Annotated in this window: 50 protein-coding genes (1 of these 50 running past the window's edge); 22 read left to right on the top strand and 28 right to left on the bottom strand. The window is 74.6% G+C overall.

Annotation, left to right across the window (positions count from 1 at the left end; all coding sequences use genetic code 11):
* Positions 1-68: 68 nt before the first annotated feature.
* Both ACWDBB_RS07220 and ACWDBB_RS07215 read left to right on the top strand, forming a co-directional pair.
* A complete protein-coding gene (locus ACWDBB_RS07220) occupies positions 69-407 on the top strand; it encodes a hypothetical protein (RefSeq protein WP_449788610.1) in 339 nt (112 codons plus the stop codon).
* Between the two features lie 148 nt (positions 408-555).
* The gene (locus tag ACWDBB_RS07215; protein WP_449788609.1) at positions 556-1,410 is read left to right on the top strand and encodes a serine hydrolase; all 855 of its coding nucleotides are present in this window, start codon (positions 556-558) and stop codon (positions 1,408-1,410) included.
* Here ACWDBB_RS07215 and ACWDBB_RS07210 read toward each other — a convergent pair.
* Complete coding sequence (locus ACWDBB_RS07210) at positions 1,304-2,431, bottom strand: aminotransferase class I/II-fold pyridoxal phosphate-dependent enzyme (RefSeq protein WP_449788608.1); 1,128 nt, start codon at positions 2,429-2,431, stop codon at positions 1,304-1,306. The genes ACWDBB_RS07215 and ACWDBB_RS07210 overlap by 107 nt on opposite strands.
* Before the next feature lie 267 nt (positions 2,432-2,698).
* Between ACWDBB_RS07210 and ACWDBB_RS07205 the strand changes: the two genes are divergently transcribed.
* Complete coding sequence (locus tag ACWDBB_RS07205; protein ID WP_449788607.1) at positions 2,699-3,907, top strand: transferase; 1,209 nt, start codon at positions 2,699-2,701, stop codon at positions 3,905-3,907.
* A 93-nt stretch (positions 3,908-4,000) separates the two neighbouring features.
* Here ACWDBB_RS07205 and ACWDBB_RS07200 read toward each other — a convergent pair whose 3' ends face one another.
* The 5 genes from ACWDBB_RS07200 to ACWDBB_RS07180 are packed head-to-tail and all read right to left on the bottom strand — an operon-like array spanning position 4,001 to position 9,686.
* On the bottom strand, positions 4,001-5,134 hold the full coding sequence (locus ACWDBB_RS07200; RefSeq protein WP_449788606.1) for an FAD-dependent monooxygenase: 1,134 nt from the start codon (positions 5,132-5,134) through the stop codon (positions 4,001-4,003).
* Between the two features lie 55 nt (positions 5,135-5,189).
* A complete protein-coding gene (locus tag ACWDBB_RS07195) occupies positions 5,190-5,789 on the bottom strand; it encodes a GTP-binding protein (protein ID WP_392872336.1) in 600 nt (199 codons plus the stop codon).
* 2 nt (positions 5,790-5,791) lie between these two features.
* The gene (locus tag ACWDBB_RS07190; protein ID WP_449788605.1) at positions 5,792-6,352 is read right to left on the bottom strand and encodes a DUF742 domain-containing protein; all 561 of its coding nucleotides are present in this window, start codon (positions 6,350-6,352) and stop codon (positions 5,792-5,794) included.
* Positions 6,353-6,357: 5 nt separating this feature from the next.
* Positions 6,358-6,813, bottom strand: coding sequence for a roadblock/LC7 domain-containing protein (locus tag ACWDBB_RS07185; RefSeq protein WP_449788604.1), 456 nt, complete (start codon positions 6,811-6,813; stop codon positions 6,358-6,360).
* Entirely contained in the window at positions 6,810-9,686 is a 2,877-nt protein-coding gene (locus ACWDBB_RS07180) for a nitrate- and nitrite sensing domain-containing protein (RefSeq protein ID WP_449788603.1), read from the bottom strand. The genes ACWDBB_RS07185 and ACWDBB_RS07180 overlap by 4 nt, the downstream gene beginning before the upstream one ends.
* A 531-nt stretch (positions 9,687-10,217) precedes the next feature.
* Between ACWDBB_RS07180 and ACWDBB_RS07175 the strand changes: the two genes are divergently transcribed.
* Positions 10,218-10,412, top strand: coding sequence for a hypothetical protein (locus ACWDBB_RS07175; RefSeq protein ID WP_449788602.1), 195 nt, complete (start codon positions 10,218-10,220; stop codon positions 10,410-10,412).
* A 553-nt stretch (positions 10,413-10,965) separates the two neighbouring features.
* Entirely contained in the window at positions 10,966-12,852 is a 1,887-nt protein-coding gene (locus ACWDBB_RS07170; protein WP_449788703.1) for an ABC transporter ATP-binding protein, read from the top strand.
* A 91-nt stretch (positions 12,853-12,943) separates the two neighbouring features.
* Here the strand turns inward: ACWDBB_RS07170 and ACWDBB_RS07165 are convergent, their stop codons facing one another.
* The 4 genes from ACWDBB_RS07165 to ACWDBB_RS07150 all read right to left on the bottom strand — a co-directional run bounded on the left by ACWDBB_RS07165 (position 12,944) and on the right by ACWDBB_RS07150 (position 16,488).
* Entirely contained in the window at positions 12,944-13,588 is a 645-nt protein-coding gene (locus tag ACWDBB_RS07165; protein WP_449788601.1) for a response regulator, read from the bottom strand.
* Positions 13,579-14,742: a sensor histidine kinase gene (locus tag ACWDBB_RS07160; protein ID WP_449788600.1), complete on the bottom strand. Its 1,164-nt coding sequence runs from the start codon at positions 14,740-14,742 to the stop codon at positions 13,579-13,581. Before ACWDBB_RS07160 ends, ACWDBB_RS07165 begins: the two co-directional genes overlap by 10 nt.
* A gap of 77 nt (positions 14,743-14,819) precedes the next feature.
* The gene (locus tag ACWDBB_RS07155; protein ID WP_449788599.1) at positions 14,820-15,485 is read right to left on the bottom strand and encodes a DedA family protein; all 666 of its coding nucleotides are present in this window, start codon (positions 15,483-15,485) and stop codon (positions 14,820-14,822) included.
* Between the two features lie 199 nt (positions 15,486-15,684).
* Complete coding sequence (locus ACWDBB_RS07150; protein WP_449788598.1) at positions 15,685-16,488, bottom strand: nucleotidyltransferase domain-containing protein; 804 nt, start codon at positions 16,486-16,488, stop codon at positions 15,685-15,687.
* Positions 16,489-16,678: 190 nt separating this feature from the next.
* Between ACWDBB_RS07150 and ACWDBB_RS07145 the strand changes: the two genes are divergently transcribed.
* On the top strand, positions 16,679-17,890 hold the full coding sequence (locus ACWDBB_RS07145) for a glycosyltransferase (RefSeq protein WP_449788597.1): 1,212 nt from the start codon (positions 16,679-16,681) through the stop codon (positions 17,888-17,890).
* A gap of 21 nt (positions 17,891-17,911) precedes the next feature.
* Here ACWDBB_RS07145 and ACWDBB_RS07140 read toward each other — a convergent pair whose 3' ends face one another.
* Together ACWDBB_RS07140 and ACWDBB_RS07135 are read right to left on the bottom strand one after the other, a co-directional pair.
* Positions 17,912-18,856, bottom strand: coding sequence for a hypothetical protein (locus tag ACWDBB_RS07140; RefSeq protein WP_449788596.1), 945 nt, complete (start codon positions 18,854-18,856; stop codon positions 17,912-17,914).
* A complete protein-coding gene (locus ACWDBB_RS07135) occupies positions 18,853-19,386 on the bottom strand; it encodes a SigE family RNA polymerase sigma factor (RefSeq protein ID WP_449788595.1) in 534 nt (177 codons plus the stop codon). The genes ACWDBB_RS07140 and ACWDBB_RS07135 overlap by 4 nt, the downstream gene beginning before the upstream one ends.
* A 350-nt stretch (positions 19,387-19,736) precedes the next feature.
* Here ACWDBB_RS07135 and ACWDBB_RS07130 point away from each other — a divergent pair, with 350 nt between their 5' ends.
* Positions 19,737-20,537: an alpha/beta hydrolase gene (locus ACWDBB_RS07130; RefSeq protein WP_449788594.1), complete on the top strand. Its 801-nt coding sequence runs from the start codon at positions 19,737-19,739 to the stop codon at positions 20,535-20,537.
* A 119-nt stretch (positions 20,538-20,656) separates the two neighbouring features.
* Here ACWDBB_RS07130 and ACWDBB_RS07125 read toward each other — a convergent pair whose 3' ends face one another.
* Positions 20,657-21,091, bottom strand: a complete 435-nt coding sequence (locus ACWDBB_RS07125; protein ID WP_449788593.1) for a protein-tyrosine phosphatase family protein — start codon at positions 21,089-21,091, stop codon at positions 20,657-20,659.
* Positions 21,092-21,120: 29 nt separating this feature from the next.
* Positions 21,121-22,572, bottom strand: a complete 1,452-nt coding sequence (locus ACWDBB_RS07120; protein ID WP_449788592.1) for a LuxR C-terminal-related transcriptional regulator — start codon at positions 22,570-22,572, stop codon at positions 21,121-21,123.
* Between the two features lie 152 nt (positions 22,573-22,724).
* Between ACWDBB_RS07120 and ACWDBB_RS07115 the strand changes: the two genes are divergently transcribed.
* From ACWDBB_RS07115 to ACWDBB_RS07100, 4 genes are all read left to right on the top strand, one after another.
* The gene (locus ACWDBB_RS07115) at positions 22,725-23,654 is read left to right on the top strand and encodes an NADP-dependent oxidoreductase (protein WP_449788591.1); all 930 of its coding nucleotides are present in this window, start codon (positions 22,725-22,727) and stop codon (positions 23,652-23,654) included.
* A gap of 298 nt (positions 23,655-23,952) precedes the next feature.
* Positions 23,953-24,684: an MIP family channel protein gene (locus ACWDBB_RS07110; protein WP_449788590.1), complete on the top strand. Its 732-nt coding sequence runs from the start codon at positions 23,953-23,955 to the stop codon at positions 24,682-24,684.
* Positions 24,685-24,922: 238 nt separating this feature from the next.
* The gene (locus tag ACWDBB_RS07105; RefSeq protein ID WP_392913773.1) at positions 24,923-25,711 is read left to right on the top strand and encodes an SDR family NAD(P)-dependent oxidoreductase; all 789 of its coding nucleotides are present in this window, start codon (positions 24,923-24,925) and stop codon (positions 25,709-25,711) included.
* Positions 25,712-25,972: 261 nt separating this feature from the next.
* Entirely contained in the window at positions 25,973-26,746 is a 774-nt protein-coding gene (locus ACWDBB_RS07100) for a GNAT family N-acetyltransferase (protein WP_449788589.1), read from the top strand.
* Positions 26,747-26,990: 244 nt separating this feature from the next.
* Here the strand turns inward: ACWDBB_RS07100 and ACWDBB_RS07095 are convergent, their stop codons facing one another.
* The 3 genes from ACWDBB_RS07095 to ACWDBB_RS07085 are packed head-to-tail and all read right to left on the bottom strand — an operon-like array spanning position 26,991 to position 29,111.
* Complete coding sequence (locus ACWDBB_RS07095) at positions 26,991-27,512, bottom strand: hypothetical protein (RefSeq protein WP_449788588.1); 522 nt, start codon at positions 27,510-27,512, stop codon at positions 26,991-26,993.
* A 4-nt stretch (positions 27,513-27,516) separates the two neighbouring features.
* Positions 27,517-28,776: an amidase domain-containing protein gene (locus tag ACWDBB_RS07090; RefSeq protein WP_449788702.1), complete on the bottom strand. Its 1,260-nt coding sequence runs from the start codon at positions 28,774-28,776 to the stop codon at positions 27,517-27,519.
* A 2-nt stretch (positions 28,777-28,778) separates the two neighbouring features.
* Complete coding sequence (locus ACWDBB_RS07085; protein ID WP_449788587.1) at positions 28,779-29,111, bottom strand: type VII secretion target; 333 nt, start codon at positions 29,109-29,111, stop codon at positions 28,779-28,781.
* 587 nt (positions 29,112-29,698) lie between these two features.
* On the opposite strand from ACWDBB_RS07085, the gene ACWDBB_RS07080 reads away from it, so the two are divergent.
* On the top strand, positions 29,699-30,310 hold the full coding sequence (locus ACWDBB_RS07080) for a hypothetical protein (RefSeq protein ID WP_449788586.1): 612 nt from the start codon (positions 29,699-29,701) through the stop codon (positions 30,308-30,310).
* 163 nt (positions 30,311-30,473) lie between these two features.
* Here the strand turns inward: ACWDBB_RS07080 and ACWDBB_RS07075 are convergent, their stop codons facing one another.
* The 4 genes from ACWDBB_RS07075 to ACWDBB_RS07060 all read right to left on the bottom strand — a co-directional run bounded on the left by ACWDBB_RS07075 (position 30,474) and on the right by ACWDBB_RS07060 (position 34,551).
* Positions 30,474-31,769: a PP2C family protein-serine/threonine phosphatase gene (locus tag ACWDBB_RS07075; RefSeq protein WP_449788585.1), complete on the bottom strand. Its 1,296-nt coding sequence runs from the start codon at positions 31,767-31,769 to the stop codon at positions 30,474-30,476.
* A 71-nt stretch (positions 31,770-31,840) separates the two neighbouring features.
* On the bottom strand, positions 31,841-32,263 hold the full coding sequence (locus ACWDBB_RS07070) for a MarR family winged helix-turn-helix transcriptional regulator (RefSeq protein ID WP_392872236.1): 423 nt from the start codon (positions 32,261-32,263) through the stop codon (positions 31,841-31,843).
* Between the two features lie 30 nt (positions 32,264-32,293).
* Positions 32,294-33,547, bottom strand: coding sequence for a M48 family metalloprotease (locus ACWDBB_RS07065; protein WP_449788584.1), 1,254 nt, complete (start codon positions 33,545-33,547; stop codon positions 32,294-32,296).
* 197 nt (positions 33,548-33,744) lie between these two features.
* Positions 33,745-34,551 carry a universal stress protein gene (locus tag ACWDBB_RS07060; RefSeq protein ID WP_449788583.1) on the bottom strand — a complete coding sequence of 269 codons (807 nt, stop codon included), beginning with the start codon at positions 34,549-34,551 and terminating at the stop codon, positions 33,745-33,747.
* Between the two features lie 337 nt (positions 34,552-34,888).
* On the opposite strand from ACWDBB_RS07060, the gene ACWDBB_RS07055 reads away from it, so the two are divergent.
* From ACWDBB_RS07055 to ACWDBB_RS07025, 7 genes are all read left to right on the top strand, one after another.
* Complete coding sequence (locus ACWDBB_RS07055; protein ID WP_449788582.1) at positions 34,889-36,142, top strand: CapA family protein; 1,254 nt, start codon at positions 34,889-34,891, stop codon at positions 36,140-36,142.
* Positions 36,143-36,931: 789 nt separating this feature from the next.
* The gene (locus ACWDBB_RS07050) at positions 36,932-37,714 is read left to right on the top strand and encodes a 2,3-dihydro-2,3-dihydroxybenzoate dehydrogenase (RefSeq protein ID WP_449788581.1); all 783 of its coding nucleotides are present in this window, start codon (positions 36,932-36,934) and stop codon (positions 37,712-37,714) included.
* Positions 37,715-37,893: 179 nt separating this feature from the next.
* Positions 37,894-39,105: an isochorismate synthase DhbC gene (gene dhbC, locus ACWDBB_RS07045; RefSeq protein ID WP_449788701.1), complete on the top strand. Its 1,212-nt coding sequence runs from the start codon at positions 37,894-37,896 to the stop codon at positions 39,103-39,105.
* On the top strand, positions 39,102-40,814 hold the full coding sequence (locus ACWDBB_RS07040; RefSeq protein ID WP_449788580.1) for a (2,3-dihydroxybenzoyl)adenylate synthase: 1,713 nt from the start codon (positions 39,102-39,104) through the stop codon (positions 40,812-40,814). The genes dhbC and ACWDBB_RS07040 overlap by 4 nt, the downstream gene beginning before the upstream one ends.
* A gap of 72 nt (positions 40,815-40,886) precedes the next feature.
* Complete coding sequence (locus tag ACWDBB_RS07035; protein WP_449788579.1) at positions 40,887-41,621, top strand: isochorismatase family protein; 735 nt, start codon at positions 40,887-40,889, stop codon at positions 41,619-41,621.
* Positions 41,622-41,626: 5 nt separating this feature from the next.
* Entirely contained in the window at positions 41,627-41,851 is a 225-nt protein-coding gene (locus ACWDBB_RS07030; protein WP_449788578.1) for a phosphopantetheine-binding protein, read from the top strand.
* Positions 41,852-41,973: 122 nt separating this feature from the next.
* Positions 41,974-42,675, top strand: a complete 702-nt coding sequence (locus ACWDBB_RS07025; protein WP_449788577.1) for an AMP-binding protein — start codon at positions 41,974-41,976, stop codon at positions 42,673-42,675.
* Between the two features lie 114 nt (positions 42,676-42,789).
* Here ACWDBB_RS07025 and ACWDBB_RS07020 read toward each other — a convergent pair whose 3' ends face one another.
* The gene (locus tag ACWDBB_RS07020; RefSeq protein ID WP_449788576.1) at positions 42,790-43,980 is read right to left on the bottom strand and encodes an amidohydrolase; all 1,191 of its coding nucleotides are present in this window, start codon (positions 43,978-43,980) and stop codon (positions 42,790-42,792) included.
* A gap of 119 nt (positions 43,981-44,099) precedes the next feature.
* On the opposite strand from ACWDBB_RS07020, the gene ACWDBB_RS07015 reads away from it, so the two are divergent.
* The 3 genes from ACWDBB_RS07015 to ACWDBB_RS07005 are packed head-to-tail and all read left to right on the top strand — an operon-like array spanning position 44,100 to position 53,028.
* The gene (locus ACWDBB_RS07015; protein ID WP_449788575.1) at positions 44,100-51,452 is read left to right on the top strand and encodes an amino acid adenylation domain-containing protein; all 7,353 of its coding nucleotides are present in this window, start codon (positions 44,100-44,102) and stop codon (positions 51,450-51,452) included.
* A complete protein-coding gene (locus ACWDBB_RS07010) occupies positions 51,449-51,634 on the top strand; it encodes an MbtH family protein (RefSeq protein WP_449788574.1) in 186 nt (61 codons plus the stop codon). Before ACWDBB_RS07015 ends, ACWDBB_RS07010 begins: the two co-directional genes overlap by 4 nt.
* A complete protein-coding gene (locus ACWDBB_RS07005; protein WP_449788573.1) occupies positions 51,631-53,028 on the top strand; it encodes a DHA2 family efflux MFS transporter permease subunit in 1,398 nt (465 codons plus the stop codon). The genes ACWDBB_RS07010 and ACWDBB_RS07005 overlap by 4 nt, the downstream gene beginning before the upstream one ends.
* Positions 53,029-53,032: 4 nt before the next feature.
* Here the strand turns inward: ACWDBB_RS07005 and ACWDBB_RS07000 are convergent, their stop codons facing one another.
* From ACWDBB_RS07000 to fhuB, 6 genes are all read right to left on the bottom strand, one after another.
* A complete protein-coding gene (locus ACWDBB_RS07000) occupies positions 53,033-53,434 on the bottom strand; it encodes a hypothetical protein (RefSeq protein WP_449788572.1) in 402 nt (133 codons plus the stop codon).
* Positions 53,424-53,696 (bottom strand): hypothetical protein, encoded by a 273-nt coding sequence (locus ACWDBB_RS06995; protein ID WP_449788571.1) that lies wholly within the window; start codon positions 53,694-53,696, stop codon positions 53,424-53,426. Before ACWDBB_RS06995 ends, ACWDBB_RS07000 begins: the two co-directional genes overlap by 11 nt.
* A gap of 145 nt (positions 53,697-53,841) precedes the next feature.
* Positions 53,842-54,048 (bottom strand): DUF397 domain-containing protein, encoded by a 207-nt coding sequence (locus tag ACWDBB_RS06990; RefSeq protein ID WP_449788570.1) that lies wholly within the window; start codon positions 54,046-54,048, stop codon positions 53,842-53,844.
* 68 nt (positions 54,049-54,116) lie between these two features.
* Entirely contained in the window at positions 54,117-54,278 is a 162-nt protein-coding gene (locus ACWDBB_RS06985) for a Scr1 family TA system antitoxin-like transcriptional regulator (protein ID WP_449788700.1), read from the bottom strand.
* A 26-nt stretch (positions 54,279-54,304) separates the two neighbouring features.
* On the bottom strand, positions 54,305-55,435 hold the full coding sequence (gene fes / locus ACWDBB_RS06980; protein ID WP_449788569.1) for an enterochelin esterase: 1,131 nt from the start codon (positions 55,433-55,435) through the stop codon (positions 54,305-54,307).
* 20 nt (positions 55,436-55,455) lie between these two features.
* On the bottom strand, positions 55,456-56,608 hold the 3' portion of the coding sequence (gene fhuB, locus ACWDBB_RS06975) for a Fe(3+)-hydroxamate ABC transporter permease FhuB (protein WP_449788568.1). The gene runs 1,073 nt beyond the window's last position; only the last 1,153 of its 2,226 coding nucleotides appear in the window; the start codon falls outside the window, past its right edge; its stop codon occupies positions 55,456-55,458.

The raw sequence follows: 56,608 nt of genomic DNA, 5'->3' as shown, positions 1-56,608 counted from the left end.
ACAGGGCGCGCCGGCCCGGAGGAGGCCGGCCCGGACGAGGCGGGCGGGCCCGGGAGAGGCGGGCAGTGGTGCGGGAGCTGTTGGCGGGTGCGGCACGGGCCGCGCTGGGCGCCGGGCGGCGACTGGAGTCGGTCGAACGGCTGGCGGGCGGCAGCAAGAAGGGCGTGTACCGCCTCTTCCCGGGGCGCCGTCCCGGTCCCCGGCGCGCCGGACTGCGGATCGACCTGGACATGGAGGGCAAGACCCTGACGCTGATCACCCGGCCGGGCATCGTGGTCGATTCCGACGGCCTGGCACTGGAGTTCAGCCGGGTCAGGAACCGCCGGGCACCGGACTCCGGGGTGCCGACCACCCTGCGCGGGGAACTGGTCGGCACCAAACGCCACGGCCGCGTGGTCGTGCGGTAGCCGCGCAGGACCGCCGGCCGGTGGCTGCCGCGGAGGAACGCGAACGGGTGAACCCGTCGCGTTTCCGCGGCGCCACACGGGAGCGCCGGGTTCGTGTCGTGTGCCGCAACCGTCGAGGTCCGGCGCCGACCTCCCCTACCCTTCCTCCATGCTCTCTGTGGTGGTGGCCCCCTGGGCGGAACGAGCGGAGCCGGTGTTCGTCCACAACCCGGACGAACTTCACGATGCCGCCAGCACGATGAAGGTCGCGGTGCTCGCGGCGCTCTGCCGCGGCGGGGCGAACCTCGACGCCGAGGTGCCGGTGGTGAACCGCTTCGAGTCCGTCGTGGGCGGCGAGTTCGGCAACGACCCGGACTGGGACAGCGATCCGCTGCCCTGGGAACTGCTCGGCACCCACGTGCCGCTGCGCCTGCTCGCCGAGCGGATGATCACCCACTCCTCCAACCTGGCCACCAACATCTGCCTGGCCCGCACCACCCCGCAGGCCGTCGCCGAGGTGTGGCGCCGCGCCGGAGCCACGCACAGCTCCACCCCGCGCGGCATCGAGGACTACGCGGCGCGCGCCCAGGGCGTGCACAACCGGGTGAGCGCCCACGACCTGGTGCGGCTGCTGCGCTCGCTCGCCGGGGAGCCCGAACTCCTCGCCCTCCTCGAGTGCAACGACTTCCGGGTGGACCTGGCCGCCGGCCTGCCCTCCAACACCCGGATCGCCTTCAAGAACGGCTGGTTCCCCGGCGTCCGGCTCAGCGTCGGCCTGGTCCAGCCGGCCGACTGCCCGCCCTACCTGATCGCCGTCTGCTACACCGGCCGGCTCGCCGACGGCACCGACCGCACCGACCCGGCGGCCCGGCTGCTCGCCCGGATCTCCAAGGCGGTGTGGGACCGCCGGGACCAGATCAGCCGGCCGGCGCCGCCGGTCCGCCCGACGCCGCAGGCCCGCCCGGAGCCGTCAGCGTGTCCGGAGCCGTCAGCCCGTCCAGCGCTGCCTCGTTCAGCAGGTTGATCCGTACGAACCCCTCGTGGCCGGTGAGTTCGAAGTGCCGCTCGTCGAGCGCGAGCAGCCGGGCGGCCGGGGCGGCGACCCGGGCGAACAGGAAGTACCCGGTGTCCACCGGCGCGCGGTCCCGCAGCGCGCCGCTGCGGAGGATCCGCCGGTGGTTGGCCCGGATGTGTTCCACCAGCCGCCGGTTGCCCTCCCCGTCGAGCATCAGGTCGGCGGCGCGGTGGGCGAACAGGCGGTCGGCGACCGTGACGTCCCCGTGCAGGTTGACGTGGAGGTCGGCGAGCGGCTCGCGCAGCCGTTCGGGGACGAGCAGGTGGGCGCAGCGGTAGCCGTGGATGGACAGGTACTTGGTGGGGCTCACCAGCCGTACCGTGAGGTCGGCCGGCAGGGCGGCGCTCTCCTCGCGGCGGCCGCCGTCCCAGCGCAGGTACTGGAAGGTGCCGTCCACGAACACCAGTGACCCGGTGGCCCGTTGCCACTCGCCGATCCGCTCGATCACCCCGGCCGGGACCGGCTGCCCGGCGTACCAGAGCGGATCGGTGAGCAGGAGTACCGTCCGCTCGTCGGGCAACTCCGGTGCGAAGCCCTCCTGTCGGGCGTGCAGTTCGCTTACCCGGACCGGCTCGATGCCGAACTTCCGGAAGAAGTAGGCGAACTTGTAGTAGACGGGCGGCAGGTAGTGGACGCGCCGCACGCCGCTCAGCTGCAGCCAGGTGCAGAAGGTGCCGAGCAGGCTGCTGGAGCCGCCCGCCGGGATCACCTGCTCCGGCCCGTACTCCACCTCGTCGTACGCGCTGTGCAGCCGGGCGATCTTGGCCCGCAGGGCGCGGTCCTCGTCGATCGCCGAGTAGCGGGTGACGTCGCCGAGCAGGTACGGCGGGGTGCGGGCGAGCGGGCCGAGGTAGTCGGCGACGAACGGGTGCCCGCCGTTGTAGTCGGAGACGAACAGCCGCCCGCCCGGGTGCTGCCGTTCGCGCTCCACGGCCTCGTGCAGGTCGAGCATGCGGAACAGGGACGGCACCGGACCTCCAGGGCGTCGACTGGCCGGGTCGGCCGCCAGCCTGTACCGCGACCCGGCGCGGGCACAAGACCGCCCGCCCGGGGCGTGCGCCGGGAAACCGGTACCGGTCGCACACGCATGACGGTCCGCCGGTTGCGGTATCGCATGGAAGGGCCCTGTTCAACGGCTGCTCGAACGGGCTGTTCAACCGGCTGCTCACCGGGTTGCTCGAGGCGCTGCGCGCAGGACCGCTCGAAGGGCTGCGCGCAGGCTAGGGGGTGGATCGACGTGTCGTCCCGGCTCCGCGTGGTCGCCCGGTCGATCACGGCGGTCGCGGTCACCGCGGCCTATGCGGCGCTGCACCTGCTGGTCAACGTGGGCATGGGCGAGCAGGTGCGCGGGAGCAGGGTGGGGGCGTGGTGCTGTGGGGCGGTCGCCCTGGCGCTGCTCGGGCCCGCCCTGTGGCTGCGCCACCGCCGCCGGTCCGGGGTCGCCGAGATCGTCGCGCTGGTCAACCGGTACGGCACGCCGCAGCCGCGCCGGCGGCGCGCCGTCCGGATCGCCCAGGCCGCCGGCTGCGTGCTGTCCGGGGGCGGAGCCCTCGTCGTCGCGGCGTCGGAGCGGAGCGAGGGACTCCCGCCGAGGGTGTCGCTCCTGCTGCTGGTCGGCGGTGCGGCGGCCGCGGGGGCCGGACTCCTGGTCCTGCGCCGCACCCGCCCGTACGCGGCTCGCGGGGCCGCCCAGGCGCTGCTACGGGACGGCCGCAGACCCGTGCTCTACCTGCGCAGCTTCGACGACGAGGCCGCCGCCAGGGAGGACGCCCGGACGGCGGCGGGCCTGCGCACCCGGGAGGTGCAGTTCGCCGCCGCGCTGGGCGCCGTGGGCCCGGTGATCGCGGTGGGACAGCCGGGCGAGACGCTGCCGCTCCTGGGCGCCGCCCGGTTCTACCTGCCGCTCGACGACTGGCAGGGCACCGTGCGGCGGCTGATGGACCTGTCCCAGCTGATCGTCCTGCGCCTCGGGCCGGGGGAGGGGCTGCGCTGGGAGATCGGGGAGGCCAGGGCCACGCAGCCGCCGGCGAAGCTGATCCTGCTGGCCCCGCGCGGCCTGGCGGAGCTGGCCGGGGAGTTGAACGAGAGCCTGCCCACCCCGCTGCTGCCCAGGGAACTGGTCACCGGCGGGCACTGGACCGGAGCCGTCATCACCTTCGACGGCCAGTGGACCCCGCGGGTGTTCCCGGTGAAGGAGCGCCAGGGCCCGGCGGCGTGGCGGTGGATGGCCCGGTCGGGCATCTCCTCCCCGCCGACGCCCACGGTGCACCTGGCGCACACCATCCACACCGCCCTGACGGCCGACGGGAGGCGGCAGCGGGCGATGGCCTGGCGGGCTCAACTCGCCACGAGGAAAGCGGACCTGGTGGTCGCGGGGCTGGCCCTCGCGCTGGTCCCGCCGGGGTGGCTCGGGTACCGGATCCTGGAGTTGGCCGGCCGCTGGTGAGCCCGGCGGAGCGCCGCAGCGCCCCGCCGGGCCGGTGGCCGGCCGTGGCCCGTAGCCCGGAGCCGTCAGCTCGGAGCCGTCAGTCCGGAGCCGTCAGTACGGCTGCACCAGGACGTGCGCCGCGCCGGGGATGCCGACCTTCAGCAGCTCGTCCTCCTCCGGCGTGGTCGGGGTGCCCGTCTCCTGCTTGAGGACGGCCCGCGACAGGGCCTGGACCCACATCGCGCGCGGGCGGCGGCGCTCCTCCCAGGCGGCGAGGGCGGCCGGGACGGAGTCGGCCTCGTCCAGGCTCAGGGCGAGTACGAGGGCGTCCTCGACGGCCATCGCGGCGCCCTGGGCGAGGTGCGGGGTGGAGGCGTGGGCGGCGTCGCCGGCCAGCACGATCCGGCCGACGTGCCAGGGATCCTCGACGGTGACCTGGGAGATCCGCGAGTAGACCACGGCGGCCGGGTCGGTGATCTGCGCCAGCGCCCCGGCGATCGGGCCGCCGAAGCCGGCCAGCCGCTCGCGCAGCTGCTCGTGGGCGCGCTCCGGGTCCGGGCGGAAGTCCTCGGCCTCGGCGAAGACCGAGCCCAGGTACATCCGCTCCGCGCTGATCGGGGTGAGCAGCGCCTTCGCCCTCAGGTTGCCGGAGGACATCACCACGCCCCGCACCTCGGGCGAACGCGGCAGCGTGACCCGCCAGTTGGCGAAGCCGGTGTACTCGGGGAGGTACTTCTCGCCGTACAGCCGGCGGCGCAGCGGCGAGCCGATGCCGTCGAAGCCGACGACCAGGTCGTAGCGGCCGGCGTGCCCGTCGGTGAGGGTGACCTCGACGCCTTCGGCGTCCTCGGCCAGGGTGTCGATGGTGGTGCCGAAGCGGACGGTGACGCCCGCCTTCGCGGTGGCGTCGGCGAGGACGCGGGCCAGCGCGGGGCGCGGTATGCCGTTGTTGGAGGGGGCGTCGCCCATCCGGGGCTGCGGGATCTTCGCGAGGGTGGCGCCGGCCGGGTCGCAGATGGTCAGCATCTCCCACTCGAAGCCGACGGCCAGGCAGTCCTCCAGGACGCCGATCTCGCGCATCACGTGCAGGGCGTTGGACGGCTGGATGATGCCGACGCCGAGGGCCTCCAACTGCTCGCGCAGCTCGGCGACGTCGACCTGGTGGCCGCGCTGGGCGAGGGCGGTGGCGAGGGTGAGGCCGCCGATGCCGCCGCCGTGGACGAGGACGCGCAGGGCTCTGGTCATGAGGGGTGCTCCGTAGGGAAGTTCACGGGAGGTCCGGCCGGGGGAAGGGGACGGATCAGCCGGCGGGCGTGGCGGCGAGGTCCATCAGGTGGTCGACCAGGGCGAGCAGCAGGTCCCGTCCGAAGGCGCGCTCGCGCACGTCCCCGAGCAGCATCGGCACCTGCGGGTCGAGGTCGAGCGCGGCCCGGATCTCGTCGGGGGTACGGGTGTTGGTGTTGTGGAAGCAGTTGATCGCGACCACGAACGGGATGCCCCGGCTCTCGAAGAAGTCGATGGAGGCGAAGCTGGTCTCCAGTCGGCGGGTGTCGGCGATGACGATCCCGCCGAGGGCGCCGTTGACCAGGTCGTTCCACATGAACCAGAAGCGTTCCTGGCCGGGCGTGCCGAACAGGTAGACGACCAGCTCGGGGCTGATCGTGATCCGGCCGAAGTCGAGCGCGACCGTGGTGGTGGTCTTCTGGTCGATGCCGGCCAGGTCGTCGATGCCGACGCTGGCCCGGGTCAGGTACTCCTCGGTGCGCAGCGGGGTGACCTCGCTGACCGAGCCGACCAGGGTGGTCTTGCCCACGCCGAAGCCGCCCGCGATCAGGATCTTGACGGCCGCCGGGGCGACCGGGGCGGCGGGGGAGCCGACGGCGGAGTGCGGTGTTGCCATGTTCAGAGTCTCCGGAGTCCTTCGCGTACGGCCGTGAGCAGGCCGAGGTCCACGCCCCCGGCGGCCCGGGCCACCGAGAGCGGCGCCCGGGCCTTCAGCAGGCCCTGGGCGACCAGGTCGCCCAGCAGGATCTTGGTGACCGAGACCGGGAGGTCCAGGTCCGCCGACACCTCGGCGACGGCGATCGGGTGCCGGCAGAGATCGAGGATCAGCCGGTGCTCGGGCTGCAGGCCGCGAGCGCCGGCGCGGTTGCCCCGCGCCAGGGCCGCTTCGGCCTTCTCCTCGACCGTGGTGAGCACGGTGATGAGGGTGAGGTCGTCCCGCTCGGGTGCGGTCCGGCCGCGGGTGATCGTGTACGGGCGCACCATGCTGCCCGACTCGTCCTCCGCTTCCTCCTCCAGCTCGCTCCAGTGCGGCACCGCGCCGCGCCGCCAGCGGTCGTCCCGGTCCTCCCGGTCGGACTGCGGACCGGGCTGCGGGTCGGAGGCGGGGCCGGACTGCGGACCGGCCTGCCGGCCGTCGTCGCGGCCGTCCCCCCAGGCGTCGTTCCCGTACGGTTCCACCCGGGTCAGCCCCGGTTCCGGGCGGCGAAGGCGTCGAAGGAGGCCGGGGCGCCGGGGGCGTCGTCGTGGCGGACCGGGGTGGTGAGCTTCTGGCCGACCTGCTGCACCAGGGTGTGCATCGCGACGGACATCACCTCGGCGTCCACCTCCTGGGAGGCGACCACGGCCAGGTGGGTGCCCTGGGCCGCGGCGATGACGAACAGCCAGCACTCGGCGAGCTCGACGATCACCTGGTGCACCGGGCCGCCGTCGAACAGCGCCCCGACCCCGCGGGCCAGGCTCTGCTGGCCGGTGGCGACGGCGGCCAGGCGCTCGGCGTCGGCCCGCTCGATGGTGCGGGAGTGGCTGACCACGAGACCGTCGTCGGACAGCAGGACGGCGTTCCTGGTCCCGGGCACCGAGTCGACGAGTCCGTCCAGCAGCCAGTCCAGGTCCTGGTGGGTGGCGATCGTACGGTTCATGACTGCTCATCCGTTCGTGTGGTTCGGGAGTCCGTGGCCGGAGGGGCCCAGGGGGACGGGGTGGGGGAGGGGGGCGGCGGGGCGGCGGGCAGCGGGTGCTCGCCGCTGTCCTGGGCCCGGGCGGCGCGGGACTGGCGCTGGAAGGCGCCGATCGCCGCACCCGAGCGCCGAACCGGGCAGTCAGTGCGCTGGAACGGGCCCGCGGGCGTGGCGTCCTCGGCGGACCGCTTGACCCACTGCGGCGCGGCCGGCGGGGGCACCCGCAGCTCGGCCGCCAGGCTGGCCTGTCGGACGCGCTGCGGCAGCGGGGGCTGGCCGCCCTCGGCCGGGCTGAACGGCACCGAGGTCTGGTACTCGCGACGCCGCCGCCGCTCGGCCAGCCGGTAGTGGTCGGCCGGGCGGTACTGCTCGTCGGCGTACGGGGCCTCGGCCTCGGTGACCCGTGCGTAGGCGATGTCGGGGTAGGCCGGGGCGTCCTGGACGGGCGCCGGGTCGGCCGGGGAGCTGTGCTCGATCGGCTGCTCCGGCTGGAAGGACGGCTGAGCGGCCGGGACGGGCTGCTCCACCCCGTAGGACGGCCGCGGGGCGTGGGAAGGTTCAGCGCCGTACGAAGGTTCGGGCCCGTACGACTGCTCCGGGCCGAAGGACTGCCCGGCCGGGTACGCCTGGTGGGGCTGCTGCGCCTGGTGGGGCTGCTCCGTGGGGAACGGCTGTTCCGCCGGGAACGGCGCCGGCGGCACCGGAACGTCCTGGAGCGTGGTCTGCGGCCCCTCGCCCACCCCGGCGTCCGCCGAGGGCAGCCGCAGCGGCACCCGCACCGGCAGGGGCATCGGGGTCGGCTCCGACTGAGGCAGTGGCACCGGAGCGGCCTGCGGGGCGAAGTCGCCCTGCGTGAAGGAGTCCACCGGCGCGACCGGCGGACCGGTCGGCACCGGGGCCGGCGCCTCGTCGGAGGCCGAGCGCACGGCCCGGCGCGAGCGGCGAACCAGCGGGATCGGCTCGGCGGCGGTGCCGCCGGCGCCGTCCGGCAGCCCGGTGTCGCCCTCGATGACCAGCTCGTCCGGGACGAGGACGACCGCCCGGGTGCCGCCGAACGCGGACGGGCGGAACTCGATCCTCAGCCCGTGCAGGGAGGCCAGCCGGGCGACCACGTGGAAGCCGAGGCGGATGTCGTCGGCCCGGGCCAGCACGTCGGTGCGCGGCGGGCGGCTCATCAGCTCGTTGGCCGCGTCGTACTGCTCCGGGTCCATGCCGAGGCCCCGGTCCTCGATCTCGATCGCCAGCCCGCGGCCGACCACGGCGGCGCGCACCTCCACCGGCGTGGGCGGCTTGGAGAAGGTGGTGGCGTTCTCCATCAGCTCGGCGAGCACGTGCGCCACCGGGCCGACGGCCCGCTCGGAGAGCCACGGGTGGCCCTCGATGTCGATCGAGATCCGGCGGTAGTCCTGGACCTCGCCCTGCGCGGCGCGCAACACGTCCAGCAGCGGGACGGGCTTGCGCCAGCGCCTCTGCGGCTGGCCGCCGGCCATGATGACGAGGTTCTCCTCGTAGCGGCGCAGGCGGGCGGTGAGGTGGTCGAGGTCGAAGAGGCCCTCCAGGACCTCCGGGTCGTCGTGCTTGCGCTCCAGCTCGTCCAGCTTGCGCAGCTGGCGGCCGATCAGCAGCTGGGTGCGGCGGGCGATGCGCTGGAGCAGCCGCTCGAAGCCGCGGTGCTGCTCGGCCTGGCCGACGGCGGCCTCCAGGGCGGCGGAGCGGGCCAGGTTGAGCGCCTGGCCGAGCCGGGCCAGCTCGTCGGTGCCGCTGCCGTGCGGACCGTCGGTGACGGCGCGGCTCTCGGCCTCGACGTCCACCTGCTCGCCGCGGCCGAGGCGGTCGACCACCTCGGGCAGGGTGCTGCGCATCTCCTCGGCCTGGGTGTGCAGGTCCTTGATGCGGCGGCGCAGCGAGCGGCTGAGCCGCCAGGAGGCGATGACGACCGCGACGACCGTGATCAGGCCGATGACGGTGGTCAGCACGACCCGGGTGAGCATGCCGATGATGGCGCCCTTGGCGACCTCGATGATGCCGTTGGTGCGGTCCTCGATGGCCTTGACCAGCGGCGGGTTGAGCCCGTCGAGGGCCTGGCGCCACTGGTCCTGGGTCGCCGGGAGCTTGACGGTGCCGGCGGCGTCGGCGGCGGTGGGCTTGAGCAGCGCCTGCTCGACGGCGGCCTTGGCCTGCCAGGACGGGCTGTTGACCAGCTCGTGCCAGGCCGGCGCCTCGGTGTCCGGGATGTACGGCAGGACCTGGACGTTGAGCAGGTGGTCCTGGGAGCCGATCAGCTGCTGGACCTGCTGGTAGTCGGTGGCGGACAGCCGCCCGGTGGGCCAGCCGCGGGCCAGGATGGCGTCCTCGCGGGAGAGCATCTCCTTGGCCCAGAAGGAGTTGACCAGGGTCTTGGACAGCCAGGTGACCTCGCCGGTGTCGACCCGGCTGAGCACGGTGAACAGCCGCAGGTCGACGCTGATCAGGTCGGTGTAGTAGGCGTAGACGCTCTGCTGGTCGGTGGTGGCGCGGTCGACGGCGGCACGCTGCTCGGCCAGCTTGCCCATGGCCTGGCGGGCCTCGACGACGGCGGCGCGGATCTCTTCGGGGGCGTTGTCGGCGGTGGCCCCGGAGAGGGTCTGGAACTGCCGCACCGCGTCGTCGGTCAGCTGGCGCTGGTGGCGCAGCTGGTCGGCGTTGGAGCCGGGCCGGGCGAGTGCCTCGGCGCTGAGCCGCCGTTCCTCCTGGAGGTTGTAGTACACGATGTTGGACGGCTGGCCGGCCTTCTGCGCGATGGTGGCCTGGTCGGCCAGTCGCTGGAAGTCGGCGATGGTCTCGCCGCTGGTCACGGCCCAGAGGGCGACCAGGGCGATGCTGGGGACGACGGCCAGGACGAGCAGCGCCGTCCGCAGGGACAGGCGTGGACGCCTGCGGGGGCCCTTCGGCGTCGGGGGCCGCCGATTCGCACGCGCGCGCAGAGCTGACTCCTTGGGGCTGGCGGCCGGCCGGTGAGGGGCGGGCCGTCCGGGGCACGGGTTTTTGACGAAGCGATATTAGTCATACCGTGTGATTAGAGTGAAAGTCCGTTCGCCGCCTGGGTCGGGCTTGCGCACGAGGTGGGCACAATGTCATTCAATCGTTGACCGTATGTATGCGGAGCAGGCGGTTCCTTACTCGCTTGATGCAGTGTCAATGAGACGCGCGGCCGGTGGATGGCCGGGGTGTGAAAACTGTGTGACGCCCCGCCGGGAAGGGTTCGGCCGGGCCCGTCGGCTCGGCGTCGAGCGCGCGGCGAGGTCCTCCTCGATGCCCCGCGGGTGTGCGGGCGGTGCCGGAGGGCGCCGTCAGACGCCGCCCGGTGCGGACGGCGTGATGGGTCGATGACCTCCAACCTCCCCGCACGCAGTCAGGCCGTCGCCGAGGCCCTGGCGGCGGCCGGCATCCCGGGCGAGATCCGCCTCCTGCCCGACTCCGCCCGCACCGCCGCCGAGGCCGCCGCCGCGCTCGGCTGCGTGACCTATCGGCAGTTGCTGAACGTGACGGGCGGGGCGCCGGCTCCAGTGGTGGCCGAGTGATCGTCCGATCCGATCGGCTCAGAAGCTGCGCATACGGTCGGTGGGCGGATACTGGAGTAGTGGGACGAACCGGCCGGGCGTCGCCGACAGGCCACCGGAACGGTCCGCCCACCGGCAACGGCCTCCAGTTCTCGCAACCCCGCCGTCGGTGCGGGTCGCGGGTGGTAAGGAGCGCCGACGCGACGAGAGAGAGAAGCCGTTATGAGTTACTTCGGTCGTCGAGGAGACAGGGACGGTGGTTACGGCCGTGGTTACGGCCGTGGTTACGGCGGAGGCCGTGACTTTGACCGTGGTCGAGGTTTTGACCGTCGTGGTTACCGCCGTGGTTTCGGTTTCGACTGGTGGCGACGGTGACTTCGGCCAGGACTGCACCCGGTAGTCCCGACTAGCACCATCACAGGGGTCGGCGGTGCGACCGCCGGCCCCTCGTCCTGGGACGACGCCGCCTCCGCGCGGAGGATGGCGGGTCCCCAGCCCGGAACGACGGGTCCACGCCCCGGAACGTCGTTTCCGGATCCCGGAACGACGTCTCCGAAAGCAACGGGTCGTGTCCATGCGCGATGTGACGCCCCCGGGTGACCGGGTGGCCCCCAAGGTCTTTAAGGGCTCCAAGGCATCGAAGGCCTTCAAGGCCGACGACCACGGACCGGTGGCGGAATCGCCGGTCATCCCGCTGCGGGAGCTGGTCCGCCGGTTCTGGCCGTGGGTGCGTCCCGACGCGCGCTGGCTCCCGGTGAGCGCGGCCCTGCTCGTCCTCGGCGCCTTCGGCGAGATCGTCTCGGTCTGGCTGTTCAAGGACCTCATCGACAACGTCCTCGTCCCACGGAACTTCGCCGCCTTCTGGCCGCTCGCCGCCCTCATGCTCGCGGCGTCCATCGCCGCCGGGCTGCTCACCTTCGCCGGCAGCTACACCAGCACCTGGATCGCCGAGCGCTACATGCTGCGGCTGCGCACCGACACCCTCGCCCACCTGCACACCCTGCCCCCCGACACCCTGGAGACCCGCTGGCGCGGCGACCTGGTGGCGCGACTCACCTTCGACATCGCCGAGATCGAGCGGATGGTGGCCACCGGGCTGGTCGAGGGCGCCGTCGCCCTCGTCAGCCTGCTGCTGTTCACCGGCGCCGCCTTCTACCTGAGCTGGCCGCTCACCGTGGCCGCGCTGCTGGCCGCCCCGCTGTTCGTCCTGTCCAGCACGCTGTTCGGACGCGTCATCCGGCGTCGGGAGCGGCGGGTCCAGCGCCGCGCGGGCGGGGTCACCGCGCTGCTGGAGGAATCCCTGCGCAACGCCACCGTCACCCGGACCTGTGGCCAGGAGAGCCGCGAGGTCGCACGCGTCCGCCGGGAGGGCCGGGCCCTGCTCGACGCAGAACTCGCCGCCGCCCGGGTCTCCGGCCTCTACCAGCCCTTCCTCGGGGTCCTGCAGCTGCTGGCCGGGCTGGCCGTGGTGGGCGTCGGCGCGCTGCAGGTCATCCGCGGGAACCTCAGCCTGGGCGGTCTGCTCGCCTTCGCCGCCTTCATGGCGCAACTGTTCGAGCCCGTCCAGCAGCTCGCCGGCCTCATTCCGATGGCCGGCTTGGCCTGCGCCTCGGGCGAACGCGTCCTGGAGCTGCACGACCTCCGCAGCCCGGTGCAGGAGCGCCCCACGGCCCGGGACACCGGCCCGGTCCAGGGCCGGATCGCCCTCGAGGGCGTCCGCGCCGCCTACCCCGGCGCCACCGGCGTCCCCGGACCGCCGGTCCTCGCCGACCTGGACCTCGACCTGCTCCCCGGGGAGACCCTGGCCGTCGTCGGGCCCAGTGGCAGCGGCAAGTCGACCCTCGCCAAGCTCCTGGTCCGCTTCCTCGACCCGCAGGCCGGCGCCGTCCGCCTCGACGGGCAGGACCTGCGCGACCTCACCCTCGCCTCACTGCGCCAAGCGGTCACGCTGCTTACGCAGGAGGCCCCGCTGTTCCACGCGAGCATCGCCGACAACATCGTTTACGGCCGTCCGGACGCCCCACCCGCCGACATCGAACGCGCCGCCCGCAGCGCCGGGGCCCACGAATTCGTCACAGCGCTCCCGGAGGGCTACCGCACGGTGATCGGCGCCGACGGCTTCCAGCTCTCCGGTGGGCAGAGCCGGCGCGTCGCCATCGCCCGGGCCTTCCTGCGCGACACGCCCGTGGTGATCCTGGACGAACCCACCAGCGGCCTGGACCCGCACACCATCGAGCAGCTCGTCCCCGCGCTGCGCCGCCTGATGGCCGGGCGCACCACCCTCCTGATCACCCACGACCGGGCCCTGCTGACGCTGGCGGACCGCGTGCTCACCCTCGGTGCACAGGAGGCCACCCGCCGGGACGCCGGGCCGGGCGGCGCCACCGCCAGCGGTCGGGACGGCCGGCCGGTCGCTCACCCGAACGGCTCATTCCGGGGGCGTGCGCCGCAGGAGACCTGAGCCCGGGCCGTGGGCCCTGGGCCTGCGCTGCCGTCGGTGCTGTCGGTGCTGTCGGTGACCCCGGTCCGGACGGAGCCGGCGCGGCGGGGGCCTACGCGCCCAGGTAGTGCAGGACGGCCAGGATGCGACGGTTGTAGTCGGTGGTGCGGGGCAGGTCCAGCTTGTCGAAGACGGCGTTGAGGTTCTTCTCCACCGCACTCTGCGAGACGTGCAGCCGCTGGGCGATGGCGGCGTTGGTCCAGCCCTGGGCGAGCGCCTCCAGGACGCTGCGCTCGCGCGGGGTGAGCCGGGCCAGCGGGTCGGTGCGGGTGGTGCGCACCACCAGTTGGCGGACCACCTCCGGGTCGATCACGGCGCCGCCCGCTGCGACCCGCACCAGGGCGTCCAGGAACTCGTCCACCTCGGCCACCCGGTCCTTCAACAGGTAGCCGACCCGCTCCGCGCCGGCGTCCAACAGTCGCGCGGCGTAACCGCGTTCGATGTGCTGGGAGAGCACCAGGACCCCGACCTGCGGCCACCGCTCGCGGATCTCCACCGCCGCCCGCAGCCCCTCGTCGGTGTGGGTCGGCGGCATCCGGATGTCCACCACCACGATGTCCGGCGGCTGCTCCGCCACCGCCGCCGTCAGCGCCGTCGCGTCGCCGACCGCGGTCAGCACCTCGTGCCCCTCCTCGGCGAGCAGTCGGACCAGGCCCTCCCGCAGCAGGGTCGAGTCCTCGGCGAGGGTCACGCGCATGGCAGCTCCGCGGTGATGACGGTCGGCCCCCCGACGGGGCTGTGGACGTGGAGGGTACCGTCCAGCGCGGCGACCCGCCCGCGCAGGCCGGTCAGGCCGCTGCCCGTCGGGTCCGCGCCACCGCCGCCGTCGTCCTCGACCCGTACGGTGAGCAGGGTGGCGGTCCCCTCGACCCGGGCTGAGATCGCCGAGGCGGCCGAATGCTTGGCCGCGTTGGTGACGCACTCGGACACCACGAAGTAGGCGGCGGTCCGCACGGGTTCGGGGAGCGGACCGGCCACCTCGTAGCGCAGCCGCAGCGGGATGGCGCAGCGCTCGGCCACCCCGCCCAGCGCCTCCTCCAGCCCCAGGGTGTCCAGCGCCGACGGGTACGCCCGCCAGGCCACCTCGCGCAGCTCGGTCAGCAACTCCTGCGCCTCCCGGTGCGCCTGGCGCAGCAGCGCCTCCGTCCGCTCCGGGTCCCGGTGGCGGTCCGGACCGCGCCGCGCCCGGCCGAGCAGCATCGCCAGCGCCACCACCCGCTGCTGCACGCCGTCGTGCAGGTCCCGCTCGATCCGCCGCCGCTCGGTGTCCACCGCCCGCACCACCGCGGCCCGGCTGTCCGCGAGTTCGGCGATCCGGCGGCGCAGCAGCTCGGCCTCGGACGGCCCGAAGCACTCCCGCGCGCTCCTGGCATCCAGCGCGGCCAGCGACAACAGGCCCTGCACGGCCAGGAAGAGCAGCACCCCGCCGAGCAGCACCTGGGTCGCCAACTCCTCCCAGCCCAGCGAGCCGCGCAGCACCCCGCCGACCAGCAGCACGGCCAGGGCCAGCCCGAAGACCAGCAGCCCCAGCACCACCCCGGCGACCAGCCCGCCGCCGCTGCGCACCACCAGGTAGCGCAGCAGCCTGCCCTCGTCCGCCCGGTAGTGGCGCGGAAAGCGGTCGCCGAAGAACGCGCTGCGCCGGGCCCGCTCCAGGGCGGCCAGCCGGCGCACCCCCGACAGCAGGCCCGGTGCCGCGTACGGGCGGGTGCGCGGCCAGAGCAGGAACGGGCCGAGGACGGCGCCGGCCAGCAGCAGGTACAGCGCGGCGAGGACGGCGCTCGGGCAGCCGAGCAGGAAACCGGTGGCGCGGCGCGGCCATGACGTGGTGTCTGTTCCATCCCCCTGCACGGGCTCCGAGCTTACGGGGGCGCCGGGGCCGGCGGGATCGGCCGGGTGGCTCGGGCCGTTGCGGCCGGTCGGCTCGCTCACCGGGCGCGCCGGTGCTGGGCGGCGCTGTTGCGCCCGCGCCAGCGCATCACGACGTACCCGGCCACGGCCACCACGACCACCACCAGGACCGCCTTGGAGAGCAGGCCCACGTACGTCTCCACCACGTCCCAGCGGTCCCCCAGCAGGAACCCGGCCATCACCAGCACGCTGTTCCACAGCAGGCTGCCGATCGTGGTCAGCATGACGAACGCGGGCAGCGGCATCCGCTCGACCCCGGCCGGGACGGAGATCAGGCTGCGGAAGATCGGCACCATCCGGCCCAGAAGCACCGCCTTCGTCCCGTAGCGGGCGAACCAGGCCTCGGTGCGCTCCAGGTCGGAGGCCTTGACCAGCGGCAGCCGGGCCCAGATCGCGTGCATCCGCTCCCGGCCGAACAACGCGCCCAGCCAGTAAAGGACGACGGCCCCGACGACCGACCCGAGGGTGGTCCAGGTCAGCGCGGAAGCGAGGCTGATCACGCCCTGCCCGGCGGCGAAGCCCGTCAGCGGCAGGATCACCTCGCTGGGCAGCGGCGGGAACAGGTTCTCCAGCGCGATCGCCAGGCCGGCGCCGGGGCCGCCCATGGTGTCCACCAGGTCGGCCGCCCAGCCGGCGAACCCGTCGGCGGGCTGCTGGGCGATGGCGAGGACGGTGTGCTGCATGCGGCTCTCCAGGGGGCAGGGGTGCCGGCGCCGGTGCGCTCGGCTCTGCCCTTCACGCTAGAAATCGCAGGTCAGCGGCGGTATGCGGGTTTCCGGCGAACCTCCTGCGGAAAACCGCAGTTCCCCGCCCTGAGGTTTCCCGCAGCGCGGGGAACCCACTGGCCGGGGCCCGGGCCGTCGGGTGGGGATGGTGCCCGGTTCAGCGGCCCAACACGGCCACCGTCTCCCGGGTCAGCTCCCGGGCCCGGGTGACGGTGGCCGTCAGTTCCGCCGCCGACCCGCCGGGTGCGGCGAGCAGGCCGCGCGCGACCTCGCCGAAGTCCCTTGGTGTGTCGGGCAGTTGGTCCGCCACCGCCAGGGCCCCCTTCTCGTTGAGGCACCAGCGGCGGTGGTGGGCGTACAGGGCCTGGACCAGGATGCCGACGGCGCGGGACAGGCAGAGCGAGACGTGCAGGGCGTCGGCGCGGACGGCGCTCTTCGCGGCGGTGTCCAGCAGGAAGCCGGCCTCCCAGGTGGCCGCGGTGAGGGCCTCGCGCAGCGGCTCCGGGTAGTCGGCGGTCTGCCGCTTGAGCCGCGTCAACTCCCCGGTGGGGTCGGCCAGTGGCTGCCCGAGGGCGACCTCGCCCGGGTAGCAGGGGGACCAGAAGCCGAGCGGATGGCCGGCCTGCGTCCCCACCTCGTAACGGCCCTCGCGGCAGTCCGCCCACACCCGTCCGACCCGGTCGAGGTCCCGAAGGATCCAGTCCACGGCGACCGCGTCGACCCGCAGCCACGCCCCGCCGTTCACCCACGGTCCCCAGCCGCCCGGGCCGGCCACCTCGACCCCCGGCCCGGCGAGTTCACGCAGCGCGTCGAGGTCGAGGCTGCCCCGGTAGTACACCCCGAGGTCCCAGTCCGACTCCGGCCGCTCCTCGCCGCGGGCCCGGCTCCCGCCGAGCATCACTCCCACCACGCCTGGCACACGGGTGAGTTGACCGGCCATGGATTCGATGATCGCGCGCATGGGGTGATTCTGGCAGGAGGCCCGTTCCTCAGGAGGCCGGCCCGGAGGAGGCCGGCCCGGAGGGGGGCGGCCCCACTCCTCGCCACTCTCAAGCTATAGCGCACGGGGGGCCTTGCCACAAGGCCCCGGTGGTGCCGCAGAATCACCGGCTCAAGGACACGAAGCCGGGGAAGGAACGGGGGAGTTCGACGTGCGAGTGGTGTTGTCGACGTACGGGTCGCGTGGGGACGTCGAGCCGATGGCCGCGCTGGCGCTGCGGCTGGAGGAGCTGGGCGCCTCGGTGCGGGTGTGCGCGCCGCCGGACGAGGAGTTCGCGGCTCGGCTGGCCGAGGCCGGGGTGGACGTGGTGCCGGTCGGGCAGTCGGTGCGCGCGCTGGTCAGCGGGCCGCCGGCGCCCTCGGGCATCTCCGAGCGCGCCGCCCGACTGGTCGAGCAGTTCCACGCGGCGGTGCTCGGGGCGGCCGAGCCGGGCGGTGCGGTGGTGGCCACCGGCCTGTTCCCGGCGGCGGCCGGCGCGCAGGCGGCGGCCGAGCGGCTGGGCGCCCGCTTCGTGTACGTCGCCCTCCAGCCGACCGTGCTGCCCTCCCCGCGCCACCGGCCCTTCGAGTACCCGATGGCGCCGTACCCGCCGGAGGTGACCGACCGCCGGGAGCTGTGGGAGCTCAACATCGGGACGATGAACGCGCTGTTCGGGGAGGCGGTCAACACCCACCGGGCGGCGGTCGGACTGGCCGAGGTCGACAACGTCCGGGACCACGTCCTCACCGGCCGGCCGTGGCTGGCCACCGACCCGCTGCTCGACCCCTGGCCGAGGCCGTTCGGGGCGGGGTGGCCCGAGGCGGTGCAGACCGGCGCGTGGATCCTGCCGGACGAACGACCGCTGCCCTCCGACCTGTCGGCCTTCCTGGCGGCCGGTGAGGCGCCGGTGTACGTCGGCTTCGGCAGCATGCCGCTGCGGGACCCGGCGGGCGCCGCCCGGGCGGCCGTCGAGGCCGTCCGCGCCCAGGGCCGGCGGGTGCTGCTCGGCCGCGGCTGGGCCCGGCTCGCCGAGGTGGACGGGGCCGGGGACTGCTTCGCGGTCGGCGAGGTCAACCACCAGGCGCTGTTCCCGAAGGTCGCCGCCGTCGTCCACCACGGCGGCGCCGGCACCACCACCACGGCCGCCCGGGCGGGGGTGCCCCAGGTACTGGTCCCGCAGATGGTGGACCAGCCGTACTGGGCCTCGCGGGTGGCGGCGCTGGGCATCGGCGCCGCCCACGACGGCCCGACCCCGACCACCGAGTCCCTCACCGCCGCCCTGCGCCACGCCCTCGCCCCCGCCGCCCGCGAGCGCGCCGCCGCCCTCGCCGCCGGCATCCGCACGGACGGCGCGGCGGCGGCCGCGAAGCTGCTGCTCGGCTGAGGGGGCGTCGGGCGGGCGTCCTCAGGAGCCTGACTCGGTCAGGTACTTGGCGTCGGCGTTCGGAAGCACCTTGCCGTCCCTGTCGAAGAACTGCCAGGAGCTCGCCCGCTTCGCCCCCGGGCGGGGCACCACCACCGCGCGGACGGGGGAGTCGGCCACGGTGACGAGCGGCGGCTCGGTGGAGGTGCCGTCGGTCCAGGTCACCACCACCCGGCCGACGTCCGGGCCGAGCGAGAGCAGCACCACGTCGAGCGGGGCCACGGTGTCCCCCTTGCCCCGGTGGCCGACCAGACCGCCGCCGACGGTGGTCCGGCTGCGCGGGTCGACCTTGCCCGGGGCCGGCTGGACGCCCTCGGAGTCATGGCTCTGCCGCACCCCGTCCACGGTGAAGTAGACGTCGACGACATCGAAGTCGGGCTGCCAGTACCGCCGGACGTACTCCTCCGTCGGTTCGGCCGCCGCCGAGTCGTAGCGGCTGCGCTCCTTCCATACCGCCGTCGCCTGCTCGAACGCCCGCTCCCGTGGGGCCTCCGGCCACAGCGCCTCCCACAGCTGCCACTGCTTGCCGTCCGGGGCCACGCCCTGGCCCAGCAGCACCCGGACCGGGGTGAGCGGGTCACGCACCGCGGCGGTCGCCGAGGGCGCGGCGGTCGTCGAGGGTGCGGCGGTCGCCGGTCCGAGCACGGCGCCGACGCCCGCCGGGCCGACCCCGTGGGCGGACGCCGGGCCCGGGCGCAGCTGCGCCAGCGCCCCGCCGGTCAGCGCCACCACCGCGGCCAGCGCCACCGCGCCGACCACCGTACGGCGGCGGTGCCGCAGCCGGCGGCCGCCCGCCACGATGTCCGCCACCGGCGCCGGACCGATCCGCGCGCCGGCCGCCGCCTCGGCCAGGCCGAGGCCGACCCACACGTCCCTGCCGTCGTCCACGCCCGTCCCGCCCGGCTCCTGGTCCGTTCCGCGCCTCATGCCGTTCCTCCGATGTGCGTCGTGTCCTTGAGTTCCACCAGCGCCGTGACCTGCCGCAGCCGCGCGATGCCCTTCGCGGCGTGGCTGCGCACCGCGCCCACCGAGCAGCCCATCGCCGCAGCCGTCTGGCTGTCGCTCAGGTCCTCCCAGTGCCGCAGCACCACCGCCTCGCGCTGGCGCGGCGGCAGGGTGGCCAGCGCGGCCAGCAGGGCACCGCGCTGGTCGGAGCGGGCGAACCCGTCCTCGCTCCCCGCCGCGTCCGGCACCGCGTCCACCAGCAGCTCCGGCGCCCGGCGGCGCCAGCGGCGGGCGTGCTGGTTGACCAGGATCCTCCGCACGTAGGCGTACGGATCGTCGGCCCGGCGCACCCTCGACCAGGCCGCGCAGGCCTTCTCGGCGGCGGACTGCACCAGGTCCTCGGCTGCGTACTGCTCGCCGGCCAGCAGGTACGCCGTCCGCACCAGGCGGGGCCAGGCCGCGACGATGAACGCCTGGAACCCGTCGTCCCGCTCGCTCTTCGCATCTCCCATGAGCACCTCCGAGCACCTCCTTCACCCGTCCAGAGCCCGGGGACCGCCGCAAGCGCTTACCGGCGGGCGCGGCGACTTCAAATCGCTTGGGGAGCCGATGCCCGCCACCGGGAACTCCCCTGGGCCGGCCACCTCCCCAGCCTGGAGCGCCCCGCCGAGATCACCGCCCTCCTCCTGTCCTTCCTCGGCGAGCCCGCCCCGGGCGCGTAGCCGCTCGCCAGCGGCGGCGGTTCCGGTTGCGGAGGCTCCGCGGCAGCGGCGCCGGTGGCAGTGACTCCGGTGGCGGCGGCTCCCGGTGGCAGCGGTGAAAAGCCGGGACTCGAACGTGTGTCGGGAGCCATGATGGCCGGGTGCACTTCACCTCGGAATCCAGCGCGGACGGCGTGACGCAGCGCCGGTTCACCCTCGACGGCGTGCCCGGTGTGCTGTGGCAGCCGGACGGGCCGCCCCTCGGTGGGCGGCCGCTGGTGCTGCTGGGGCACGGCGGCGGCCAGCACAAGCTGGGGCCGGGGCTGGTGGACCGGGCGCACCGGTGTGTACGGCGGCACGGGTTCGCGGCGGTGGCGCTGGACGCGCCGGGGCACGGGGAGCGGACGCGCAGCGCGCAGGACGAGCGGTTCGCCACCGAGATCGGAGAGTTGATCGCGGCGGGCCGGCCGGTCAGCGCGTGGGTGGCGCGGCACACGGCGGAACTCGCGGAGCGGGCGGTCCCGGAGTGGGTGGCGGTGCTGGACGCGCTGGCGGCGCCGGGCGGTTCGGGCGGGCTGGGTGAGCTGGACGGGCAGGCGGAGGGCCTCGGGCCGGTCGGGTACTGGGGGTTGTCGTTGGGGAGCGTGATCGGCATCCCGCTGGCGGCGGCCGAGCCGCGCATCGCCGCCGCGGTGTTCGGGCTGACGGGGCACGCGTCGCAGACGGAGGCGGCGGGTCGGGTCGGCGTGCCGGTGGAGTTCCTGCTCCAGTGGGACGACCGGCTGGTCCCGCGCGAGGGGGCGCTCGCACTGTTCGGCGCGCTGGGGTCCCCGGAGAAGACGCTGCACGCCAACCCCGGGGGCCACCTGGACGTGCCGGAGCCCCAACTGGAGTCGTCCGAGCGGTTCCTGGCCCGGCAGCTCGGTGCCGCGGAGGCCGACCGGGATGCCAACCGTCAGTAAAACTTCGCAAAGGATTTCTCCCTGCAACGAACCCGACGGGCATCGACTTCAACATATTGTTGCAGTTCAGTGGCCCGATGGTCACCCTTCGTGGATTTCGGGATTGTTCCCCACCCCGCCTAGGCTGGCCGCTCCACGAACTCGCGCTGCTCCGGCGTTTCGACGGCGTGCGGGTCGTAGTGCTCCCGCACGTACGCCACCGCTTCCGCCGGCGGGACGCCGTCCAGGACGGCGATGCAGGCGAGGCTGGTTCCCGTGCGGCCCCAGCCGCCGGCGCAGGCGAGTTCGACGCGTTCGTTGGCGGAGCGCTCCCACGCCTCGCGGAAGGCTTCGGCGGCGTCCGCGCGGTCGGCGGGGAGGCCGAAGTCGGGCCAGCGGACCCAGCGGCTCGGCCAGTCGACGTGGGGCGGACGGTCGTCCAACAGGTAGAGGCCGAAGGTCGGTTGGGGCCCGGGAGGCATGGTTCGGCTGAGGCCGCGGCCGCGCAGGAGGCGGCCGGAGGGCAGGCGCAGGATGCCGGGAGTGCTCGGGTCCCAGGTGGTGGGGTCGGTCATGGCGTCTCTTCCGAGGAGGGGCGGGGTGCTCAGGATGCCGCGTGCAGCCCGACGGGCGCGCGTGGCAGTCCGGCGCTGTGGGCCAGGGCGGCGGCCTCGCCGCGCGAGGAGACGTCGAGTTTGGCGAGGATGTTGGCGACGTGGAACTTCACCGTCGACTCGCTGATGTGCAGGGCCGCCGCGATGTCCCGGTTGCGGCGGCCCCGCGCGAGCTGGTCGAGGACCTCCCGTTCGCGCGGCTGGAGGCCGTCCAACGGGTCGGTGGCGAGGACGGGTTCGGGCAGGGCGAGCGGGAGGTCGACGGTCACCGTGGTGCCCCAGCCGGGGACGGCCTCGACGCCGTGGCGTCCGCCGAGGGCGGCGATGCGGTCGGCGGTGCGGTGGACGGTGAGGGCGCCGGCGGACAGGATGCCGAGGCCGTCGCCGCGCACCACGGCACGCAGCAGGCCGTCCGCCGTGAGCTGCCAGCTCACGTGCAGCCGGGTCGGCTTCTCCTGCTCCAGCATCAGCAGCACGGCCACCCGGACGGCGTCCCGGGCGGTGTGCGCGGCATCGGCGGGGACGGACCGGTCGGCCTCGGCCGGGGGCGCGACGTCGAGCTGGACCCGGGTGTGCCGCAGCAGCGGGCGCAACTCGCGCACCAGCCGGGCGAAGGCGGCGTCGGCGGGCTGCTCGCTGAGGGTGCGGTCCAGTTCGGCGCCCTGGCGCAGGTCGAGCAGGGCGGTGACGGCCAGCTCGGTGGCGGTGCGGCGGGCCGTGGCGTCGTCCAGGTCGGCCGAGCGCAGCGGCGCCAGGATCGCGGTGAGAGCGGCGCTGTGGGTGCCGGTGAACTCGGCGATGGCGCGGGCGCGGGCGTTGGCGGAGGCGCGGGAGGCGGTGGCCCGGGTGGGGGCGGCGTCGGTGGCGCGGTGGTCGGAGTGGGCGACCACCAGGTCCCACAGCTGCTGCAGGACGGCGAGCGCCCCCGCCGCGAGCGGTTCGGCGTCCTGCCGGACGAGGACCAGGACGGCGCCGTCGCCGGTGCCGGGCGTGGTCGCCGTGACCACCACTGGTCGGGACTGCCCGGCGAGTTCGGCCTCGCCCTGCCAGGGGCGGCCGGCCGCGGTCGTCCCGGCCGCGCGTTCGGCCAGCCGGGACAGGTCGAGTGAGCCGATGGCCCCGGTCAGCTCGGGCGGGCCGTAGTTGTGCGTGGGGCTGAACGTGCAGACGCCGCTGAGCTGGGCGAGCGCCGTGTGGGGGACGAGGGTGTCCAGGACCGCTGACAGTTGCCGCAGGAGGTCCGGCCGGGGCGTGCGCAGCACTTCGAGGGCGCGGGCCAGCGCGTCCTCGGGGCGGCCCCAGTGCTGCTGCCAGGCCTCGCTCTTGCCACCGGCCCGGGTCTTGCCGGCACTCCGGCCTTCGCCGGGGAGTTGGCCCTTGCCGTCGATGCCGTCGATGCCGTCGATGCCGTCGATGCCGCTGGAACCACTCATGCCGTCCATGCGCTCCAGCCTAGTTCGGGGCGGCGACGGTCCCGCCTGGCCGTTCGGACAGGTCGAACCGTCCGAAGGACCGGCCGGGCGCCCACCGCTCCGGTCACAGGATGGAAGGCGTCGGAAGACAGACCAACTCTCCTGGAACCGAGGGACTTTCCATGACCAAGGCGATCGCCTTCTCCGAATTCGGCGGCGTGGACGTGCTGCGCCCGATCGACATCGAACTGCCCGCCCCGGGCCCCGGCCAGGTGCGGGTCGCGGTCCGAGCGGTGGGCGTCAACCCGGTGGACCGCAGGCTTCGCACCGGTGAGCTGGCCGGGCTGTTCCCGGTGGTCTTCCCCTACGTGCCGGGCGTGGAGGTGTCCGGCACGGTGGAGGCCGTCGGCGCCGAGGTGAGCGGCTTCGAGCCCGGCGACGAGGTGTTCGGCAGCACGATGGGCGGCGCCTACGCGGAACACGCGCTGCTCGACGCGGCGGCGCTGGCCCACAAGCCCGCCGGGCTGAGCTGGGAGGAGGCCGCCGCGCTCCCGGCGGCGGCCGAGACCTCGGAGCGGGTCCTGGACGTCCTCGGCGTACGGCCGGGCGAGACGCTGCTGGTGCACGGCGCGGCCGGCGGGGTGGGCACCGTGCTGCTCCAGTTCGCCCGGGCGCGCGGGATCACCGTCATCGGTACCGCGAGCGAGGCCAACCACGACCACCTGCGGGAACTCGGCGCGATCCCGGTGGCGTACGGCGAGGGCCTCGCCGAGCGGGTGCGGGCCGTCGCCCCGGGCGGGGTGGACCGGGCGCTGGACGCGGCCGGGCGGGGCGGGGTGCTGCCGCTGTCGGTCGAGCTGACGGGCAGCGCCGACCGGGTGCTGACGATCGCCGACATGGAGGGCGGGCAGGAGCACGGCGTCCGTTTCAACGGCGGTGTCGAGGGCGTGGAGTCGCACCACCAGCGCGCTTTCGCGGCCGCCGTCGCCCTGCACGAGGCGGGCACCCTGCGGCTGCCGCTGCACCGGGTGTTCCCGCTGGCGGAAGCGGCGCAGGCGCATCGGGTCAGTGCGGCCGGGCACCTGCGCGGGAAGATCGTGCTGACGGTCTGAAGGCCGGTCCGGCCGGCCTGCCGACCGTTCTGCCGCCCGGCCGTCGACCGTCTGTCGACCGTTCCGAGGGCTGTTCGCCGCCCGTCCTGTCCGCCTCTGCCCGTTTTACCTCCGTTTTGCATTGGGCTCGCCATTTTCGTACGGTTTCATCCGTTCGGAGTAATTCGGCAGGCGGACGCGCCGTGAACACGGTGGTGGGCCGTTCGGCCGACATGCGATCCCTCGAACGGTCGACCAGGGTTGGCCGGACGTGGGCGGTACCGGTCCGCCTGCCCTGACGGTCAGGAGGACCAGGCGCATGGGTGGAACGGACAAGCGGGCGGTGATCGGCGAGTTCCTCGGGACCCTGCTGCTGGTGCTGCTGGCGGTGGGCGCCGCGGTGCTCGCGGGGGAGGCGATCGGTGCGGTGGGCATCGCGCTCGCGTTCGGCTTCGTGCTGCTCGCGCTCGCGTACGCGCTGGGCCCGATCTCCGGCTGCCACGTCAACCCGGCGGTGACGCTCGGCTTCCTGCTGGCCCGCCGGATAGACGGGCGCACGGCGGCGTCGTACTGGGTGGCACAGGTGCTCGGCGGCATCGCGGGCGCGGCGCTCGTCCTGCTGCTCGCGAAGCAGGTGCCGGGTCTGGAGACCCACGGCAAGCTCGGCACCAACGGCTGGGGCGAGCGCTCCCAGGTGCACATCAACGCCGGCGGCGCGTTCCTGACCGAGGTCGTCCTCACCTTCCTGCTGGTGTACGTGGTCCTGGCGGTCACCCACCGGCTGGCCGCGGTCGGCTTCGACGGTCTGCCGATCGGCGTCGCACTGGTGGTCGTCCACCTGGCCGGCATCCCGCTCACCGGCACCTCGGTCAACCCGGCGCGCAGCCTCGGCCCGGCGCTGTTCGCGGGCGGCGAGGCGCTGTCGCAGCTGTGGCTGTTCCTGCTCGCCCCGCTGGTCGGCGGCGCGCTGGCGGCGGGCGTGCACCTGCTGACCCACCCGCAGCCCAACCTCCCGGTGGCCGAGGCCCTGGCCACGGACGCGCGGGTGTAGCTCCCGCGGCCTTCACCGCGCACCGGCTGCACGCCGGTCGAACGGCGGCCGGGACCGTACCGACGGTCCCGGCCGCCGTTGTCGTTCCCACCGCCGCCGCAAGTGCTCCCTGCGGCCGTCGCCCTGCGTGGTGCCGCCGCCGAGTGTCCCGGGCCGCATTTGAGCCGCCGACCGGCCGGATCCGGCGCATCGGGCGGAGGGCCCCGACTCCCGCCCCTGCGCTGGATAGAGTCGCGCCATGGTGACTGTGAACGCGGGGAGCCCCGCGGCCGGGCGGCTGGCCGGCCGCTCCTGTGTGGTGACGGGTGCGGCCAGCGGCATCGGACGGGCCGTCGCCGAACGCTTCGTCCGGGAGGGTGCGTCGGTGGTCGCCACCGACGTGGACGCGGCCGGACTGGACCGGCTGGCCGAGCAACTCCCGGGCGCCGTCAGCACGGTGGTCGGCGACGTGGCCCGGGACGAGGACGCCCGCCGGATGGTGGCGGCCGCAGTCGAGCGGCACGGGCGGCTGGACGTCCTGGTCGCCAACGCCGGGATCATCCCGCTGATGGAGATCACCGAGGCCACCGCCGAGGACTGGGACCACGTCATGGCGGTGGACGGCCGCGGCATGTTCCTCACCTGCAAGTACGCGATCGAGGCGATGACGGCGCAGGAACGGCCCGGCGGCTCGATCGTCTGCCTGTCCTCCATCTCCGGCGAGGCCGGCCAGCGCGGCCAGGCGGTGTACGGGCCCGCCAAGTTCGTCGCCTCCGGCCTCACCAAGCACCTCGCCGTCGAGTGGGCCGACCGCGGAATCCGGGTCAACGCCGTCGCCCCCGGCACCATCACCACCGAGCGGGTCGCCCGGCTGTACGACGAGCCCGGCGGACCCGAGTACCTCGGGGCGATCGAGAAGCTGCACCCGATGGGCCGGCTCGGCGTCCCGGCCGAGGTCGCCGCGGCCGTCCTCTTCCTCGCCTCGGACGACGCCTCCTTCGTCACCGGGGTCGTGCTGCCGGTGGACGGCGGGTACCTGGCGCAGTGACCCCGGGTGTCGCGCTGAGTGGCCGCCGGCGGAGCGCTGCGGCCACAACAAGCGCGCCTGCGGGCCGCCCCGGTGCGGATTCCTGATCCTCCCTCCGGCCGGACTCGGCTGCGCCGTGATCGCCGGGGTCCTCCCCGCCCGCCGCGCCCCGGGCAGCGCCCGCCCGGCTCGCCTGCCTGGTCCGCCCGCCGGCCCGCCGCTCGCGGCCGGTGGAGCGGAAACTCGATGGCGCGCGCTCCCGTGCCGTGCTGGAGTGAGCGGATGGATCATGACGAAGTGCTCGCCCTGTTCGACGACCGACTCCGACGCAACGCGCCGCCCGACCCGGACTGCCGTGTCGAGCGCGACGGCGCGGTGGTCCGGCAGGTGGGTCCGGAGCACAGCTGGAACGGCGTGGTCTGGTCAGGCCTGGACGAGGCCGGGGCGGACGCGGCCATCGCCGCACAGGTGCGCCACTTCGCCGGACTGGGGCTGGAGTTCGAGTGGAAGGCCTACTCCCACGACCGCCCCGCGGACCTCGGCGCCCGACTGCTGGCGGCCGGTTTCACCCCGGAGCCGGACGAGGCGCTGATGATCGCCCGGATCGCGGACCTGCCCACCGAGACCGCCCTGCCCGAGGGCGTCCGGCTGCTCCCGGTGACCGACCCGGCCGGGGTGGACCTGCTGGTGGAGGCCCACGTACAGGCCTTTGGCACCGAGCACCCCAACCTGCGCGAGCGGCTGCTCGACCACCTGCGGCACGGCAACGAGACGGTCAGCATGGTCGTCGCGATGGCCGGTGACCGCCCGGTCAGCGGCGCCCGGATGGAGCTGATCCCGGGCACCGGGTTCGCCGGCCTCTGGGGCGGCGGCACCGCGCCCGACTGGCGCGGCCGGGGCATCTACCGCGCCCTCGTCGCCCACCGCGCCCGCCTCGCGGCCGAGCTCGGCTACCAGTACCTCCAGGTCGACGCGAGCGACCAGAGCCGGCCCATCCTGCAGCGCCTCGGCTTCGCCTGGCTGAGCACGACGACGCCGTACGTCCACCAGCCGTAGGACCTGCCGGGGGCGGTCGGTCCTGGCCGGGACGACGGAAGCCGACGGAAGTCGGGTTGGTCCCGAGCCATCGGCACCCACCCGGGGCCAGGAGAGCCGTGACCACCCTGGGCCAGTCGGCCGACCGGCCGACCTGATCGGCGCGGGACTCTCGGCGTACGTCGGTCTGGCCGTGCCGTCCCCGTTCGTCGGCCTGGGCGCCGGCTCGGGCTCGGGCATCCGCCCGGTACTCGCACGGTGGCGATCAGGCCGGGAGCCGTGCCTGACGCGCCGCGGCCGCACCGACCACACCCGCGGCGGCCACGCCCGGAGCCGCCGCACCTGGTGCCGCCGTGTCCGGAGCCGTCCTGCCCGCAGCGACAGCGTCCGTGAGCCGGCCCTGTCCGAAGCAGGCGCTCCGCTGCGTGCCGGTGTCGTGCGCGGCGGTCTGCGCGAGGGCGTACTGGAACGGCACCCCGATCGCCGCCACCGGCAGCAGGACGCACAGCAGAGCGTGCCCCAGGCCGATCCGGAACGTCCTGCGCCGAACGGCGGTGACGAGCTGCCAACCACCCCAGCACACCGTGCCGATGCCGAGCACCAGCCCCGCCCAGGCGAGCGGCAGCACGTGGGCCGGGGCGCCGGGGCTGTCCTGGCAGCGGCTCACCAGCGCGTGGATGTCGCCGTCCGCGAGGAGCGTCGGCACGCCGAACGCCCACCCGAGGCAGCCGAGCAGCAGCGGGCCGCCCGCCCGCAGCCACCGGGGAGAGCGCTGTTCCTCATTCATAGGCCTAGTACCAGTCCGGATTCACGCGGACGAAGTGCAGCTTCTGGTACCCGCGCTGCTCCTGGAAGCTGTCGATCCGGCCGCCCAGGCTCGCGTTCTGCTGGCCGCCGCTGTGCTGGGTGTAGCGGATGTCCCCGTCCGGGGTCACCGCCGTCACCACCGCGGTGTGGTGGACGACGCCCTTCTTGTCCTGGGAGTCCTGGTCGGAGTCCTCCTCGTAGTAGACGATGTCCCCGGGCCTCACCTCGTCCGGAGGGAGCTCCTGGCCGCCGTGGCGCATCATGAAGTCGTGCATGTTCTGCGCCCCGGCCCAGCTCTTCGAGTAGTCGAGTCGCTGGTCGAACCAGTCGCCGCCGGCGTCGTCGCTGCGCCCCCAGGTGTCGTCCCCGCGCCAGCCCCACCACTGGTCCCACTTGGCGTGCACGCCGCCCTGGCGCAGCGCCTCCGAGGCGAAGTTGGTGCAGTTGTCGTCGAAGACGTCGATGGTGGTGTCGTTCCAGTGCTCCAGCGCCCACTGCACGGTCTTCACCCGGTCGTACTTGGCGTTGGGCCCGCCGCGCAGCCTCACCTTCACGTCGTCGGGGATGCCGGGGAGGTTGGCGAGGGTCACGGGATCGGAGAGCGTCAACTGCTTGCGCTGGTTGTCGGTCAGCGCGTTCCACCAGTCGCTGACCAGCCGGGGGTCCTGCCCGCTGGGGATGTCCCCGGTGTACATGGACAGTTCGGTCTGTGAGGCTTCGCGCTGGAGTTGGTCCAGCGCCTTGCGCGGATCGGTCTCGCAGGTCGCCCCGGCGAGTTTGCGCAGCTCGGCGGAGGCCAGTCTGTCGGCCTGGGCGGCCTCGCGCAGCGCCTCCTGGAGCAGCGCGTCGATCTCCTGGACGACGTTGTCGTTGGAGGCCGCCGCGCCGCCGCTGCCGTGGACGGTGGCCGTGGACTCGTCGACGGTGAGGCCGTACTGCCTGGCCATGTCCAGGGCGGAGTTCAGGGTGAGCTTGGCCCGGGTGATGCTGGCGCTCAGCCCGTCGAGGACCATGACGACGCCGCGCATGATGTCCGCGCCGGCCTCCAGGATCTCGGCCTGCTCCTGGAGTTTGCGGCCGGCGGCCTCGCCGACCTTGTCCTTCCAGTTCTCCTTGAGCGGGTCGACACCGTTGGCGTGGATGTCGTTGACGGCCTGCCACGCCTGCTTGGACAGGGCGAGCCAGGAGCCGGCGGCGGCGTCGACGTCGATGCTGTTGGCGGCCTTGAGCGCCGCGATGGTCATCGTCACGGCTGCTGCTCCGTCGTCGCGCCGCCGAGGTCGTTGAGCGCGGACTCGAGTCGGCGGGCGTACTCCTGGTCGGCCTGGTCGTAGGAGTGGGCCGAATCGTGCAACTGCTGTGAGTAGACGTGAAGTTGATCGACGACGGACTTCACATGGGCCTGCCAGGCGTCAGCGCAGTCCTTCAGCGCCGGTCCGGAGTCCCAGGCCGACATGCTGTCGGCGGCCGTGTGGCTGTCGTCGAGCCAGTGCCCGACGGGCCCGAAGGTCTTGGCGGCCTCGGTGAGGCCGTTCGCCGACTGGCGCAGGGCATGTGTCTGGACGTGGATGTGATTCACCGTCAGTTCCCCCTACCCGGCTATGTCGACTCTGATCGACATGGGTGCGACCATCGTAGCCATCGGATCGGAAGGGAGGGGTCATCTGGAAGTCATGAACAGGTAATCCAGCAGGGCCGGTTGCCTTCGATCCTGCCGGTCCCCGGAGCATTCGGCCACTGGTTCGGCGGAGCGGGCGGCGACCGCAGGGCACCCCGACAGCCCCGGGCGCGATCAGCGCCGCGCCGCGGATGGCGGCCGAGGACGGGCGGGGGGCCTGTGCTCGACGAAGCGTTCACCGGAGGTCCCGTACCGGCCGAGCGTGCGCGGCACGGCACGGCGCCGGCCGCGGCGAGCAGCCGGCTCGCCCGCTCCCGCCCGCTCCCGGCCGGTCCGGAAGAACCGACCCCGGTGGAACCCGAGTTCGGTGGAACCAGTCCCGGACGGGCGAACGCCCGGGGCGTTACGGGTGATTTCTCCGTCGAATTGCGATTCAGCCGTGGATCCGCCTCAAGGTGTCACGTGAGACGTGTCCAGGATCGGCCTGGAACGGCGTCCGGGGCGCCGAGAGTGGGGCCCGGGCGGCGCAGTCGAGAGGGAAGACGACCATGCATGTGATGCGAAGCGGCACCCCCGATACCGGCGGCCGGGCTCTGCGGACGGCGGGCGCGCTGCTCGCCCTGCTGCTCGTGGGTGCGGCGGCGGGGTGCGGCGGTGGCGGCGGCTCCGGCTCCGCAGCCACGTCCCCGGCGGCCACGGGCGCCACTGCCACTGCCACCGCCACTGCCACTGCCACCGCCACCGCCACCGAGTCCGCCCCGGCGACGGAGACCGCCGCCGAAACCGCCCCCGCCGACCCTGCCGCGGCCAAGGAGGAGGTCACCAGCAACTGGGAACGGTTCTTCGACCCCAGCACGTCGGTCGCCGACAAGGCCAGGCTGCTCCAGGACGGCGACATGCTGCTTCCGGTGCTCCAGGGCTTCGCCCAGGACCCGCAGGTCGGCCAGGGGCAGGTGGAGGTCGAGGACGTCGCGCTCACGGACGCGAGCCACGCGACCGTCACGTACTCGCTTTCGCTCCAGGGCAACGCGGTGGAGCCGAGCGCGACCGGCCAGTCCGTCCTCGACAACGGCATCTGGAAGGTGTCCCGCTCGACCCTGTGCGGTCTGCTCACCCAGGCGGGCAGCGCCACCGCCAACCCGATCCCCGGCTGCAGCTGACCGGATGCCGTCGACACGCGCCGCCGACGAAACCTCCGTGGCAGAGCCTCGTCGGCCGGCTGGTGGAGGTGGTGCAGGGGGCGAGGGCCTGGGCCGTACAGGTTTCAGATGACAGATTTCAGATGACAGCTTTCGAAATCTGTCATCTGGAATCTGTCATCTGTCAGCCGCCCGCCCCTCTCGGCAGTCGCTCGACCACGACCATGGCCGCGTCGTCGTCCAGTCGGCCGCCGACATGGGCGAGCAGGTCGCGGCGCAGGCGGTGGAGCAGGGCAGTGGGGCACTCGGATCGCCAGGCGGTGACGCGTTCGGTGAGTGGGTAGAAGCGGCGCTGGGCGTCGCGGGCCTCGATCACGCCGTCGGTGTAGATCAGCAGCCGGTCGCCGGGCTGGAACGGGAAGGTCTCCGTCTCGTACCGCACCGGTGCGAGCTCGCCGAGGCCCAGCGGTGGGGCGGGGTGGCGGGCGGCGAGGGTGGTGATGCCGTCGGGACGCAGCAGCAGCGGGGGAGGGTGACCGCAGTCGATCAGGCGGACCGGGGAGCCGTCGTCGGGAATGTCGAGCAGGACGGCGGTGATGAAGGACTCTCCGGCCTCGCCGCTCTCCTTGGGAGGCTCCTCGGGCGCGGGGAGCGGCAGTGCGGACAGCGCCTGCAGGCCCTGCCGCTCGCCCCGGTCGCCTCGCCCGCTCCGCTCCCGTCGCTCCCGTCGCTCCCGTCGCTCCTGCCGGTCCCGCTGGGACTGTTCGGCGAGCTGGGCGAGGTCCCAGCTGACGCTGCCGTCCAGGTAGGCGGCCAGGTCGGGCAGCTCGGCGTGCAGGTGGGCGGCGGCGCGGAAGGCGCCGAGCAGCAGGGCCGCGTCGCCGAGCGAGGACAGGCCCTTGCCGCGCACGTCGCCGACCAGCAGCCGGGTGCCGGTGGCGGTGCGGGCAGCCGCGTAAAGGTCGCCGCCGACCTGGGCCTCGGCTTCGGCGGCCAGGTAGACGGAGGCCAGGTGCAGCGGTCCGATCCGGTCGGGCAGTGGGCGCAGCAGTACCCGCTGGGCGGCCTCGGACACCGAGCGCACCCGGGCCAGTTCGCGCTCGTGCCGTTCGCGCAGCACCCGCAGGCCGATGATCAGCACCGAGACGATCAGCTGCGCACTGAGTTGGGTCTCGATGTTCGTGCTGGTCAGGCTTTCGCGGACGGAGCCGATGACGGTCAGCGCGGCGAAGGCGATCGCGGCGACCGTGGCGGTGGCCCGGGGGCTGGCGAAGGAAGCGGTGATGGCGGGGGCGACGATCAGCAGCGGGCCGAGGTGGATGTCCGGCGGGGAGAGGAGGTCGACCACGGTGATCAGCACGATCAGCGCGAGCGTCAGCGCCGTCAGCACCCGGCGGTCGGGCCGCCAGGCGCGGCGGCGGTCGGGGGGACGCGGCGCGGGCGGCGGGTGCGGCGCATCGGGACGCTGCCGGAGGGGCACTCCTCCTCTGTACACCGTGGAGGTGGCCCTGCGCACCCCGGAGGGGCCGGGCCCGCCGGCCGAGGGGTCGGTCAGCCCTCCTGGCCGTAGCGGGCCAGGTAGTCGGCGAAGCGGGCGACGTCGTCGTCGGACCAGTCGGTGAAGCGCGCCGTGAAGGAGAGCCGGCGCTGTTCGTTGGCGTCCCGCAGCAGGGTGAGCCCGGCCTCGGTGGCGCGCAGGATCTGGCCGCGCTGGTCGTCCGGGTCGGTCTCGCGGGCCAGCAGGCCGAGCTTCTCCAGGGCGGTGACCTGACGGCTGACGGTGGACTTGTCGAGCATGAAGTACGCGGCCACGTCGGCTGCCCGGCAGCCGCCGCGCTCGGTGATCAGGTCGAGGATGCTGTAGGTGACCAGGGAGAGGTCGGGGTGCAGTTGGGAGGCCTTGTGCCGGGCGCGGCGGGCGAAGGCGGTCAGCTCGCGCTGGATGGTCTCGATGGACGACTGGCGGCCGGGCACGGCGTTCCTACCTCCTCGATATTTGTTGCACTATACAACAGATTCGCCCGGCGTGACGCGTCGCTCCGGCGCCCGCTGCTCCGGTGCGGCCTGCCAGGCGCGGGCGGCGGCGATCCGGCTGGTCGCACTCGGGTGAGTGGCGAACAGTAGCTCAAGCACCCTCGGCGGGTCGACATCGGAGACGTTCGCCACGGCCAGTCTGCGCTGCATCGCCACGAACTGCTCCACGTCCCCGGTCAGTTCGAGCGCGTGCCGGTCCGCCCTGGCCTCGATCCGGCGGCTCACCGTGCACTGTAGCGGCCCCGACAGCGTGCCCAGCAGCGCCGCGAGCGCCGCCAGCAGCGGCAGCGCCCGGGGGTCCGCCGTGTCCGTCGCCCCGGCGGCGTCCAGCAGCGGCCGCCAAGCGGCGAGCAGACCGAGGACGACCACCACGACGGCCGCGCCGACCGCGCCCAGCGCGGTGCCCACCGGCACGTCCCGGTGCTTGACGTGCCCCAGCTCGTGCGCGACCACCAGTTCCACCTCGCGCGGCTCGGCGGTGGTCAGCAGCGTGTCGTACGCGACGATCCGACGGGTCGCCCCGAACCCGGAGACGTACGCGTTGAGTGCGGTGGTGCGGCGGGAGGCGTCCGCCACCAGGACGTCCCGCACCCGGACGCCGTCCCGCTCGGCCAGCGCCAGCAGCGCGGCGCGCAGTTCCCCCGGAGGCATCGGGGAGAAGCGGTTGAACACCGGCTCGATCAGCAGCGGGTGGAGGAAGGAGAGCGCGGCCGTCAGCAGCGCCGCCGCACCTGCCGCCGGCAGCCACCAGCGCTGCGGTGACCAGGCGGTCAGCGCGGACAGCCCGAGCGCGAGCGGGAGGACGAGGACGAGGGTGAGCGCGAGGCCGCGCACGGCGTCGAGGGCCCAGCCGGCCCAGCCCTGGGTCACCAGCCCGTACCGGGCCCGGACGGTCCTCGCCCCGGCCCCGAACGGCAGGTGCAGCGCCTGGCCGAGCAGCACCAGGGCCGCCGCTCCGGCCAGCACGCCGGCCGTCCGGGAGCCGCCGAACCAGCCGCCGGTGGTGGTCACCAGGGCCGCGCCGGCCGGGGTGAGGCCGAGCAGCAGGGTCAGCGCCAGGCCCGCCAGCCGCCCGCCCAGCGCCCACGGCAACTGGGCTCGGCGCAGCGCACGGCCCCGGGCGCGCTCGCCGGCGGTGAAGTCCGGGGCCCGGGTCTCCTTGGGCGGGGCCTCGGTGGGTGGGGTGCCGACGGGTGGGGTATTGGCGGCCGGGGTGGTGTCCATGGCGGGGTGTGGCTCTTCCGGTCGGATCGCGGGAGGAACGGTTCGGCGGTACGGCGGTGGTGCGGTGCGGTTCAGCGGTTCAGTGGTTCAGCGCCGTGATGGTACGGCGGTTCGATGCTGCTCCGGCGGTGCCAGCATGGCGCACCCGACCGGTCGGCGCGCACTCCACCGCCCGGCACCCATCCGAGGACGGGTGCTCACTCCTCGGTGGGCCCGGTGGCGCTGTGAACGCCTGCGCGCAGCAGCTGGTGGCCGAGGTCCACCAGGGCGCGGCCGACCGCGAACTCGTCGCCGACCTCCGGGGCCGGGGCGTCGCGCGGGTTGCGGCGGGAGCGGGCGTCGCTGTGCAGCACGTTGCCGTCGGCGTCCAGTACGGCGTGCACCCGGGTGGTGTCCTCGTCCTCGACCACGTGCAGGCTGAGCTGCCAGTCCTTGGTGCGCACGCGGCCGGGCGCCCCCTGTTCGGCACCGCCGGCCACCGCCGTGCCCTGCGGTGGGGCGACGGCCGTCCCGTCGGCACGGACGATCACCACCGGGCAGGTGCCGTGCACCGCGCAGCGGGTGGACACCGAGCCGAGCAGCGTCCGGGCGAAGGTGCCCCGGCCGCGGCTGCCCAGCACCAGCAGATCGGCCCCGTCGGCCGCCTCCAGCAGCACGTCGGTGGCGTGGCCTAGCACCAGGCTCTCCCGGACCTCCACCGGCCGGTCGGGCCCGAGGATCTCGTCGATCTCGGCACTCAGCGTGCGGCTGGCGGTCTGTTCGAACCCGTCGTCCACCATCGGTGCGAACCACCCGTACAGCGAGGGGTACTCCCAGGCCGCCACGGCGTGCACCGTCGCCCCGGTCAGCACGGCCTGGCCGACCGCCCAGCGCAGGGCCGCCTTCGACGGCGCGGAGCCGTCGATCCCGACCACGATCCGGCGCTCCCGGGCGGGGGAGGGCGGGCCGCCGCCCTCGGCGGAGGGCCGACCGCCGCCCGCGGGGGAGAGTTGGTTGCTGTCCATCACGTCACACCTCCCGGCCTTAGGCGCGGGACCCGCTTCCGCACACCGCGCCGGTCCCCGTGCACCACACTGCCCCCCGTATACCAACACTGCCCCCGCACACCACGCTGCGCGCCCCGCCCGCCCGCGCGCCAGGGACGCGGTGGCCGGGTCGGACGGGGCGATTGGGACGAGAGGGACGGATGGGCCGACGGCGCGGTCCAGTGGCGCCCGTCAGTGTCCGGCCGGGGGTCGGCGGAATACTTTGTGGCCGGAATGTTGCGGGCTCGGGCCCGAGTGATGGTGATTCGGTGGCGTAGGCTGACCGCTCTTGCATCATCCTCGGGGGGATTCACTCATGCGCCGTGCCGCGGCCGCCGTCGCGCTGTTCGTCGGAATGACCGCCGTCGCCGCCTGTGGGCCGGACGACCCCGACCCGGCCCCGGCCTCCGCCGCCCCCGCCCCGCCCACCGCGTCCGCACCGGACGGCTCGCCCTCCGGCACGGCCCCGGGCAAGAGCGCCCCGCCCCGACCCGATGGCACCATCACCGTCGCCTTCGCCGGGGACGTCCACTTCGAGGGCCGCACCGAGGCCCGGCTGGCCGTCCAGGCGCCCGAGCAGGCACTCGGCCCGATCTCCCGCACCCTCGCCGACGCCGACCTGTCCGTCCTCAACCTGGAGACCGCGATCACCGGGCGCGGCGCCCCGGAGCCGAAGACGTACACCTTCCGCACCTCGCCCAAGGCCCTGTCGGTGCTCAAGGACTCGGGCGTCGACGTCGTCTCGATGGCCAACAACCACGCCGTGGACTTCGGCGCCGACGGCCTCACCGACACCCTCGCCGCCAAGGACTCCTCGCCGATCCCCGTGGTCGGCGTCGGGCGCAACGCCAAGGAGGCGTACGCCCCGTACGTCACCACCGTGCGCGGGGTGAAGGTCGCCGTGGTCGCCGCCAGCCAGGTCGAGGACCTCACCAACCAGAAGTGGCGGGCCGGCGCCAACAAGCCGGGCATCGCCTCGGCGCTGGACGTCCCGGCCCTGGTCAAGGCGGTGGAGACGGCCAAGCAGCAGGCCCCGGTGGTGCTCGTCTACCTGCACTGGGGCGACGAGGGCAAGGCCTGCCCGACCGGACCGCAGACCACCATCGCCAAGAAGCTCGCCGCCGCCGGCGCCACCGCCGTGGTCGGCACCCACGCGCACACCATGGTCGGCTCGGGCATGCTCGGCAACACCTACATCGGGTACGGCTTCGGCAACTTCCTGTGGTACGGCACCTCCAACTACGCCAACTCCAACGAGACCGGCGTCACCACCCTCACCCTCACCGCCGACGGCAAGGTGACGGGCGAGGCCTTCACTCCGGCCACCATCGACGACAAGGGCATCCCGGAGCCGGTCACCGGCGCCACCGCCGAGGCCGCCCTCAAGCGCCGCGACGGCCTGCGTGGCTGCACCGGCCTCTCCCCGGCACCCGCTGCCGCTGCCGCTGCCGCGGGCTCGACGGCTCCGCCTGCCACGCCTCCCGGCTCCCCGCCTCCCGGCTCCACGCCTCAAGCAAAGGCTCCTTCGGGTACCGCGAAGGCTTCGACGACCCCCGCCGTCCCGCGCTAGGGTGCCCGCCACGGGGCGGGCACGAAGAGCTGACGACCCGTCATTTCTTCCCGCTGAGCCCCGCTGAGACAGGCGTCGACGCCGCCCTGGCCCTCCGTCGCGACCCGGCCGCCTGCGTCCACAAGCCCTCGGATGCGCTCGCCACCCGGGCCGAGGTCGAGGTCGAAGAACCGTGCAACCGCTGGAGCACCGTCCGGCAGCGCCATGGCTACCGCCAGCGGACCGTCCGCGCGCCCAACTTCCCGTCTGCGCTTGGCTTCCGCGGCACCAAGCCGATGGAGTCGGCGGGCCTGCCGATCCCCAACCCCTTCCACCGCTTCGCCCTCGCCTCCTGGGGCCGGGCCTCGCCATCGAGGCCGTCACCGAGGCCGTCACCGGCGTCGCCCGATGGGCGGCCGCCCACGTCCCCGACCGCCCGCTGACCGCCCACGTCCGCCCGGAAAACCCCTCCTTCCGACGCGCCGCCCTGCGCGCGAGCCTGCGCCGTGCGGAGCGCCTGGACGGCGGAGGGGGCGACGGCTGCGCCCTGATCTTCGCGAGCCGCCTGCCGTAGCGGCCCGCGTCGCCGCGCCATCGCCACAGGGCGCCGAGCCCGCCCGACCCGTCCAGGGCTGGGCGGCCTCGGCGTGTCCGGGTGCAGGTTCGGGTGCGGCTCCGAGTGCGGCTCTGGTGTGGGACGTCCGCCGTGGGGGCCTCCGGGGCGAGTTGACGTTCGCACAGGCGCTCGGCGCGGGCGAACTGCTGTGTTAAGTTAGGCTTGCCTAATCTTGCTGGTCGGAGGGATGTCCTGTGCAGCAACAGTCCGAATTCGCCGGTGCCGTCGCGATGGTCACCGGGGCCGGGCAGGGCATCGGCGCGGCCGTGGTGCGGGCGCTGGTGGCCGAGGGGGCCGTCGTCGCGGCGGTGGACCGCAACCCCGAAGGGCTAGAGGCCCTGGTGGCCGAGGTGCCGTCCGCACGCCCGTACGTGCTGGACGTCTCCGACGCCCGGGCGGTGGACGGGACCGTGGAGTCGATCGAGGGCCAACTCGGGCCGATCGGCACGCTGGTGAACGTCGCGGGCATCCTGCGTACCGCCCCGGTCGTCGAACTCGCCGACGGGGACTGGGCGGACACCTTCGCCGTCAACACCACCGGGGTCTTCCACGCGAGCCGTGCGGTCGGCCGGCGGATGGCGGCCCGCGGGCGCGGGGCGATCGTGACCGTCGGGTCCAACGCCGCCGGGGTGCCGCGGGCCGGGATGGCCGCCTACGCGGCGTCCAAGGCGGCGGCCACCATGTTCACCCGCTGCCTGGGGCTGGAACTCGCCCGCTCCGGGGTTCGGTGCAACGTGGTGTCGCCGGGTTCGACCGACACCGAGATGCAGCGCGCGCTGTGGGGCGAGGACGGCGCGGCGGCCGAACGCCGGGTCATCGACGGCGACTTGGGAGCCTGGCGGGTCGGCATTCCGCTCGGGCGGATCGCCGCGCCCGCCGACATCGCCGACGCGGTGGTGTTCCTCGCCTCCGACCGGGCGCGGCACATCACCATGCACGACCTGTACGTCGACGGCGGCGCGACCCTGCGCGCCTGAGCCCGCGCGACTGACGCTGCGTGTCTGACCCCGCGTGCCTGACCCCGCGTGTCTGACCCCCTGCTTCTGACCCTGCGCGCCTGAGCGGCGCGCCGCCGGCCCTCCTCCTACCTTCCGAAGAACCGTCCCAGACTGGAGAATCCGCCGTGACCACGGTGCACCACGCCCCTGCCGGGCCGATATCCGTCGGGCCCGACGCCCCGGCGACCGCCCTCGCCGCGATCCCGGATCACGCCGTCATCGGCGCGGCCAGCGGACTGCTCGGCCAGTACCGGGCCGGCTCCGACGAGGCGTTCTTCGCCTCGCCGACCCGAACCCTGCTCGGCTCCGGCGTGCATGCCCGGGTTCCGCAGGACGGGCGGCCGCTGCCGGTGAGGGTCGCCGAGACGCTCGCCGAGGCGGCTCGGGCCGGGGTCGAACGGCCGCTGGTGGTCGGCGCGGTGGCGTTCGACCGGGACAGTCGGGTCGAACTCGCCGTCCCCGCCCGGGTCCGCACCGCCGGCGCGCTGCGCGACGACCCGCTGATCGCCCTGCCCGCTCCGCCGGCCGAGCGGATCGACTGGCGGATCCACCCGGTGCCCGCGCCGGAGGCGTACGGCGCGGGCGTCGCGGCGGCCGTCGAGCGGCTGCGCGGCGGGGAGTTGAGTAAGGTGGTGCTGGCCCGCACGCTGGAGCTGAGCGCCGCCGAGCCGCTCGACCTGCCCGCCGTCCTGCAACGGCTGGCCCGGCGCGACCCCGGCGGTCACACCTTCGCCGTCCCCTCCGGCGGCGGCCGCACCCTGATCGGCGCCAGCCCCGAACTCCTGCTCTCCCGGCGGGGAACGGCCGTGCTGGCCAACCCGCTGGCCGGCTCGGTGCCGCGCGGCGAGGACCTCGGCGAGGACGTCCGGCGCGCCGCCGCGCTGCTGGAGTCGCCCAAGGACCTGCACGAGCACGCCGTCGTGGTGGACGCCATCCGCGAGGCGCTGGCTCCGTACTGCCGCACCCTGGAGGTGCCCGAACGGCCCACCCTGGTACGGACGGCGGCGATGTGGCACCTGGCCACCACCATCCGAGGCGAGCTGGCCGACCCCGCGGTCTCCGCCCTGGAGCTGGCCTGCGCGCTGCACCCCACCCCGGCGGTCTGCGGCACGCCGACGGACGTGGCACGCCGGGTGATCGGCGAGGTCGAGCCCTTCGACCGCGGCCTCTACACCGGCATGGTCGGCTGGGAGGACGCGACCGGTGACGGCGAGTGGGTGGTCACCATCCGCTGCGCCGAGGCGGAGGAGCGGACGCTGCGGGTGTACGCCGGCGCCGGCGTGGTCGAGCAGTCCCGGCCGGAGGCCGAACTCGCCGAGACCAGCGCCAAGTTCCGCACCTTCCTGGATGCCGCGGGGGTGGCCCGGTGACGCCGCTGGACGGGTTCACCCCGTATCCCGCCGAGTTCGCCGAGCGCTACCGGGCCGCCGGGTACTGGCGCGGCGAGACCTTCGGCCGGATGCTGCGCGAGCGCGCCGCCACGCACGGCGAGCGGACCGCCGTCGTCGACCCGGGTGGCCACGCGGTGGCGGCGACGGAGCGGCGCTGGACGTACGCCGAACTCGACCGCCGGGCCGACCGGATGGCCGCCGGACTGCGCGCCCGGGGCATCCATTCCGGGGACCGCGTGGTGGTCCAACTGCCCAACGTCGCCGAGTTCTTCGAGGTCGTCTTCGCACTCTTCCGGATCGGCGCGCTGCCGGTCTTCGCGCTGCCCGCCCACCGGTACGCCGAGATCGGGTACTTCTGCTCCTTCACCGAGGCGGCCGCGTACGTGGTGCCGGCCGTCGAGGGCGGCTTCGACTACCGCGAACTCGCCGGCCGGGTACGGGCGGAGAACCCCGCGCTTCGGCTGGTGCTGGTGGCCGGCGATGACCCGGGGGAGCACGTTCGGCTCGCGGACGTGCCCTGCGACCCGCCCGGCCCGGAGGCCCGCGACGGGGAGGCCTGTGACCCGACGGCCTGTGACCAGACGATCTCCGGCGGGGAGCCCGAACCCGGGGACGTCGCGTTCCTCCAGCTCTCCGGCGGCAGTACCGGCGTGCCGAAGCTGATCCCGCGCACCCACGACGACTACATCTACTCGCTGCGCGGCTCGGTCGAGCTGTGCGGGCAGGACCAGGACAGCGTGTACCTGTGCGTGCTGCCCGCCGCCCACAACTTCCCGCTCAGCTCGCCGGGTTCGCTCGGAACGCTGTACGCCGGCGGTCGGGTGGTGCTCTGCCCGCAGCCCGGCCCGGAGACGGCCTTCCCGCTGATCCAGCGCGAGGGCGTGACCATCACCGGGCTGGTGCCGCCGCTCGCGCTGCTCTGGTTGGACGCCGCCGAGCGCGGCGCCACCGGGTACGAGAGCCTGGAGGTGCTGCTGGTCGGTGGCGCCAAGTTCAGCGAGGAGGCGGCCCGGCGGGTGCGGCCGGTGCTGGGTTGCACGCTCCAGCAGGTGTTCGGGATGGCCGAGGGACTGGTCAACTACACCCGGCTGGACGACCCGGAGGAGCTGATCACCACCACCCAGGGCCGGCCGATCTCGCCCGACGACGAGGTCAGGGTGGTCGACGACCAGGACCGCGACCTGCCCGACGGCGTCACCGGCCACCTGCTCACGCGCGGCCCGTACACCATCCGCGGCTACTGGAACGCGCCCGAGCACAATGCCGCCTCCTTCACCTCGGACGGCTTCTACCGCACCGGGGACCTGGTCCGCCGCACCCCGACCGGCCACCTGGTGGTCGAGGGGCGGGCCAAGGACCAGATCAACCGGGGCGGCGAGAAGGTCGCCGCCGAGGAGATCGAGAACCACCTGCTCGCCCACCCCGCGGTGCACGACGCCGCGGTGGTGTCGATGCCCGACCCGTACTTGGGCGAGCGCACCTGCGCGTACCTGGTGCTGCACGCCGAGCACCGTGAACAGCCGCCGAGGAGCTTCGAGTTGAAGCGGTTCGTGCGCGAGCGCGGGCTCGCCGAGTTCAAGGTGCCGGACCGGGTCGAGTTCGTCGAGGCCTTCCCGGCCACCGGGATCGGGAAGGTCAGCAAGAAGGACCTGCGCGCCGCGATCGCGGCCTCGGTGACCGGCCGCTGACCGACCGCCGACCGCCGGCTGTCTCCCTCCCCGCACGTCATCTCGCCTTCCGTCCAGTTAAGGAACACCACCGTGGGCCTGCCACGCATTCCCTCCTATCCCATGCCCGCCGCCGAGGAGCTGCCCGCCAACCGGGTCGCCTGGGCAGTGGACCCGGCGCGCGCCGTCCTGCTGGTGCACGACCTGCAGAACCACTTCCTGGACGCCTTCGACGCCGAGGCCGCTCCGGTGCCTGAACTCCTCGGCAATGTCGCGGCGTTGGCCGAGGCGGCGCGCGCCGCCGGCGTCCCCGTCGTGTACTCGGCGCAGCTCGGCGGGCAGAGCCCGGCCGAGCGCGGGCTGCAGCAGGACTTCTGGGGGCCGGGCGTCCCGGACGACCCGCGGGCCACCGCGATCGCCGAGGCCGTCGCCGCGGCACCCGGCGACACCGTGCTCACCAAGTGGAAGTACAGCGCCTTCGTGCGCACCGAGTTGGAGCAGCTGCTGTGCGAGCAGGGGCGGGACCAGCTGGTGATCACCGGCGTGTACGCGCACATCGGGGTGCAGGCCACCGCCTGCGACGCCTGGATGCGGGACGTCCAGGCCTTCGTGGTGGCCGACGCCGTCGCCGACTTCGGCCCGGCGGAGCACCGCGGCGCGCTGACCTGGGTGGCCGGGCGTTGCGGGATGGTCACCACGGCGGAGGCGGTGCTCGGGACGCTGGGGTCGGCCGCGGGGTCGGTTGTGGGGTCGGTTGTGGAGCCGGCCGCCTCGAACCTCGAGGGCGAGTACGGGACTTCGGAGCTCGAAGGGGTGGGTGGAAAGTGACGGGCATGGGCTTCACGGTGGAGCGGATCCGGGCCGAGGTCGCCGACCTGCTCGGCGAGGAGCCGGCGGAGATCCCGTTGGACGAGAACCTGGTCGACTGGGGGCTGGACTCCATCCGGCTGATGACGCTCGCCGCGCGCTGGCAGCAGGAAGGCGCCGACGTGGCGTTCGTCCGGCTCGCGGAACGCCCGGCGATCGAGGCCTGGGCCGAGCTGCTGGGCGCGGCGTGATGGCGGCGGGGGTGGACGAGGCGGTCCGGGACGTGGCCGGTGGGGCCGTGGTCTGTGGGGCCGTGGCTCGTGGAGCCGTGCCGCCCACGGCGCCCGGGCTGCCTCCGCTGCCCCGCCGTACGGTGAGGTACCCGGCGACGACGGTGGTGGGGCCGGTCGAGGCGCAGGCGGCCCGGACGCCGGATGCGCCGGCGCTGGTGCTCGCGGACGGGGAGACCGTCAGCTACCGGGAGTTGAACGCCTCGGCCAACCGGCTGGCGCGCGCCCTGGCCGCCCGCGGGGCCCGCCCGGGCGCGGTGGTCGGCCTGGCGGGGTTCCGCCGCCCGGCGGAGCTGCTCACGGCGCTGCTGGCGGTGGCGAAGTCGGGCGCGGCGTACCTGCCGCTGGACCCGACGGACGCGCCCGGGCGGCGGGAACGGCTGCTCGCGGAGAACGTGCCGGTCTGTGTGCTGGGGGAGGGGGTCGCGAGGGCGGTGACCGGGCTGGAGACGGACCACGAGCTGCCCACCGACCCGCCCCGGGCGCTGACCCCGCAGCACCTGCTCTGCGTCGGCTACGGTCCGGGCGGGCGCCCGACCGCCGTCCGGCTGACCCATGCCGAGGCGGACCGCCGGGTCCGGGACCTCCAGGCGGCCCACCCACTCGGGCCGGGCGACCGGGTGCTGCAGCTGGGCCTGCCGCTCTGGGAGTACCTGTGGCCGCTGCGGACGGGCGCCGCCGTGGTGCTCGTCGACCCGGGGCAGGAGGGCGAGGTCGGGGCGCTGGTGCGGGCGCTGGGGGTCACGGCGGTGCGGGTGGCGCCGGGAGCGCTGCTGGGCGGGTGAGGACGGGTGACGACTTTCAGCGAACAGAAGTCAGCGAACAGAAGTCGGCGAACAGATTTCAGCGAACAGATTTCGTCATCTGTTCGCTGAAAGTCGTCGGCTGTCACCCGTCGGTCAGCGCGGCTCGACCGCCGCCGCCCGCACCGCCAGGTCCGCCGCCGTCCACGCCATCCCCACCGCGCCGTCCAGCACCGCCCGCTCCGCCTCCGCGCCCAGCGCCGCCTCGGCGAACGCCGCCTCGTGCGGGGCGCAGGTGCGGCCGGTGATGTCCAGCACCGGGTGGATCGACGGCACCGCGTGCGACACGTTCCCCATGTCCGTGCGGGCGAACGGCCCGCTCTCGACCGGCTCCGGCCGACCGAGAGCCGCCGCGTTGGCCCGCCACAGCGCCAGCAGCCGGGGGTCGGAGCGCATGTCCAGGTAGTCCGGCTCGGGCCGGGTCAACTCCACCTCGCAGCCGGCGGCGAGCGCCCCGGCCCGGAAGCAGTCCTCGACCCGGGAGCGAAGCTCGGCGAGGTCCTCGGCCGCCGAGGCGCGGATCTCGTACTCGGCGCTCGCGCTGTCCGGAATCAGGTTCGGCGCCGTCCCGGCCGCCGTGGTGATGCCGTGCACCCGCCACTGCGGCGGGAGTTGCTGGCGCAGCAGCCCGATCGCGACCTGGGCGACGGTGAGCGCGTCGGCGGCGTTGCGTCCCCGGTGGGGGTCGAGGCTCGGGTGGGCGGCGCGCCCGGTGTAGCGGACGGACAGCGTGCCGAGCGCGAAGGACCGGAAGTCGGCGACCTCGACGGGGCACGGGTGGACCATCATCGCCGCGTCCACCCCGTCGAACGCCCCGGCCTCCAGCAGCAGCGCCTTTCCGGCCCCGCGTTCCTCGGCCGGTGCGCCGATCACCCGTACCGTGAGCCCGAGTCGGTCCGCGAACGGTGCGAGCCCGAGTGCCGCGCCCAGGCCGGCGGCGGCGATCAGGTTGTGGCCGCAGGCGTGGCCGAGGTCGGGCAGCGCGTCGTACTCGCAGACCAGCGCGACGGTGACCGGCCCGCTGCCGAGGCGCGCGTCGAACGCGGTGGCCAGGCCGTGGGCGGGCGCGGTGACCGAGTAGCCGTGCGCGCGCAGTAGTTCGGAGCACCATGCGGCCGCCAGGTGCTCCTCGAAGGCGGTCTCGGGGTGGGAGTGGATGCGGCGGCTGAGCGCGAGCAGTTCGGCCCTGTGGCCGTGGACGCGGTCGCGCACGGCCTGCTTGGCCTCGGCGAGAAGGCCGGTCGAGAGATCAGCCGAGGGTGCGGTCGGCGGCTCGGTCGGGGGCATGGGTGGCGTCTCCGGGTTGTCAGGGGCCCGGCCCTGTGGGGCCGTTGACCAGATCATGTGAAGTTAGATTAGGCTAACCTAAGTAAGGCGTTCCGGATCCCCGAGGAGCTCTCCACCCCATGCCTGCCGTCGAAACCCAGATCGCCGACCGCCAGACCGCCGACATCCCGCTGCTCGCCGCCCAGTCGGCCATCTGGTACGCCCAGGCCCTCGACCCCGCGAGCCCGGTCTACAACACCGGCGACGCCGTCGAGATCACCGGCCCGCTCGACGAGGACCGGTTCGAACAGGCGCTGCGGCAGGCGGTGGAGGAGGCGCAGGCGCTGAGCGCCGTCGTCGTGACCGGTCCGGACGGCACGCCCCGCCAGCGGCTGCGTCCCGGCCGACGCTGGCCGCTGCACCGCCTCGACCTGCGGGCCGCCGCCGACCCGGCCGCCGAGGCCGAGACCTGGATGCGCGCCGACCTCGCCCGCCCGGCCGACCTCGCCGAGGGCCCGCTGTTCGCCCACGCGCTCATCCGGCTCGCCGAGGGCCGTCGGCTCTGGTACCGCCGGATCCACCACCTCGCCGTCGACGCCTACGCGTTGACCCTCCTCGGCGAGCGGGTCTCCGCCCTCTACACCGCCTGCACGACCGGAGTCGAACCCGCTCCGAACCCCTTCGCCGGACTCGCCGCGACCGCCGCCGAGGAGGCCGCCTACCGGGAGAGCGCGGAGTACGAGGCCGACCGTGCCCACTGGTCCGCCCGGATGGCCGACGCCGACACCCCGGCCACCCTCCCCAGCGCCCCCGAACCCGCCACCCCCGAACCCGCCACCGACAACGCCGCCACCGCCACCCTCGAACCCGCCACCGACAACACCAGCGCCGGCAACGCCCCCGCCGAAACGATCCGCCTCACCGCCGACCTGCCCCCCGGCACCCGCGACCGCCTGCAGCGTGCCGCCGACGCCGTCCGCGCCACCTGGGCCGAACTGGTCCTCGCCGCCACCGCCGGCTACCTGCACCGCCTGACCGGCACCCGGGACGTCGTCCTCGGCCTGCCACTCGCCAACCGCCGCGGCCCGGCCGCCCTGCGCACCCCCGTCGCCACCGCCAACGTGCTCCCGCTGCGCCTCGCCGTCCACCCCGCCGACAGCGCCGAGGCCCTGCTGCGCGCCGTGGTCCGCGAGCTGCGCGCCGTCCGCCGCCACCAGCGCTACCCGCTGGAGGAACTGCGCCGCGACCTCGGCCGCACCGGCGACCGTCGCGCCCTGTTCGGCCCGATGGTCAACATCAAGGCCTTCGAGAGCGACCTCGACCTGGCGGGCCTGCCCGGCACCGTCCGCAATCTCGCCGCGGGCCCGGTCGACGATCTCGCCGTGAACGTCTCACCCGGCCCGGACGGCGCGCTGCGCCTGGTCATCGACGCCGACCCGGTCCGCTACGGCCTCGCCTCCCTCGCCGCTCACCGCGACGGCCTGCTGCGCTACCTCGACGCCCTCGCCGACCTCCTGCTCATCGACCCGCGGACGCCGATCGCCCGGATCGACCTGCTCGACCCCGACGGCCTGCGCCGCGCCACCGAAGGCCGCACCGAGCCCCCCGTCGAGCGGACCGTGCCCGAGCTGTTCGCCGCCCAGGCCGCCCGCACCCCGGACGCCGTCGCCGTCCGCTGCGGCTCAGCGGCCCTGACGTACAAGCAACTCGACCGCGCCGCCGACCGTCTCGCGCACCGCCTGACGGCCCTCGGAGTCCGGGCCGGCGCACCGGTCGCGATCGCCCTGCCGCGTGGTACCGACACCCTGGTCGCGATGCTCGCCGTCCTCAAGGCGGGCGGCGCCTGCGTCTCCCTCGACCTCGCCCACCCGGCGCAACGCCTGGCCGCCGTACTGGCCGACGCCCGCCCGGTCTGCGCCATCGGCACCGCCGAGGCCCTCGCCGGGCTCGACCTGCCCGCCGACCTGCCCACCGTCCAGCCGGGGGAGGCGGACCCCGAGCCCGCCGAGGCCCCGCCCGCACCCCGACTCCACGACCCCGCCTACGTGTTGCACACCTCGGGATCCACCGGCCGCCCCAAGGGCGTGGTGGTCACCCACGCCTCGTTGGCCAACCTGCACGCCGGCCTCGGTGAGGACCACATCGCCCCCGCCGTGCGCCGCGCCGGCCGCGACCGGCTGCGCGTCGCCCACAGCGCCTCGTTCGCCTTCGACGCGTCATGGGACCCGGTGCTCTGGATGGTCCACGGCCACGAGCTCCACCTGCTGGACGACGCCACCTACCGCGACCCGGCCGCGCTCGCCGCCCAGCTCGACCGCGAGCGCATCGACTACCTCGACCTCACCCCCTCCTACCTCGAAGTCCTGCTCGCCGAAGGCATCCTGGACGAGGGCCGGCACCGCCCGTCCGTCCTCGTGGTCGGCGGCGAGGCCACCCCGCCCGCCCTCTGGCAGCGCCTGGCCGCCGTCCCAGGCCTGCACCCGGTCGACCTCTACGGCCCGACCGAGACCACCGTCGACGCCTACGCCTGGACCCCGGGCCCGGACGGCGCCCCGCGCGGCCGGGTGGTGCGCGGCTCCCGCGCCTACGTCCTGGACGGTTCGCTGCGCCCCGCGCCCGACGGCGTCACCGGCGAGCTGTACGTGGCAGGCGCCTGCCTGGCCCGCGGCTACCTCGGCCGCCCCGACCTCACCGCCGAACGCTTCGTCGCCGACCCGTTCGGCCCGCCCGGCGGCCGGATGTACCGCACCGGCGACCTCGCCCGCCGCCGCCCCGACGGCACCCTGGAGTTCCTCGGCCGGGCCGACGACCAGGTGAAGATCCGCGGCTTCCGGATCGAGCCCGGCGAGATCGCCGCCGTCCTCGCCGAACTGCCCGGCGTCGCCCAGGCCGTGGTGATCGCCCGCCCCGGTCCGCAGGGCAAGCGCCTGCTCGGCTACGCCGTCCCGGAGAGTGGCAGCACGCCCGACCCGGACGGGCTGCGCGCCGCACTCGCCGCCCGGCTGCCCGCGCACTTGGTCCCGGCGGCCGTGCTGCTGCTGGACGAACTTCCGCGCACCTCCCACGACAAGCTCGACCACCGCGCCCTGCCCGAGCCGACCGCCGTCGCCGAGGGCGCCGCTGCGGCCACGCCCCGGGAGGAGCTGGTCTGCGGGCTGTTCGCCGACGTCCTCGGCCTGCCGCAGGCGCCGGGCCGGGACGCCTCCTTCTTCGACCTCGGCGGCCACTCGCTGCTCGCCGGGCGCCTGGCCGCCCGACTGCGCGACACCTTCGCCACCCCGGTCGGGTTCGCCGACGTGTTCCGGCAGCCGACCCCGGCCGGCCTCGCCGCGCTGCTCGCGGAGGCGTCCGGCAGGGGCGCGGAGACCGAGCGCGGACCCGGCCCCGTTCCGGTGCCGCGCACCGACCGGATGCCGCTCTCGCCCGCCCAGCGCGGCCTCTGGTTCCTGCACCGCCTCGAAGGCCCCAGCCCGACCTACAACATCCCGCTGGCGCTCACCCTCACCGGCCCGCTCGACCGGCACGCCCTCACCCTCGCCCTCGGCGACCTCGTCGCCCGGCACGAAGTCCTGCGCACCGTCTACGGGGAGGAGCCGGACGGCACGCCGTACCAGCGCATCCTTCCCTCCTGCCCGGTCGAACTGCACGAGGGGACAGGCGAGTTGGCCGCGGCCGTCCGGTACGCCTTCGATCTGTCCGCCGAACCTCCGCTGCGCGCCACGCTGTTCGCCGGGGTCGCCGCACCGGTCGGACCCTCCCCGTCCGCCGGGGTCGCCGCACCGGTCGGACCCTCCCCGTCCGCCGGCGGCCCGGAGCGGCACACCCTGCTCCTGCTGCTGCACCACATCGCCGGCGACGGCGCCTCCACCACCCCGCTGCTGCGCGACCTGGCCGCCGCCTACACCGCCAGGACCGCCGGGCGCGAACCCGAACTCCCGTCGCTCACAGTCCAGTTCGCCGACCATGCGGTCTGGCAGCGCGAGCGGCTCGGCACCGCCGACGCGCCCAGCCCGCTCGCCGTCCGGCAGGCGGAGCACTGGCGCGCCGCGCTCGCCGGGCTGCCCGACCAGCTGCAGCTGCCCCTCGACCGCCCCCGCCCGGCCGTCGCGGGCCACCAGGGCGCCACCGTGCCCTTCGCGCTCGGCGCCGAGGCGCACGCCGCCCTGGCCGGGCTCGCCAGGGCCGCCGACAGCACCGTCTTCATGGCCGTCCAGGCCGGGCTCGCGGCCCTGCTCACCCGGCACGGCGCCGGCACCGACATCCCGGTCGGCACCCCGGTGGCCGGCCGCGAGGACGAGGAGACCGCCGCGCTGGTCGGCTACTTCGTCAACTCGGTGGTGCTGCGCACCGACACGTCCGGCGACCCCACCTTCCGCGAGCTGCTGGCCCGGGTCCGCGCCGCCGTGCTCGCCGCGCACGAGCACGCCGACCTGCCCTTCGGCCGACTGGTCGAGGAGCTCAACCCGGCCCGCTCGCTCGCCCGCCACCCGCTGTTCCAGGTGATGCTCGCCTGGCAGAGCCGCCCGGACGAGCGGATCGACCTGGGCGGCGGCCTCACCGCCGAGGTCGCCGCCATCCCCAGCGGCACCGCCAAGTTCGACCTCACCCTCAATGCCGGCGAACTGCCCGGTGGCGGCATCGGCGGCTTCCTGGAGTACCGCACCGACCTCTTCGACGCCGCCACCGTGGCCGCCCTCGGCGAGCGCCTGGCCAGACTGCTCACCGCCGCCGCGAGCGCCCCCGACACCCCGATCGGCCGGCTGCCGCTGATCAGCGAGCAGGAGCGGCAGCGCGCCCTGGTCGATTGGAACGGCACCCCCGTCGCCTCGACGAGGCGGAGTGTGACCCTGCCCGAACTGTTCGAGGCGGCAGCGGCGGCCAACCCGCGGGCCATCGCGGTCAGTTACCAGGACGAGCAACTCGACTACACCGAACTCGGCGCCCGCGCCGACCGGCTGGCCCGGCTGCTGGCCGCCGAGGGCATCGGCCCCGGCACCATCGTCGCGCTCGCCCTGCCACGCTCGCTCGAACTCGTCGTCGCCCTGCTGGCGGTGGCCAAGTCCGGCGCCGCGTACCTGCCGCTCGACCCCGACTACCCGGCCGACCGGCTCGCCTACATGCTGGCCGACGCCGCCCCCGCCGCGCTGCTCACCGACCGTGCCACGGCGCCCCGGCTGCCCGCCCACGAGGCGCGCCGACTCCTGGTCGACGGGCCGGAGCCCGACCGCCAACCGGCCGTCCCGCTGGCCCAGCACGAGCGCACCCGCCCGCTGCGCGCCGAGGACACCGCGTACGTCATCTACACCTCCGGCTCCACCGGCCGCCCCAAGGGCGTGCCCGTCACCCACCACAACGTGGTCCGGCTGTTCGACGCCACCGATCACTGGTTCGGCTTCGGCGCCGAGGACGTGTGGACGCTGTTCCACTCCTACGCCTTCGACTTCTCGGTCTGGGAGCTGTGGGGCGCCCTGTTGCACGGCGGCCGGCTGGTCGTCGTCCCGCACCTGGTCAGCCGCGACCCGGCGGCCTTCCTGGAGCTGCTCGCCCGCGAGCGGGTCACCGTGCTCAACCAGACGCCGTCCGCCTTCTACCAGCTCAGCGCCGCCGACCGGGACCGCCCCGGCAGCGAACTCGCCCTGCGCTACGTGGTGTTCGGCGGCGAGGCGCTCGAACTCGCCCGGCTGGACGACTGGTACGACCGGCACGCCGAGGACGCGCCCACGCTGGTCAACATGTACGGCATCACCGAGACCACCGTGCACGTCTCGTACGTCGCCCTCGACCGGGCGAGCGCCGCCGCCGGAAGCAGCAGCACCATCGGCGTCAACATCCCCGACCTGCGGGTCTACGTCCTCGACCAGCACCTCCAGCCCGTCCCGCCCGGCGTCACCGGCGAGATGTACGTGGCCGGGGCGGGCCTGGCCCGCGGCTACCTGGGCCGCCCCGAGCTGACCGCCACCCGCTTCGTCGCCGACCCGTACGCCGGGCTGTTCGGCGAGCACGGCACCCGGATGTACCGCTCCGGGGACCTCGCCCGCCGCCGCGCCGACGGCGTGCTGGAGTACTTCGGCCGCGCCGACCAGCAGGTCAAGCTGCGCGGCTTCCGGATCGAACTCGGCGAGATCGAGGCCGTGTTGGCCGCTCACCCCACCGTCGCCGACGCCGCGGTGGTGGTCCGGGAGGACGTGCCGGGGGACAAGCGACTGGTCGGCTACGCGGTGGCCGCCGGTGCCAACCCGGACGGGCCGTCACACACCGCGGTGCCGGAGGAGCTGCGCGCCCACACCGCCGCCGAACTGCCCGCCCACATGGTGCCCTCCGCCGTCGTCCTGCTCGACCGCCTCCCGCTCACCGCCAACGGCAAGCTCGACCGCCGCGCCCTGCCCGCCCCCGAGGCCCCCGCCGCGGGCGCCGGCCGCCCGCCGCGCACCCCGCGCGAGCAGCAGCTGTGCGAACTGTTCGCCGAGGTCCTGGGACTGGCCTCGGTCGGCGTCGAGGACGACTTCTTCGCGCTCGGCGGGCACTCGCTGCTGGTCGTCCGGCTCGCCGGGCGGATCCGCGAGGTGCTCGGGCTGGAGGTCGGCATCGGCGCCCTGTTCCAGGCGTCCACCGTGGCCGCCCTGGACGCCGCCCTCGCGGCGGGCGCGCCGGACACCGACGCCCTGGACGTGCTGCTCCCGCTGCGGCCCGCCGCCCCCGGCCGGCAGCGCCCGCTGTTCGCCGTCCACCCGGCCGGCGGCCTCAGCTGGTGCTACACCGGCCTGATCCGCAACCTGCCCGGCGAGGTGCCGATCTACGGCCTCCAGGCCCAGGGCGTCGGCGCGGCCACCGCCACCCGGCCGCTGCCCGGCACCCTGGAGGAGTTGGCCGCGCACTACGCCGAGCGGCTGCGCGAGGTCCAGCCCTCAGGGCCGTACCGGCTGCTCGGCTGGTCCACCGGCGGGATCATCGCGCACGCACTGGCCGTACGGCTGCAAGAGCTCGGCCAGGACGTCGAGTTGCTGGCGATCCTGGACGCCTACCCCGCCGAGGGCTTCCGCGAACTGCCCGTCCCCGACCAGGCCGAGGCGCTGGAGGCGCTGCTCACCATGGGCGGCTTCGGACCGGAGGACCTGGACGGCCGCCCGCTCGAACTCGGTGCCGTCACCGAGCTGTTGCGTCGCGAGGGCAGCCCGCTCGCCGGGCTGGACGAGGCCACCGTGGCGGCGCTGAACGGGATCTACCTCAACACCAACCACCTGGTGCGCGGCTACGACCACCGCCGCTTCGACGGCGACGTGCTGTTCTTCCGCGCCACCGTCGACACCATTGACGACACCCTGGTGCCCGAACTCTGGGAGCCGTACGTGTCCGGCCGGATCGCCAACACCGACGTGGCCTGCTCCCACAAGGACATGACCCTGCCCGCCCCGATCGCGCACATCGCGAGTGTGATCGCCCACCACCTCGCCGACCTCCCGAAGGCGACCGACGATGGAGAAGACCACCGATGAGTGACGCCCCCGCCAACCCCTTCGACGCCGACGGCGAGTTCCTCGCGCTCGTCAACTCCGAGGGACAGCAATCCCTGTGGCCCGCCTTCGCCGCCGTCCCGGCCGGCTGGGACATCGCCCACGGCCCGTGCGAGCGAGCGGCCGCCCTGGAGTGGATCACCGCCAACTGGACCTCCCTGTGACCCCTCCGGCAGTCCAGGCCCCGGCGCGCCCCCTGCTCGCGGGGCGTGCCGCGGTCGTGGTCGTCTACACGGCCGCGATGTGCATGAACGGCCTGGACTCGACCATCGTCAACCCGGCGCTGTTCAGCATCGCCGAGGACTTCGGACGGCCGGTCTCGGCGGCCAACGCCGTGGAGACGGCCTTCCTGGTCGGCCTCGCCCTCGGCCTGCCGGCGGCCGGCTGGCTGGGCGACCGGTACGGCGTCAAGCGGGTCTTCCTCGGCTCCCTCGCCGCCTTCACCCTCGCCTGCGCGCTCTGCGCGGCGGCCCCCGGCCTGGGCGCGCTCTCGGCCGCGCGGGCCGTCCAGGGCGTGGCCGGCGGGCTGCTCACACCGGTCGGGATGACCCTGCTGTTCCGGGCCTTCGCCCCGCACGAGCGGGCCGGCCTGGGTCGCATCCTGATCGTCCCGACCGCGCTGATGCCCGCCCTCGGGCCACCGCTCGGCGGCTTCCTCACCGAACACCTGTCCTGGCACTGGCTGTTCCTGGTCAATGTGCCGATCGGGGCGGCGGCCGTGGTCATCGGCCTGACCGGCCTGCGCGGCGCGGAGGAGGAGCCCCCGGCCGGCCGCTTCGACACCACCGGCTTCCTGCTCGCCACCCCCGGCCTCGGCCTGCTCACCTACGCCCTCGGCTTCGGCCCGGCGCACGGCTGGACCTCCCCGGGCGTGGCCCTCGGCGGGCTGCTCGGACTGGCCCTGCTCGGCGCCGCCGTACGGCACCAACTGCGCACCGCCGAAGCGCTGGTGGACATTCGGCTGCTGGCCGACCGCACCTTCGGCGCGGCGAGCTGGCTCGCCCTGCTGACCTCGGCCGGGCTGATGGGCGCACTGTTCGTGCTGCCGCTGCTCTACCAGGCGGCGCGCGGCGCCTCGGCCCTGGACGCCGGGCTGAGCGTCTTCCCGGAGGCGATCGGCCTGATGGCCGCCTCGCAGGTGGTGGACCGCCTGCTGCCCCGCCTCGGCCCCCGCCGACTCGCCCTGCCCGGGCTGCTGCTGGCGGCGCTCGTCCTTGCCGCGCTCGGCTTCGCCGAGAACCCCTGGGCCGTAAGGGCGTTGATGTTCGGCGTCGGCCTGATCCTGGGCACAGCGGTGCTCACCGTCCAGATCGCCGGCTTCGCCGACGTCCCGCCGCCCGCGATGGGCCGCGCGATGAGCCTGTTCACCATCCTGCGCACCCTCGGCGGCGCGCTCGGCATCGCGGCCACCGCCGCGCTGCTCGGCGCGCTCGGCGACGCCACGGGCGCCGGCCCCTACCGCCTCGCCCTCCTGCTCACCGCCGCCCTGGTCGCCGCCGGCGCCCTACTCGCCGCCCGGCTCCCGGCCGAGGCCCCGGGCCCGCCGCCGGAGGACTGAGCCCTCAGCCGGTGGTCCGCCCGGACGCGCGCTGCGGCCGGGCGGACAGCCACCACACCGCGCCCAGCAGCAGCGCGCCCGGGGCGATCCCGGCGACCGCGCCGACGACGGCCGTCGGGGCGCCGCGGAGGGCCAGCACCAGTCCGCCGACCCAGCACAGTGCCATCGCGGCGCCGAGGACGCGCAGCGCGGGCCGCCGCAGGAGGGCGGCGAGGTCGAAGGTGCGGCCCGCCGGCTCCTCCCGGCCGCCCCAGCGCTTCCCGACCCCGATGACTCCGAGGAACGCGGCCACCGAGAGCACCCGCACCGGCACCTCGAAGGCCAGCGGCAGGGCTCCCGCGCCGGCTTGGAGGAATACCAGCCCGATACCGGCTCCGACGGACCGGGTGGTTCGTTCAGTCGACATGGGGGCAAGTCTGGTGCCTGGTCTGATCGTTCGACAAGCCGTGTCCCTCGGCCTCGGCCAGCACCTCGGCCACCCCGTGCCACGGCCGGTACCCCAGCACGGCCGAGGCCCGCTCGGACACGTAGACGCGGTCGACGGAGGAGGGCAGGTCCCATCCGAGCCGCCCGAACCCGGTCGCCGCCGCGGGCAGCCGCTCCGCGACCAGGGCCGCCGGATCCCGGTGCACCTCGCGGCCCGACCCCCGCAGCAGCCGAACCACCACGGACCCCACCAACCCGGCCGACCCCGTCACCACCACGTGCCCCACGCGCCCCACCCCTCCGTACGCCTAGATCCGCCGAGCCTACGGCGCGACCCGCGGGACCGCGCCGTAGGCTCGGAGCCGTACCGTGCCCGGGGCTTCTCCCCTATCGGGACCGACCGGCCCCGGGCGTGGCGAGGCGGGCGAAGCAGACGAAGTCGGCCCAGGATTCCGTGGTGAAGGTGAGTTGGGGGCCGGTCTTGTCCTTGGAGTCGCGGACGTGGATGATGCCCGGGGTGCGGGCGACCTCCACGCAAGCGTCACCCTCACTCCCGCTGTGACTGGACCTGAACCAGACCAACTCGCGATTCACTGATCCTCCACCAGCTTGTTGATGAACCCAGCCGCCTGCTCCGGCGTGAGAGCCTGTCGGAGGATCCTTTAATGGCGTTGGCTCAGGAGCTGTACCTTGTCGACGTCCGAGTACAGCCGCCCGCCAGCTTGGCCCTCTTCATAGGCGATCCGCTTGTGTTCGGGCAAGTCGAGGAGAATGAGCTGTCCTTCCAGGCCAGGGTGGAAACCCTCCGACGGAACGACCTGGATGACGACGTTGCGTTGCGTGGCGACCGTCAGTCCGAAATCATCCCTCCGGGTGACCCCAGCAGGTGCGCCAGCCCGTCCGCCAACCCGCCGCGCCAGCAGGCGTAGTCGTGGCCGCCGTTGAACTCGCGGTAGGCGAGGTCGTAGCCGCGGGCCGTGAGGACGTCGCGCAGGTGGCGGTTCTGGGCGAGGAGCATCCACTCCTGGAGGCCGACCTCGACCCAGAAGCGGGCCGGGCGCCGCTCCTCGGCGGCGAAGCGGCGGGTCAACCACTCGCTGCCGGCGTCGAACTCGGTCTCGTCCGGCCACCAGAAGGACCCGGACTGGCAGAGCGCGTTGCCGAAGTGCTCCGGGCGGCGGTAGGCCGCGTAGGCGGCGGTGAGGCCGCCCGCGCTCTGGCCGGCGATCACGGTGGCCGAGGGATCGGTGGTCGCGCCGAACTCCGCCCCGGCCCAGGGCAACAGGCGGTCGGCGAGGAGGTCGACGAAGGCCGGGTTGCAGCTCAGGTCGTCCGGCCGCTTCGGGCCCATGGTGTGGACGAGCAGGGCGACGGTCGGCGGGATGGCGCCGTCCGCCGTCAGGTTGTCGAGGGTGTCGCCGACGGAGAGCACCTCGCCCCACATCTCGCCGTCCAGCAGCACCGCGATCGGGTACGGGCCGCCGTCCGCGCGGTGCCCCGCTGGCAGGTGGACGTCCACCCGCCGCCCGGCCTGCGTGCGGGCGAGCGTGCGTCCGCGCGGCACGCCCTCACGCCGGCGCACGTACGGCTGCGCGGGCGCGGCGGGCAGGCTGAGCACCGAGGACGGGTGGCGGCCGTCGCGGGCGGGCAGCCGGGGCTCGGTGTCGTGCGGGTCGGGGCGGGCGTGGTCGAGGACGCGCAACCAGTCGGGGCGGGTGGCGCCGGGGGCCTCGCCCCGGAACGGGTACAGCTGGTAGGAGGCGCGGTGGTCCGCGCGCAGTCGGTAGGTGATCGACCACGCCCCGTCCGTCTGGCGTTCCATCAGGTGTGGTGTCAGGTCGCCGGCGTGGCGGTCCTTGTCGGTGACGGTGTGCAGCAGGGCGAGCACGCCATCGCAGTCCCCGCCCCGGTGGGTGAAGGTGACCAGGCGGTAGGCCGGGTCGGCGGGGTCGGGCGCGATCAGCGGGGAGCGGGTTTCCACGGTGGGGCCTCCAGGAGTGGTCACGCGGGGCTGCCCTTGCGGCCGAGCAGCACCCAGAGCAGGAAGGGGCCGCCGAGGACGGTGGTGACGATGCCGACGGGGATCTCCACCCCTGCGAACAGCACCCGCCCCAGCGTGTCCGCGAGCACGACGAGCAGGGCGCCGGTCAGAGCGGAGCCGAGCACCGGCACCCGCGCGGGCCCGGCCAGCCGCCCGGCGATCACCGGCGCGGCCAGCGCCACGAAGCCGACCGGCCCGCAGACGCCGACCGCCAGCCCGGCCAGCGCGACGGACAGCAGCAGGCAGGCGAGCCGGACCCGGCCCGGGTCGACGCCGAGTGCGGAGGCGACGCTGTCGTCGAAGCGCAGCACCGCCAGCCGACGGGCCACCACCAGCGCGATCGGCACCAGCGCCGCCAGCCCGATCAGCGCGGGCGTGGCGACGGCGAGGTCCCGCCCGTTGAGGCTGCCGTTGGTCCAGATGTACAGCGAGCTCGCCGAGTTGAGCGAGCGCCGGGCCATCGCGACCTGGATGACGGCCGAGGCCAGCGCGGACATGGCGAGCCCGACCACCAGGACCCGGTAGCCGCGCGCGCCGAGCCCGCCGGAGGCCAGGGTGACGACCAGGACGGCGACCAGTGCGCCGAGCGGTCCGGCCCACCAGGCGCCGAAGGTGCCCGCGGTGCCGGCGGAGATCAGCACGGCGGCCGTCGCGCCGTCGTTGACGCCGAGGAGTTCGGGGGTGGCCAGGCGGTTGCGGGCGAGGGTCTGGGTGAGGCAGCCGGCCAGGCCGAGGGCGGCCCCGGCGGCGAGCCCGGCGACGATCCGGCCGAGCCGGAACTTCTGCACCAGCAGCACGTCCAGCCGGTCGCCGTGGCCGAACACGGCCTGGAAGGTACGGGCGAGGTCGAGTTCGCTCTGCCCGGCGTGCGCCGAGACCACCACGGCGGCCAGCAGCGCGGCGGCCAAGCCGAGCGAGGCCAGCAGGGCCCGGTGCGGCAGCAGCAGTGACCAGGTGCCGTACCGCAGCGCCAAGTCCGGCTTGGGCGCGGCAGCTTCGCCCCGGCGAGCGGCGGCCGGCGCGGACTCGGCGGGGTCGGCCATGGACAGCGCGGCGGAGCGCCGCGAGCGGACGATCGCGATCAGGGCCGGGGCGCCGATCAGTGCGACGATC

This window comes from Kitasatospora sp. NPDC001095 (genome assembly GCF_053598615.1).
This window is presented reverse-complemented; position numbering and strand designations above follow the sequence as displayed.

Bases quoted from the DNA above. Each gene is read 5' to 3' on its own strand.
- ACWDBB_RS07105 (WP_392913773.1), top strand. From the start codon at position 24,923: ATGGTGACTGTGAACGCGGGGAGCCCCGCGGCCGGGCGGCTGGCCGGC.
- ACWDBB_RS07030 (WP_449788578.1), top strand. From the start codon at position 41,627: ATGGGCTTCACGGTGGAGCGGATCCGGGCCGAGGTCGCCGACCTGCTC.
- ACWDBB_RS07060 (WP_449788583.1), bottom strand. From the start codon at position 34,551: ATGGACAGCAACCAACTCTCCCCCGCGGGCGGCGGTCGGCCCTCCGCC.
- ACWDBB_RS07155 (WP_449788599.1), bottom strand. From the start codon at position 15,485: ATGCAGCACACCGTCCTCGCCATCGCCCAGCAGCCCGCCGACGGGTTC.
- ACWDBB_RS07120 (WP_449788592.1), bottom strand. From the start codon at position 22,572: ATGGACGGCATGAGTGGTTCCAGCGGCATCGACGGCATCGACGGCATC.
- ACWDBB_RS07135 (WP_449788595.1), bottom strand. From the start codon at position 19,386: ATGGGAGATGCGAAGAGCGAGCGGGACGACGGGTTCCAGGCGTTCATC.
- ACWDBB_RS07125 (WP_449788593.1), bottom strand. From the start codon at position 21,091: ATGACCGACCCCACCACCTGGGACCCGAGCACTCCCGGCATCCTGCGC.
- ACWDBB_RS07065 (WP_449788584.1), bottom strand. From the start codon at position 33,547: ATGGACACCACCCCGGCCGCCAATACCCCACCCGTCGGCACCCCACCC.
- ACWDBB_RS07185 (WP_449788604.1), bottom strand. From the start codon at position 6,813: ATGAACCGTACGATCGCCACCCACCAGGACCTGGACTGGCTGCTGGAC.
- ACWDBB_RS07140 (WP_449788596.1), bottom strand. From the start codon at position 18,856: ATGAGGCGCGGAACGGACCAGGAGCCGGGCGGGACGGGCGTGGACGAC.
- ACWDBB_RS07020 (WP_449788576.1), bottom strand. From the start codon at position 43,980: ATGCCCCCGACCGAGCCGCCGACCGCACCCTCGGCTGATCTCTCGACC.
- ACWDBB_RS07195 (WP_392872336.1), bottom strand. From the start codon at position 5,789: ATGGCAACACCGCACTCCGCCGTCGGCTCCCCCGCCGCCCCGGTCGCC.
- ACWDBB_RS07215 (WP_449788609.1), top strand. From the start codon at position 556: ATGCTCTCTGTGGTGGTGGCCCCCTGGGCGGAACGAGCGGAGCCGGTG.
- ACWDBB_RS07200 (WP_449788606.1), bottom strand. From the start codon at position 5,134: ATGACCAGAGCCCTGCGCGTCCTCGTCCACGGCGGCGGCATCGGCGGC.
- ACWDBB_RS07110 (WP_449788590.1), top strand. From the start codon at position 23,953: ATGGGTGGAACGGACAAGCGGGCGGTGATCGGCGAGTTCCTCGGGACC.
- ACWDBB_RS07010 (WP_449788574.1), top strand. From the start codon at position 51,449: ATGAGTGACGCCCCCGCCAACCCCTTCGACGCCGACGGCGAGTTCCTC.
- ACWDBB_RS07000 (WP_449788572.1), bottom strand. From the start codon at position 53,434: ATGTCGACTGAACGAACCACCCGGTCCGTCGGAGCCGGTATCGGGCTG.
- ACWDBB_RS07055 (WP_449788582.1), top strand. From the start codon at position 34,889: ATGCGCCGTGCCGCGGCCGCCGTCGCGCTGTTCGTCGGAATGACCGCC.
- ACWDBB_RS07080 (WP_449788586.1), top strand. From the start codon at position 29,699: ATGCATGTGATGCGAAGCGGCACCCCCGATACCGGCGGCCGGGCTCTG.
- ACWDBB_RS07175 (WP_449788602.1), top strand. From the start codon at position 10,218: ATGACCTCCAACCTCCCCGCACGCAGTCAGGCCGTCGCCGAGGCCCTG.
- ACWDBB_RS07115 (WP_449788591.1), top strand. From the start codon at position 22,725: ATGACCAAGGCGATCGCCTTCTCCGAATTCGGCGGCGTGGACGTGCTG.
- ACWDBB_RS07165 (WP_449788601.1), bottom strand. From the start codon at position 13,588: ATGCGCGTGACCCTCGCCGAGGACTCGACCCTGCTGCGGGAGGGCCTG.
- ACWDBB_RS07015 (WP_449788575.1), top strand. From the start codon at position 44,100: ATGCCTGCCGTCGAAACCCAGATCGCCGACCGCCAGACCGCCGACATC.
- ACWDBB_RS07150 (WP_449788598.1), bottom strand. From the start codon at position 16,488: ATGCGCGCGATCATCGAATCCATGGCCGGTCAACTCACCCGTGTGCCA.
- ACWDBB_RS07090 (WP_449788702.1), bottom strand. From the start codon at position 28,776: ATGACCATCGCGGCGCTCAAGGCCGCCAACAGCATCGACGTCGACGCC.
- ACWDBB_RS07170 (WP_449788703.1), top strand. From the start codon at position 10,966: ATGCGCGATGTGACGCCCCCGGGTGACCGGGTGGCCCCCAAGGTCTTT.
- ACWDBB_RS07095 (WP_449788588.1), bottom strand. From the start codon at position 27,512: ATGAATGAGGAACAGCGCTCTCCCCGGTGGCTGCGGGCGGGCGGCCCG.
- ACWDBB_RS07100 (WP_449788589.1), top strand. From the start codon at position 25,973: ATGGATCATGACGAAGTGCTCGCCCTGTTCGACGACCGACTCCGACGC.